Origin of the sequence: Arthrobacter sp. PL16, assembly GCF_035985055.1 — a bacterium.
GTDB lineage: Bacteria > Actinomycetota > Actinomycetes > Actinomycetales > Micrococcaceae > Arthrobacter_D > Arthrobacter_D cheniae.
This window is the reverse complement of sequence record NZ_JAXCIC010000001.1, coordinates 1-55,644: the sequence shown is the minus strand read 5'-3', so window position 1 is coordinate 55,644 and position 55,644 is coordinate 1. Positions and strand designations below refer to the sequence as shown.

At 66.4% G+C, this 55,644-nt stretch carries 60 protein-coding genes and 2 pseudogenes (1 of these 62 only partly in view); 22 read left to right on the top strand and 40 right to left on the bottom strand.

Annotated elements, in window-relative coordinates:
• The 4 genes from RCH21_RS00310 to RCH21_RS00295 form a co-directional block, all read right to left on the bottom strand.
• Positions 1-38, bottom strand: the 5' portion of a protein-coding gene (locus RCH21_RS00310) for a hypothetical protein (RefSeq protein ID WP_326962744.1). 1,273 nt of this gene lie to the left of the window's left edge; 38 of the gene's 1,311 nt are visible here — the first part of the coding sequence; its start codon is at positions 36-38; the stop codon falls past the left edge of the window.
• The gene (locus RCH21_RS00305) at positions 35-460 is read right to left on the bottom strand and encodes a hypothetical protein (RefSeq protein WP_326962743.1); all 426 of its coding nucleotides are present in this window, start codon (positions 458-460) and stop codon (positions 35-37) included. Before RCH21_RS00305 ends, RCH21_RS00310 begins: the two co-directional genes overlap by 4 nt.
• 92 nt (positions 461-552) lie before the next feature.
• Positions 553-1,911, bottom strand: coding sequence for a hypothetical protein (locus tag RCH21_RS00300; RefSeq protein ID WP_326962742.1), 1,359 nt, complete (start codon positions 1,909-1,911; stop codon positions 553-555).
• 2 nt (positions 1,912-1,913) lie between these two features.
• Positions 1,914-2,261 carry a DUF6507 family protein gene (locus RCH21_RS00295; RefSeq protein ID WP_326962741.1) on the bottom strand — a complete coding sequence of 116 codons (348 nt, stop codon included), beginning with the start codon at positions 2,259-2,261 and terminating at the stop codon, positions 1,914-1,916.
• A gap of 271 nt (positions 2,262-2,532) precedes the next feature.
• Between RCH21_RS00295 and RCH21_RS00290 the strand changes: the two genes are divergently transcribed.
• The gene (locus RCH21_RS00290; protein WP_326962740.1) at positions 2,533-3,672 is read left to right on the top strand and encodes a glutamate--cysteine ligase; all 1,140 of its coding nucleotides are present in this window, start codon (positions 2,533-2,535) and stop codon (positions 3,670-3,672) included.
• A 10-nt stretch (positions 3,673-3,682) separates the two neighbouring features.
• Here RCH21_RS00290 and RCH21_RS00285 read toward each other — a convergent pair whose 3' ends face one another.
• The 6 genes from RCH21_RS00285 to RCH21_RS00260 form a co-directional block, all read right to left on the bottom strand.
• Positions 3,683-3,928: a hypothetical protein gene (locus RCH21_RS00285; RefSeq protein WP_326962739.1), complete on the bottom strand. Its 246-nt coding sequence runs from the start codon at positions 3,926-3,928 to the stop codon at positions 3,683-3,685.
• 119 nt (positions 3,929-4,047) lie between these two features.
• The gene (locus RCH21_RS00280) at positions 4,048-6,024 is read right to left on the bottom strand and encodes a beta-galactosidase (protein WP_326962738.1); all 1,977 of its coding nucleotides are present in this window, start codon (positions 6,022-6,024) and stop codon (positions 4,048-4,050) included.
• Positions 6,025-6,063: 39 nt separating this feature from the next.
• Positions 6,064-6,693, bottom strand: coding sequence for a hypothetical protein (locus RCH21_RS00275; RefSeq protein WP_326962737.1), 630 nt, complete (start codon positions 6,691-6,693; stop codon positions 6,064-6,066).
• Positions 6,690-7,610, bottom strand: a complete 921-nt coding sequence (locus tag RCH21_RS00270; protein ID WP_407923744.1) for a carbohydrate ABC transporter permease — start codon at positions 7,608-7,610, stop codon at positions 6,690-6,692. Before RCH21_RS00270 ends, RCH21_RS00275 begins: the two co-directional genes overlap by 4 nt.
• A complete protein-coding gene (locus tag RCH21_RS00265; protein WP_120149484.1) occupies positions 7,607-8,590 on the bottom strand; it encodes a carbohydrate ABC transporter permease in 984 nt (327 codons plus the stop codon). Before RCH21_RS00265 ends, RCH21_RS00270 begins: the two co-directional genes overlap by 4 nt.
• Before the next feature lie 19 nt (positions 8,591-8,609).
• Positions 8,610-9,902 (bottom strand): ABC transporter substrate-binding protein, encoded by a 1,293-nt coding sequence (locus RCH21_RS00260; RefSeq protein ID WP_326962736.1) that lies wholly within the window; start codon positions 9,900-9,902, stop codon positions 8,610-8,612.
• Between the two features lie 161 nt (positions 9,903-10,063).
• Here RCH21_RS00260 and RCH21_RS00255 point away from each other — a divergent pair, with 161 nt between their 5' ends.
• Positions 10,064-11,047, top strand: coding sequence for an acetylxylan esterase (locus RCH21_RS00255; protein WP_326962735.1), 984 nt, complete (start codon positions 10,064-10,066; stop codon positions 11,045-11,047).
• 19 nt (positions 11,048-11,066) lie between these two features.
• Here RCH21_RS00255 and RCH21_RS00250 read toward each other — a convergent pair whose 3' ends face one another.
• The 6 genes from RCH21_RS00250 to RCH21_RS00225 form a co-directional block, all read right to left on the bottom strand.
• Positions 11,067-11,498: a DUF1801 domain-containing protein gene (locus RCH21_RS00250; protein WP_326962734.1), complete on the bottom strand. Its 432-nt coding sequence runs from the start codon at positions 11,496-11,498 to the stop codon at positions 11,067-11,069.
• 139 nt (positions 11,499-11,637) lie between these two features.
• Positions 11,638-12,087 (bottom strand): BLUF domain-containing protein, encoded by a 450-nt coding sequence (locus RCH21_RS00245; protein WP_326962733.1) that lies wholly within the window; start codon positions 12,085-12,087, stop codon positions 11,638-11,640.
• A 112-nt stretch (positions 12,088-12,199) separates the two neighbouring features.
• On the bottom strand, positions 12,200-14,767 hold the full coding sequence (locus tag RCH21_RS00240) for a rhamnogalacturonan lyase (RefSeq protein ID WP_326962732.1): 2,568 nt from the start codon (positions 14,765-14,767) through the stop codon (positions 12,200-12,202).
• Between the two features lie 127 nt (positions 14,768-14,894).
• A complete protein-coding gene (locus RCH21_RS00235; protein ID WP_326962731.1) occupies positions 14,895-16,052 on the bottom strand; it encodes a mannitol-1-phosphate 5-dehydrogenase in 1,158 nt (385 codons plus the stop codon).
• Positions 16,052-18,001: a PTS mannitol transporter subunit IICBA gene (locus tag RCH21_RS00230; RefSeq protein WP_326962730.1), complete on the bottom strand. Its 1,950-nt coding sequence runs from the start codon at positions 17,999-18,001 to the stop codon at positions 16,052-16,054. Before RCH21_RS00230 ends, RCH21_RS00235 begins: the two co-directional genes overlap by 1 nt.
• Before the next feature lie 62 nt (positions 18,002-18,063).
• On the bottom strand, positions 18,064-18,792 hold the full coding sequence (locus RCH21_RS00225; RefSeq protein WP_120149491.1) for a TetR/AcrR family transcriptional regulator: 729 nt from the start codon (positions 18,790-18,792) through the stop codon (positions 18,064-18,066).
• Positions 18,793-18,912: 120 nt separating this feature from the next.
• Between RCH21_RS00225 and ptsP the strand changes: the two genes are divergently transcribed.
• Together ptsP and RCH21_RS00215 are read left to right on the top strand one after the other, a co-directional pair.
• Positions 18,913-20,598 (top strand): phosphoenolpyruvate--protein phosphotransferase, encoded by a 1,686-nt coding sequence (gene ptsP, locus RCH21_RS00220; RefSeq protein WP_326962729.1) that lies wholly within the window; start codon positions 18,913-18,915, stop codon positions 20,596-20,598.
• Positions 20,599-20,624: 26 nt separating this feature from the next.
• Positions 20,625-20,762, top strand: a pseudogene (locus RCH21_RS00215) (putative quinol monooxygenase); the annotation flags it as partial.
• A 63-nt stretch (positions 20,763-20,825) separates the two neighbouring features.
• On the opposite strand, the gene RCH21_RS00210 reads toward RCH21_RS00215, so the two are convergent.
• Both RCH21_RS00210 and RCH21_RS17130 read right to left on the bottom strand, forming a co-directional pair.
• Positions 20,826-21,200 (bottom strand): iron chaperone, encoded by a 375-nt coding sequence (locus RCH21_RS00210; RefSeq protein WP_326962728.1) that lies wholly within the window; start codon positions 21,198-21,200, stop codon positions 20,826-20,828.
• Between the two features lie 15 nt (positions 21,201-21,215).
• On the bottom strand, positions 21,216-21,545 hold the full coding sequence (locus RCH21_RS17130; RefSeq protein WP_442784638.1) for a hypothetical protein: 330 nt from the start codon (positions 21,543-21,545) through the stop codon (positions 21,216-21,218).
• Positions 21,546-21,609: 64 nt separating this feature from the next.
• On the opposite strand from RCH21_RS17130, the gene RCH21_RS00200 reads away from it, so the two are divergent.
• Positions 21,610-21,852 carry a hypothetical protein gene (locus RCH21_RS00200; RefSeq protein WP_326963237.1) on the top strand — a complete coding sequence of 81 codons (243 nt, stop codon included), beginning with the start codon at positions 21,610-21,612 and terminating at the stop codon, positions 21,850-21,852.
• A gap of 25 nt (positions 21,853-21,877) precedes the next feature.
• Here RCH21_RS00200 and RCH21_RS00195 read toward each other — a convergent pair whose 3' ends face one another.
• From RCH21_RS00195 to RCH21_RS00185, 3 genes are read right to left on the bottom strand one after another with little or no spacing between them, the layout of a single operon-like run.
• Complete coding sequence (locus RCH21_RS00195; RefSeq protein WP_326962727.1) at positions 21,878-22,474, bottom strand: maltokinase N-terminal cap-like domain-containing protein; 597 nt, start codon at positions 22,472-22,474, stop codon at positions 21,878-21,880.
• 9 nt (positions 22,475-22,483) lie between these two features.
• Positions 22,484-23,425 (bottom strand): DUF6807 family protein, encoded by a 942-nt coding sequence (locus RCH21_RS00190; RefSeq protein ID WP_326962726.1) that lies wholly within the window; start codon positions 23,423-23,425, stop codon positions 22,484-22,486.
• The gene (locus RCH21_RS00185; RefSeq protein ID WP_326962725.1) at positions 23,422-24,600 is read right to left on the bottom strand and encodes a Gfo/Idh/MocA family protein; all 1,179 of its coding nucleotides are present in this window, start codon (positions 24,598-24,600) and stop codon (positions 23,422-23,424) included. The genes RCH21_RS00190 and RCH21_RS00185 overlap by 4 nt, the downstream gene beginning before the upstream one ends.
• A 176-nt stretch (positions 24,601-24,776) precedes the next feature.
• Between RCH21_RS00185 and RCH21_RS00180 the strand changes: the two genes are divergently transcribed.
• Complete coding sequence (locus RCH21_RS00180; RefSeq protein ID WP_326962724.1) at positions 24,777-25,829, top strand: LacI family DNA-binding transcriptional regulator; 1,053 nt, start codon at positions 24,777-24,779, stop codon at positions 25,827-25,829.
• 26 nt (positions 25,830-25,855) lie between these two features.
• Here the strand turns inward: RCH21_RS00180 and RCH21_RS00175 are convergent, their stop codons facing one another.
• Positions 25,856-26,080 (bottom strand): hypothetical protein, encoded by a 225-nt coding sequence (locus RCH21_RS00175; protein ID WP_120149497.1) that lies wholly within the window; start codon positions 26,078-26,080, stop codon positions 25,856-25,858.
• 268 nt (positions 26,081-26,348) lie between these two features.
• On the opposite strand from RCH21_RS00175, the gene RCH21_RS00170 reads away from it, so the two are divergent.
• From RCH21_RS00170 to RCH21_RS00130, 9 genes are all read left to right on the top strand, one after another.
• Positions 26,349-27,077, top strand: a complete 729-nt coding sequence (locus RCH21_RS00170; protein ID WP_326962723.1) for a GAF and ANTAR domain-containing protein — start codon at positions 26,349-26,351, stop codon at positions 27,075-27,077.
• Entirely contained in the window at positions 27,074-27,370 is a 297-nt protein-coding gene (locus RCH21_RS00165) for a hypothetical protein (protein ID WP_326962722.1), read from the top strand. Before RCH21_RS00170 ends, RCH21_RS00165 begins: the two co-directional genes overlap by 4 nt.
• Before the next feature lie 103 nt (positions 27,371-27,473).
• Complete coding sequence (locus RCH21_RS00160; protein ID WP_326962721.1) at positions 27,474-27,770, top strand: hypothetical protein; 297 nt, start codon at positions 27,474-27,476, stop codon at positions 27,768-27,770.
• A 144-nt stretch (positions 27,771-27,914) separates the two neighbouring features.
• Positions 27,915-28,214 carry a hypothetical protein gene (locus tag RCH21_RS00155; protein WP_326962720.1) on the top strand — a complete coding sequence of 100 codons (300 nt, stop codon included), beginning with the start codon at positions 27,915-27,917 and terminating at the stop codon, positions 28,212-28,214.
• Positions 28,215-28,347: 133 nt separating this feature from the next.
• Complete coding sequence (locus tag RCH21_RS00150; protein WP_120149502.1) at positions 28,348-29,535, top strand: Gfo/Idh/MocA family protein; 1,188 nt, start codon at positions 28,348-28,350, stop codon at positions 29,533-29,535.
• Positions 29,532-30,686: a dihydrodipicolinate synthase family protein gene (locus RCH21_RS00145; RefSeq protein ID WP_326962719.1), complete on the top strand. Its 1,155-nt coding sequence runs from the start codon at positions 29,532-29,534 to the stop codon at positions 30,684-30,686. Before RCH21_RS00150 ends, RCH21_RS00145 begins: the two co-directional genes overlap by 4 nt.
• On the top strand, positions 30,683-31,567 hold the full coding sequence (locus RCH21_RS00140; protein ID WP_326962718.1) for a sugar phosphate isomerase/epimerase family protein: 885 nt from the start codon (positions 30,683-30,685) through the stop codon (positions 31,565-31,567). The genes RCH21_RS00145 and RCH21_RS00140 overlap by 4 nt, the downstream gene beginning before the upstream one ends.
• A gap of 9 nt (positions 31,568-31,576) precedes the next feature.
• Positions 31,577-31,966 carry a nuclear transport factor 2 family protein gene (locus RCH21_RS00135; protein ID WP_120149505.1) on the top strand — a complete coding sequence of 130 codons (390 nt, stop codon included), beginning with the start codon at positions 31,577-31,579 and terminating at the stop codon, positions 31,964-31,966.
• Between the two features lie 140 nt (positions 31,967-32,106).
• Positions 32,107-32,907, top strand: a complete 801-nt coding sequence (locus RCH21_RS00130; protein ID WP_442784637.1) for an SRPBCC family protein — start codon at positions 32,107-32,109, stop codon at positions 32,905-32,907.
• A 327-nt stretch (positions 32,908-33,234) separates the two neighbouring features.
• Here the strand turns inward: RCH21_RS00130 and tsaD are convergent, their stop codons facing one another.
• Genes tsaD through alr form a run of 5 tightly spaced genes read right to left on the bottom strand, consistent with a single transcriptional unit; the run spans position 33,235 to position 37,184 of the window.
• Complete coding sequence (gene tsaD, locus RCH21_RS00125) at positions 33,235-34,338, bottom strand: tRNA (adenosine(37)-N6)-threonylcarbamoyltransferase complex transferase subunit TsaD (protein ID WP_326962717.1); 1,104 nt, start codon at positions 34,336-34,338, stop codon at positions 33,235-33,237.
• Positions 34,335-34,802: a ribosomal protein S18-alanine N-acetyltransferase gene (gene rimI, locus RCH21_RS00120; RefSeq protein WP_407923746.1), complete on the bottom strand. Its 468-nt coding sequence runs from the start codon at positions 34,800-34,802 to the stop codon at positions 34,335-34,337. Before rimI ends, tsaD begins: the two co-directional genes overlap by 4 nt.
• Positions 34,799-35,482, bottom strand: a complete 684-nt coding sequence (gene tsaB / locus RCH21_RS00115; protein WP_326962716.1) for a tRNA (adenosine(37)-N6)-threonylcarbamoyltransferase complex dimerization subunit type 1 TsaB — start codon at positions 35,480-35,482, stop codon at positions 34,799-34,801. Before tsaB ends, rimI begins: the two co-directional genes overlap by 4 nt.
• Positions 35,483-35,491: 9 nt before the next feature.
• Positions 35,492-36,034, bottom strand: coding sequence for a tRNA (adenosine(37)-N6)-threonylcarbamoyltransferase complex ATPase subunit type 1 TsaE (gene tsaE / locus RCH21_RS00110; protein ID WP_326962715.1), 543 nt, complete (start codon positions 36,032-36,034; stop codon positions 35,492-35,494).
• Positions 36,021-37,184: an alanine racemase gene (gene alr, locus RCH21_RS00105; RefSeq protein ID WP_326962714.1), complete on the bottom strand. Its 1,164-nt coding sequence runs from the start codon at positions 37,182-37,184 to the stop codon at positions 36,021-36,023. Before alr ends, tsaE begins: the two co-directional genes overlap by 14 nt.
• An 85-nt stretch (positions 37,185-37,269) precedes the next feature.
• Between alr and RCH21_RS00100 the strand changes: the two genes are divergently transcribed.
• Positions 37,270-37,848 (top strand): GIY-YIG nuclease family protein, encoded by a 579-nt coding sequence (locus tag RCH21_RS00100; protein ID WP_442784636.1) that lies wholly within the window; start codon positions 37,270-37,272, stop codon positions 37,846-37,848.
• Between the two features lie 64 nt (positions 37,849-37,912).
• Here RCH21_RS00100 and RCH21_RS00095 read toward each other — a convergent pair whose 3' ends face one another.
• From RCH21_RS00095 to RCH21_RS00065, 7 genes are all read right to left on the bottom strand, one after another.
• Positions 37,913-39,307: an acetamidase/formamidase family protein gene (locus tag RCH21_RS00095; RefSeq protein WP_326962713.1), complete on the bottom strand. Its 1,395-nt coding sequence runs from the start codon at positions 39,305-39,307 to the stop codon at positions 37,913-37,915.
• Between the two features lie 193 nt (positions 39,308-39,500).
• Complete coding sequence (locus RCH21_RS00090; protein WP_326962712.1) at positions 39,501-40,157, bottom strand: hypothetical protein; 657 nt, start codon at positions 40,155-40,157, stop codon at positions 39,501-39,503.
• Positions 40,158-40,425: 268 nt separating this feature from the next.
• Positions 40,426-41,559: a hypothetical protein gene (locus tag RCH21_RS00085; protein ID WP_326962711.1), complete on the bottom strand. Its 1,134-nt coding sequence runs from the start codon at positions 41,557-41,559 to the stop codon at positions 40,426-40,428.
• A gap of 122 nt (positions 41,560-41,681) precedes the next feature.
• The gene (locus RCH21_RS00080) at positions 41,682-42,437 is read right to left on the bottom strand and encodes a GAF and ANTAR domain-containing protein (RefSeq protein WP_326962710.1); all 756 of its coding nucleotides are present in this window, start codon (positions 42,435-42,437) and stop codon (positions 41,682-41,684) included.
• A gap of 191 nt (positions 42,438-42,628) precedes the next feature.
• A complete protein-coding gene (locus RCH21_RS00075; RefSeq protein ID WP_442784635.1) occupies positions 42,629-43,030 on the bottom strand; it encodes a VOC family protein in 402 nt (133 codons plus the stop codon).
• 145 nt (positions 43,031-43,175) lie between these two features.
• Entirely contained in the window at positions 43,176-43,832 is a 657-nt protein-coding gene (locus RCH21_RS00070) for a response regulator transcription factor (protein ID WP_326962708.1), read from the bottom strand.
• Positions 43,826-45,061: a sensor histidine kinase gene (locus RCH21_RS00065; RefSeq protein ID WP_326962707.1), complete on the bottom strand. Its 1,236-nt coding sequence runs from the start codon at positions 45,059-45,061 to the stop codon at positions 43,826-43,828. The genes RCH21_RS00070 and RCH21_RS00065 overlap by 7 nt, the downstream gene beginning before the upstream one ends.
• Positions 45,062-45,355: 294 nt before the next feature.
• On the opposite strand from RCH21_RS00065, the gene RCH21_RS00060 reads away from it, so the two are divergent.
• Positions 45,356-45,871 (top strand): hypothetical protein, encoded by a 516-nt coding sequence (locus tag RCH21_RS00060; RefSeq protein WP_326962706.1) that lies wholly within the window; start codon positions 45,356-45,358, stop codon positions 45,869-45,871.
• Between the two features lie 42 nt (positions 45,872-45,913).
• Here RCH21_RS00060 and RCH21_RS00055 read toward each other — a convergent pair whose 3' ends face one another.
• Positions 45,914-46,846, bottom strand: coding sequence for an NADP-dependent oxidoreductase (locus RCH21_RS00055; protein WP_326962705.1), 933 nt, complete (start codon positions 46,844-46,846; stop codon positions 45,914-45,916).
• Positions 46,847-46,937: 91 nt separating this feature from the next.
• On the opposite strand from RCH21_RS00055, the gene RCH21_RS00050 reads away from it, so the two are divergent.
• A complete protein-coding gene (locus RCH21_RS00050) occupies positions 46,938-47,432 on the top strand; it encodes a MarR family winged helix-turn-helix transcriptional regulator (protein ID WP_326962704.1) in 495 nt (164 codons plus the stop codon).
• A gap of 191 nt (positions 47,433-47,623) precedes the next feature.
• Here the strand turns inward: RCH21_RS00050 and RCH21_RS00045 are convergent, their stop codons facing one another.
• Positions 47,624-48,370, bottom strand: coding sequence for a formylglycine-generating enzyme family protein (locus RCH21_RS00045; RefSeq protein ID WP_326962703.1), 747 nt, complete (start codon positions 48,368-48,370; stop codon positions 47,624-47,626).
• Positions 48,371-48,713: 343 nt separating this feature from the next.
• On the opposite strand from RCH21_RS00045, the gene RCH21_RS00040 reads away from it, so the two are divergent.
• Together RCH21_RS00040 and RCH21_RS00035 are read left to right on the top strand one after the other, a co-directional pair.
• Positions 48,714-49,358 carry a TasA family protein gene (locus RCH21_RS00040; RefSeq protein WP_326962702.1) on the top strand — a complete coding sequence of 215 codons (645 nt, stop codon included), beginning with the start codon at positions 48,714-48,716 and terminating at the stop codon, positions 49,356-49,358.
• A 453-nt stretch (positions 49,359-49,811) separates the two neighbouring features.
• A complete protein-coding gene (locus RCH21_RS00035; RefSeq protein WP_326962701.1) occupies positions 49,812-50,204 on the top strand; it encodes a hypothetical protein in 393 nt (130 codons plus the stop codon).
• 232 nt (positions 50,205-50,436) lie between these two features.
• Here RCH21_RS00035 and RCH21_RS00030 read toward each other — a convergent pair whose 3' ends face one another.
• The 3 genes from RCH21_RS00030 to RCH21_RS00020 all read right to left on the bottom strand — a co-directional run bounded on the left by RCH21_RS00030 (position 50,437) and on the right by RCH21_RS00020 (position 52,244).
• Positions 50,437-51,228 (bottom strand): SRPBCC family protein, encoded by a 792-nt coding sequence (locus RCH21_RS00030; protein WP_326962700.1) that lies wholly within the window; start codon positions 51,226-51,228, stop codon positions 50,437-50,439.
• Positions 51,225-51,803, bottom strand: a complete 579-nt coding sequence (locus RCH21_RS00025) for a winged helix-turn-helix domain-containing protein (protein WP_120149521.1) — start codon at positions 51,801-51,803, stop codon at positions 51,225-51,227. Before RCH21_RS00025 ends, RCH21_RS00030 begins: the two co-directional genes overlap by 4 nt.
• A 183-nt stretch (positions 51,804-51,986) precedes the next feature.
• Positions 51,987-52,244, bottom strand: coding sequence for a hypothetical protein (locus tag RCH21_RS00020; protein WP_120149522.1), 258 nt, complete (start codon positions 52,242-52,244; stop codon positions 51,987-51,989).
• A gap of 470 nt (positions 52,245-52,714) precedes the next feature.
• Here RCH21_RS00020 and RCH21_RS00015 point away from each other — a divergent pair, with 470 nt between their 5' ends.
• Together RCH21_RS00015 and RCH21_RS00010 are read left to right on the top strand one after the other, a co-directional pair.
• A complete protein-coding gene (locus tag RCH21_RS00015) occupies positions 52,715-53,134 on the top strand; it encodes a MarR family winged helix-turn-helix transcriptional regulator (protein WP_326962699.1) in 420 nt (139 codons plus the stop codon).
• Positions 53,135-53,578: 444 nt separating this feature from the next.
• Positions 53,579-54,004: pseudogene (locus RCH21_RS00010) on the top strand (dihydrofolate reductase family protein).
• A gap of 255 nt (positions 54,005-54,259) precedes the next feature.
• Here the strand turns inward: RCH21_RS00010 and RCH21_RS00005 are convergent.
• Entirely contained in the window at positions 54,260-54,778 is a 519-nt protein-coding gene (locus tag RCH21_RS00005) for a DinB family protein (RefSeq protein WP_442784655.1), read from the bottom strand.
• Positions 54,779-55,644: the final 866 nt, after the last annotated feature.

Genomic DNA, 55,644 nt, shown 5'->3' with positions numbered 1-55,644 from the left:
GTCTCCCAATGCCATTGCTGGTCGGTGTGCGTCGTCATGGCGCCTTCCGTTGTTCCGTCGGGTCGAGGGGCTCACCGGTGGGACCCGGGCGCAGCACACGGCTCCGGTACTTCGCGGCGTACAGGCCGCCGCCGCGCTTGATCTCATCATCCGAGTCCTTCATCCAGCGGGGCTGGAGGAAGCGCGGGACGTAGAAGCAGCCGACGAGGCCCGACACCAGGCAGGCCATGAGGAACAGGCTGATGGAACCGGTCACAGCCTGCGGCAGGCTGTAAATGAGGTCATTGAAGGGTGCGCAGGCCATCACGATGCCGATCGGCAGCATCGCCAGGCTCGGTTTGCCGGGCAGGAAGCTGTCCCCGACCAGCAGGTACATCCACTTCTGGCGGATCATCGAGATGCTCGCCCAGGCGAGGAAGAGACCCAACGGCAGGATCGTGATCAGGAGTATCGGGGACATCAGGACATCGGACTCCGTTGCAGGCAGGTACAGGCGGTTGCCTGGAGGGCATGGTGGTCGGGAATGCAGCGGCCGTCCACAGTGACGCCAGCCTAACCGAACACCGAGTTCCAGCCCTCCGAGATGGCATCCCCGGCATCCGAGAGTGCCTCCTTCCCGCCGTCGTAAACATTCTCGGCGAAATCCGCGAACCCGTCCTTCACGCTGCCGCCACCCAGCCACTCCGGCAGGTCCTGGTCTGCGAGGTAGGAGATGCCCATGCCGACGCCGAATCCGATCACGGTTCCCACAGGACCGCCGATCATCGTTCCGACGGCGGCACCGGCCATCCCCGCACCGACGTCGAAGGTGGTCTTCGCGCCGCCGCGCACCACACCGAGCTCAATGGCCCGGGCCTTGCGGTCGGCTTCGCTCATCCTCGGGGACTCGACGAGGAGGCGGTCGTAGGCCTGGTCACGCTCGGCGGATATCGTCACGCCGGCCATGATGACCGCGACGGCGCCTCCACCGACCTTGAGGGCCTTGACGCGGTCGGGCAGCTCGCCGAACGTCGGTCGGGGAGTCGACGACGTGGGGGCGGGCTTCCAGTCGCCCGGGTTCGCATCCACCCGGGCCCGGTAGGCGGACGACGATTCGTAGAAGCGCTCGTTGACCTCCGGACGCCAGTCCACAGCGTTCGCGAAGCCGTTGCGCGTATAGCGCTCCGCCACGGTCAGCGCGTGGTCGGGATGCCGCGGATTGCTGATGTGGACCTCGCGCCCGTCGACGATCAGGTACCTGTCACCGGCGATCTCCGCAGCAGTCAGCGGACCGGCCGGGTTCAGCGGCGTGAAGCGGAACTGCTGCCAGGGCATCGGGACCCGGCGGGACGCGATGACGTCCACACGCTTGAAGGTGTGGGTGCTGGCGTAGTTGGTGCCCGCAGCGATCATCAGGCCGACCTCGGGTCCGCTCAGAACGGTCAGGGCATCGTCCGCCGTCCCGTCGATGCCCTTGAGGGCAGCCACGCAGGTCGTCACCGCGTCGTCGTAGCGTCCGGCCAGCCGGTCGATATCACCCTGGAGCCAGCCCTGCTGGGCAGCGTCCACGGGCGAATCCGGATCGGTGGGGTCCACCGTCGGCGGGTCGGCCTCGAAGGAGGATATTTCGGCGAGCAGAGCGGTCCGCTCGGCCTCGAGCTCCCGGACCGTGCCGGCGAAGGCGGCGAGGGCGGTCCTCGCCTGTCCGGCCGCCAGATCGACAACATCACCGTGGGGGGTGATCGAGGTGAAGACGGCCAGCACCTCCACCTGTTCCGGGGCTTGATAGCTTCCCGAGAGTCCGGACCATGTGGAGGAGAGCCCATCGACGGTGGTCGAGACGTCGGTGCCTGCGGAGGCGATGTCACCGGCGGCCGCTTCCAGCTCCCCCGGTGACGCCCACTGCTGCAGGCCGCTGGTATCGAAAGCCATGGCTACTCCTTCGCGTCGTCGATGGCGAGGGACGGCATCTGGGTGACCTGGCTGCGGGCGGTGTCCGCCATAGCAGCGTCACCCTCGACGTACGCGTTCACCGCAGCGCTGACGCCATTCACGGCGTTCTCGATGCGCGTGGTCGCCGCTTCGCACTGCAGCACCAGGACGTCGTTCCAGAGTCCGATCAGGGCGTCACCGATCTGCTGGCTCCTCGACGCTCCGATCGCCGCGTCGACAGCCGAACTGAGCTTGGTACGGGCAGTGCCGATCGCCTCGCTGTCCGCCTGCACCGTGGACAGCACGCCGCGGCATGCTCCCACGCTGATGTCGTACCCCGGTATCGCCATGATCGTCCCCCAGTAAGTTCACGTGCTGGTGAGGCCTCGGCCTCCCACGTCTTCCTGCACTCTATGCGGCCGGGGTGGCGTCGGCGATGGGGAGAACTACCCACCCCACCGCGAACCGCGACCGGCGTCCTTCATACCGCCATGACACATGCGGTCGCGGGATGCCCGTAGCAGGCCGTCGTTATTACACTTGAGGACGGTCCTCCCCGCGACGGCGCACTACCGGGGCCTCATCCAGCACCTTCGTCCGTTCCGTTCCAGGAGTGTCTTCTTGAAGATCGATTTCGCCCAGTCAGCCCAGTCAACGCTCGGGGTCGAGTGGGAACTGGCGCTCGTGGACCGCTACAACGGCGAGCTGGTCTCCGTGGCCAACCAGGTTCTCCGGGGCGTCAGCGCGAATCATCCCGAACTGCAGGACGACGACGAGCACCCGCATATCAAGCAGGAGCTGCTCCTCAACACCGTGGAGCTCGTCACCGGGGTCTGCACCACCGTGGCAGAGGCGAAGGAAGACCTGTCACGCTCCCTCGCGGCCGTGCGGGAGGTCACCGATCCCATGGGCGTCGAGCTCTTCTGCGCCGGATCGCATCCCTTCAGCGCTCCCCGGTTGCAGCAGGTCACGGACAGGGAGCGCTACGCCAAGCTGATAGATCGCACGCAGTGGTGGGGCCAGCAGATGGTCATCTACGGCGTGCACGTCCACGTGGGTCTCGATTCGCGCGACAAGGCCCTCCCGGTGGTCGACGGCCTGGTGAACTACTTCCCGCACTTCCAGGCGCTCTCGGCGTCGTCGCCCTTCTGGGGCGGGGAGGACACGGGGTACGCCTCGCAGCGCTCGCTCATGTTCCAGCAGCTGCCCACCGCCGGATTGCCCTTCCACTTCGACGACTGGGCCGCGTACGAGTCCTACGTGCAGGACATGTTCACCACCGGGGTGATCGACGCCGTCAGCGAGATCCGCTGGGATATCCGGCCGGTCGGGAACCTCGGCACGGTCGAGATGCGCGTCTGCGACGGCCTGTCCACCCTGCAGGACGTCGGGGCAGTCGCCGCCCTCACCCAATGCCTCGTCCACGAGTTCTCGGAGACGCTCGACGCCGGAGGGAGCATCCCCACCATGCAGCCGTGGCACATCCAGGAGAACAAGTGGCGGGCAGCCCGCTACGGCCTCGACGCGATCATCATCCTCGACGCCGACGGGAAGGAGCAGCTCGTCACCGAACACCTCGTCGAGGTCCTCAACCGGCTCGAGCCCATCGCCGCGAAACTCGGCTGCAGCAGCGAGCTTGCCGACGTGGAGGGCATCCTGCGCCGAGGCGCCGGCTACCAGCGCCAGCGGCGCATAGCGAACGAGAACGACGGCGATCTGCGCGCCGTCGTGCTCGACATGGTGGAGCAGCTGCGCGCCTAGCCGCAACCGGTCAGCGCTGACCGCCCGTGAAGCGGTCGTCGGTCGTCGGGTTGTCCGCCGGGGTGTCCTCGAGGCCGATATTGCCGGCGATGGTCTCGACCGACGGGTTGCCGTCCGGTACGGCCTGGTTCGCGATGAGGTCGACCTCGTCGGCAGCGGTGAGCGGACCGTCCTGGATCTGGCCGACGTCGGTCGGATCGATCCCCTCGGTGCTGCCCAGGTCCTTCAGGTGGTGGTTCTCGCTCGGCTGTTCCATACTCCCGAGCCTAGGCCGCGCCTTGCTGCACCAGCGATGAGATTCAGGGCGGATGGCCGCGTTGCCTCCGACATCGATGAGGTGTACCGGACCTGCACGAGCGATGCCCGGTGGCTGGTTCAGCCTTCCATCAAGACCAGGGCGTACCCGAAGGGCTGCAGCACCACGCCGTCGACGGCACCACCCCCGAGGGCGTCCTCGCCCCGCACCTCGACGTCGACCGCTTCGGTGCCGTGGTTGATGACCGTCAGCAGCCTGCCTCGCCGGATGGCCTCGACCGTGGGCGGAAGTCCCGGCAGGACCGGCTCCACTCCCGCCGCCGCGAACAGGGTCCGGAGCACGAGCCCGGCGCCGTCGTCGTCGGGCACCGTGGCGACGTAGTACGCGCTCCCCGATCCCCGGTTACTGACCGTGAAGGCGGGCCGGCCGTCCTCCCGGCCACCGACGAACCGGGCCAGGACCTCGGCGTCGACGACACGCGCCTCCTCCGCCAGCAGGGAACCTGCGAAGGCGATGCCGTTCCCCGCCACCCTGGCGTGCTGCTGGCCGGGGCCCGTGGATCCCGGCGGCACGAGCGCACCGAAGTCCTCGATGACGACGCCCAGAAGGTCCCGCAGCTGCGTGCCGAAGCCGCCCGACCGGAAGCGGTCGTTCTCGTCCACGACGTCGCTGAAGGCCGTGACGAGCAGGTGCCCGCCCTGTCCGACGAACGCAGCGAGGTTCGCGGCGGCCTGCTCGGTCAGGAGGTAGAGCTGGGGAGCGATGACGACGTCGTACTGCTCGAGGCGGGCGGTCGGCGGCAGGAGGTCGACCTGCACGTGCAGCCGGTGCGCGGCGTCGTACCAGCCGCGCACCAGGGACAGGTAGTCCAGCGCGGCGGGGTGGTCGGGGTTCTCGATCGCCCACCAGTTCTCCCAGTCGAGCAGGATCGCGACGCGGGCCGAGCCTTCGTCGGCGGGCAGTCCGGGCAGTGAGCCGAGCTCGGCGCCCAGGGCCACCACCTCACGCCACGTGCGGGTGTCGGTCCCCGCGTGCGGGAGCATGCCGGAGTGGAACTTCTCCGATCCCGCTCGCGACTGCCGCCACTGGAAGAAGAGGACGCCGTCGGCTCCGCGGGCCACCGCCTGCATGCTCTGGGCCGCGAGCTGGCCGGGTGCCTTCGGCGCATTCGAGGGCCGCCAGTTCACGGCGCTGGAGGCCTGCTCCATGAGCAGCCACGGCGTCCCGGGCTTGAGGGAGCGCATGAGGTCGCCGTGGAACGCACCCTCCCTGAAGCCCTCCGGGTCATTGGGATCCGGGTAGAGATCGTCGCTGATGACGTCGAGTTCGGGGGCCCACTGCGCATAGTTCACCGGTTTGAACGCCCCCATGAAGTTGGTGGTGATCGGCTGGGTGGCACCCGCGGCCCGGATGATGTCCCGCTCCATCAGGTAGCACTCGAGCAGCATGTCCGAGGTGAAGCGACGGTAATCGAGCAGCTGGCCGGGATTGTGGCTGTAGGGCGCTCGGCGTGGTGGAAAGACCTCAATGAAGGAGCCGTAGCGCTGCGACCAGAACATGGTGCCCCACGCTTCATTGAGGGCTTCGACCGATCCGTAACGCTTCTTCAGCCAGTTCCGGAAGGCATCCCTGGCCGCGTCGGAATAGTCGACGTTCAGGTGGCACCCGTACTCGTTGTTCACGTGCCAGAGCACGACGGCGGGGTGCTGGGCGTACCGCTCGGCCAACCGCGAGACGAGGCCGGCGGCCAGTCTCCGGTACACGGGCGACGACGGAGCGTAGTGCTGGCGGCTCCCGTGCCAGTAGGTTGCTCCGGACTCGTCGGCGGCCAGCATCTCCGGGTAGGCGACGGTCGCCCAGGGCGGCGGTGACGCCGTCGCCGTCGCAAGATCCACGGCGATCCCGCCGTCGTGCAGGAGGCCGATGATGCGGTCGAGCCACTCGACGTCGAACTCGTGCTCGGACGGCTGGATCCGCGCCCACGAGAAGATGCCGAGGCTCACCATGGTGACCCCTGCCTCACGCATCCGAGCCACGTCCTCGGGCCAGATATCCTCCGGCCACTGTTCGGGGTTGTAGTCTCCGCCGTAGTGCAAGGGATCTCCAGGAGTTGTCGGGATGAACAGGGGGAAAAACTAGCGCCGCGGGCGGACCGAGGTCGCGAGTGCTGCGAACACCAGGCACCCCACCCCGGGCACCACCAGTGGCGGCAGCTGCCAGGTGACCATCAGCGTCAGGACGACGGCGGCGACGAGCCACAGGACCCCCGCCGGATCCTTCCGGGCGTCCCTCAGCCACAGACGCCCTGCAGCACGCCAGGATCGTGAGGCCGGCCAGCGCGCCGTCGTTCCTGCCAGAGCGGCCAGCACACCGGCAAGCAGCACGACGCCGGCGGCGAGGATGACCTGCCACCCGGGCAGCAATCGTGAGCTCGCGACGATGATGTCCAGCAGGAGTAACCCGACGGCCAGCACGACGCCCAGGCCCGCCAGCCATCCCGTCCTCAGGGCCGCCGTGAAGTCGGCGGCGAACTGCCTCAGCGGGGAGTCCTCGGCACGGAGGAAGCGGTGCAGATGGGCGGATCCCGCCGCGAAGGCCGCGGGGATCGTTACTATCCCGAGGCTGGCCACGCAGCACAGTACCCCGACCCACAGGACCTCCCCGAAGAGGGCGAACCGTGCCGTCGCCCCGGGCCAGCGCAGGGAGCTGCCGTCGTGCGTCGCTGCGTGGCGATCGCGCACCGCCTCACGCTGGCGGCGGGTCATCCCTTGAGGCCCTGGGTGGCGACCCCGTCCACGAGGAACCGCTGGAAGATGATGAAGAAGAGCATCACGGGCAGCAGGGCCAGCACGGAGATCGCGATCGTCGCCCCGTAGTCCGAGGTGCTCGTCTGGTCGTTGAAGATGCGCAGCGCGAGCGGCAGCGGGTACTTGTCGGGCGAGTTCAGGTAGAGCAGCGGGCCGAGGAAGTCGTTCCAGCTCCAGATGAAGGCGAAGATCGACGACGTGATGAGGGCGGGCTTGATCAGCGGCAGGGTGATGGAGAAGAAGATTCGCCCGTGCCCGCAGCCGTCGATGCGCGCGGCCTCGTCCAGTTCGCGCGGCAGGTTCCGGATGAACTGGACCATGAGGAACACGAAGAATGCCTCGGTGGCCAGGAACTTGCCGGCCAGCAGTGGCCAGAAGGTGTCGATCAGTCCGAGGTTCCGGAAGATGATGTACTGCGGGATGATCAGCACGTGGAACGGCAGGAGCAGCGTCCCGATCATGGCGGCGAAGAGGACCTTGCTGCCGCGGAAGGTGATGCGCGAGAAGGCGTAGGCGGCCATCGAGGAGGAGATGACGGTGCCGATCACCGCGCCGACGCCGAGGAGCAGCGAGTTCAGGAAGAACTTCCACGTCGGGATGCCGGCGATACCCTGCATCACCTTGACGAAGTTGTCGAAGGTCGGGTTCTCCGGGAGGAAGCCCTGGTTGCTGCCGAACTCGGAGTTCGGCTTGAGCGATGCCGAGAACATCCAGAGCAGTGGGTACAGCACGATCGCTGTCAGCGCCACGATGGCGATGATCCAGAGCGCTGTCGGGATGTGGCGGCGGGCGGGCCGGCGTCGTCGCGGAGGCTGCGTGAGCCTCCCCGGATCCGACGGGACAGGGACCGCGGGGTTCGATTCGATGGTGGTCACTTGGAGTCTCCTGCATAGTGGACCCAGTTCTTGGAGGTGCGGAAGAGGATGAACGCGAGGACGCCGACGGCGAGCAGCAGCACCCAGGCCATCGCCGAGGCGTAGCCCATCTGGTTGTTCGCGAAGGCCCTCGTGTAGAGGTACACCGTATAGAAGTTGGTGGCACCTCCGGGTCCGCCGGTGCCCGAGCCGATGATGTAGGCGGAGGCGAACACCTGGAAGGCGTTGATCATCTCGAGCAGCAGGTTGAAGAAGATGACGGGCGAGAGCATCGGCACGGTGACGCTGATGAACTTGCGCCAGGGCTTCGCGCCGTCGACCGACGCCGCTTCGTAGAGCTCCGCCGGTACTCCCTTGAGGCCGGCCAGGAAGATGACCATCGGGGCACCGAACTGCCAGACCGCGAGGAGGATCATCATCGGCATGATCAGGGAGGGGTTCCCGATCCAGCCGCCGAGGTTGATGCCGAAGAGGTTCAGTGTCCCGTCGACGGGACCGTCGGTGGAGAACATGGCCCGCCAGACGATCGCGATGCTGACGCTGGCCCCGATGAGGCTGGGGGCGTAGAACGCCGACCGGAAGAAGCCTGTGCCCCGCGCCTTGTAGTTCAGGAGCATGGCCACCGCGAGTGCGGCCGCGAGCTTGATGGGCGTTCCCACCAGGACATAGATGAGGGTGATCCGCACCGAGCTCCAGAACTTGTCGTCCTCGGCCATGCGCGTGAGATTCTCGAGACCTGTCCACTCGGGAGCGGTGAAGAGGTTGTAGTCCGTGAAGGCGAGGTAAAGCGACGCCAGCATGGGACCGAGCGTCAACCCCACGAAGCCGAGCAGCCAGGGCGAGAGGAAGACGTACCCCGCTATTGTGTCGCCGTTGCGACGGCGGGGCCGGGGTGCGCCCGTCCGGCGGCTGTCCGCCGGACGGGCACCGGATTCGGCGGTGCGGGTTGCTGCTGGCGCGTGCGCCGAGTCCGTAGTCACGGTCTGACTCCCTGTCCTGCTAGTTTCCGAGCGTGACGGATGCTTCGTCGAAGAACTGCTGCGCCGCGTCGTCGGGCGTCACGGAGCCCAGGCCGATCGACTTGCCCAGATCCCAGAAGGTCTGCTCGATGGCGCCGAATCCTGCGACAGGAGCCGCGGGCGAATCACCGATGCGGTCCTCGACCGAGTCGAGGTAGTCCTTGACCGCCTTGTCCGGTCCTTCGAGGTTCGCGCCCTCGAGCTGCGTCTCCGAGGCGGGGATGCCGAGCGTGGCGCCGAAGATCTCGCCGACCTCGGGACTGTTGATGAGGAAGTCCACGAAGGCCGCGGCTGCTTCCGGGTGCTCGGTCGAGGAGGATGCTGCCTGCATGAGGCCGACCTTGCGGTACAGGTCCTTCTCGTCCGGGTTGCTGGTCGGTGGTGCGACGATCGTGATCTCCTCGGCACCGGAGTCACCGAGGTAGCCCCCGAGGAAGTTGCTCCAGCTCATCTCGCTCGTCGTCAGGTTGCCACCGAAACCGGAGACCGGATTGATCTCCTCGAGCTTGCTCTGCGGCACGGTGACCTTGTCACGGTTCTCCTGGCCTTCCTTCCAGTGGTCCGCGAGCTCCTCCTGCGTGAAGTTGAGCTCACCCTCCTCGGTGAACAGCTCCTGGCCGTCCTGGCGCAGCTTCAGTTCGAAGTCCTGGATACGCTGGGTGGTGTCCGTGCCTCCGTAGACCGTGCCGCCGCCCGCTTCCGTCACGGCTGCCATGTAGGTGTTGTAGTCCTCCCAGCTCGTGCCACCCTCGTAGGGCTCGACGCCGGTCTCGGCCAGCAGCCCCGGGTTCTGGAACACCGACCAGGCGCTGTAGCCGGTGGGAATGGCGAACGTGCCGTCCTCGAGCTTCCCGGTGGTGAGGAGGCTTTCGTCGATGGCGTCGGTGGTGACGCCGTTGTCGAAGTATTCCTCGAGGTTGAGCAGCAGGCCGTTGTCGCCGTACTGGCGGAGGTAGGTGTAGTCGAACTGCATCACGTCCGGCAGGCCACCGCCCGCGGCTTCTGTCTGGCGCTTCTCCCAATAGGAGGGATAGTCGGTGAACGTGTCGTTGATCGTGATGTTCGGGAACTTCTCCTCGAACGCCGTGATGGCCTGGTCATAGCGGGCGGCACGATCATCGTTGCCCCAGAACGTGTAGTTCAGGGTGATCTGCTCTTCGGTATCGAGGGCGGCCGGCTCATTGCCGCCACCGCCACAGCCGGTCAGGACCAGCCCGCTAGCGGCCAAGGCTGCGACGCCGGTCAGGGTGCGCCGTGAGAGAGTGCGGAACATCTTTGTCCTCCTGGAAAACTTCTTCGTCACCATCGTGGGACGCCTTTGGGAAAGCGTTATCCCACAGCGTAGGTTGAATCGTATCAATGGTCAACAGTCCGAGCCGGTAAGGCTGCACGGCCACTATCCTCGCCCATCCGCGCCATGAAAGGATGCACGCCATGCCCCACTTCGACCTCCCCCTTGCCGAGCTGAGGCGGTACCTGCCGGAGCGCGATGAGCCCGCGGACTACGACGCCTTCTGGGACAGGACCCTTTCGGAGCAGCGCGCGCATGCCACCTCCCCCGTCTTCGAGGAGGTGGACGCAGGCTATTCCCAGCTCGTCACCGAGGACGTCACCTTCGCGGGCTTCGACGGCCAACCGGTGAAAGCGTGGTTGCTGCGGCCGCGTCACGTCCGTGGTCCCCTGCCGACCGTCATCACCTATATCGGTTACGGCGGAGGCCGTGGACTGCTCGGCGAGTGGACGGGGCTTCCGAGCGCGGGCTTCGCGCATTTCGTGATGGACCTCCGCGGGCAGGGGTCGGGGCACCGGACCGGCGATACCGGGGACGGACCACTGACCGGTCCGCACCACGGCGGATTCCTGACGCTCGGCATCGCCGACCCTGACACCTACTACTATCGGCGGCTCTTCGTGGACGCGGTGCACGCGGTCGAGGCCGCCCAGCAGCATCCCGCCGTCGATCCGGCGCGCATCGTCCTGTCCGGCGGCAGCCAGGGCGGCGGCATCACTCTTGCCGCAGCCGCACTGACGCGGCGCGTGAATGACACTCCGCCGGTCGGGGCGATCGTCGATGTCCCCTTCCTCGCCCATGTCCGGCACGCCACTGAGATCGTGGCGACCGCCCCCTACTCCGAGATCGTGAACTACCTCGGCACGCGGCGGAACGACGTCGAGGCGGTCTTCCGGACGCTCAGCTACTTCGACGGGGTGAACTTCGCAGCGCGCAGCACCATGCCCGCCATGTTCTCGGTCGGACTGCTCGACGACGTATGCCCGCCGTCGTGCGTCTTCGCCGCGCACAACCACTACGCCGGACCCGCACGGATGAAGGTGTACCCCTACAACGGGCACGAGCAGGGCGGCGCCTTCCAGGACGTCGAGCACCTCGCCTTCATCCGGGAACTCATCGGCGACTGATCCTTCCACCGGTCCGCCCTCAGGACGCGGACGGGCTGTGCAGGACCGTCGTGGCGTACCGGTATCCGTCGCGGATCAGGCGCTCCAGGACGGCGGAATCGATATCCGCCAGCCTGTTCACGTACAGGCAGCCCGCGCCGCGCCTGTGCTTCCCCAGTTCCGGCAGGAGCGCCTCCGAGCGACTGTCGTAGGTCAGTCCGTAGAGGACCAGGTGCGCCTTGCGCGGCGAGAAGCCGACGGCCGCGGCATCGCCCTGGTGACCCGAGGCGTACCTGTAGTGGTAGGACCCGAAACCGATGATCGACGGCCCCCACATCCGGGCCGGCTGGCCCGTCAGGTCTTCCATGAGGTGGAGCACGGCCTCCCCGTCGCCGCGTCGGACCGGATGCGGGACAGCAGCGAGGAATGATGCAGGGTCAACGGCGGTCGGGCGCATCACGGGATCAGGCATGCCTGCACTATCCCGCACAACGGACGGTGACCACCAATCAGCAGGGCACCCGACGCCGGATTGCCACGCGCTCCCGGGGAAGGCCGACCGCAGGACACGCCGGCCCTGATGGACGGCGCGGTCGACGCCGGTGGCACGGTCAGCGCAGCTGGATGGCCCGATCCTGGAACCAGCGGATCAGCTCCCGCAGCGCCTGCAGGGAGTCGGACGGATCCTCGTCGCGGTCGAGATCCGCGAACGTGGTGCGGTAACCGGGAACGTCACCTTCCATGGCCTCGGATACCGGCTCGTAGCCCATGGTCCAGTCAGGGAACTGCCGCTCGTCAATCGTCCCCTGCAGCAGGATCCGGACGTCGGTGTGCTCCGGATCGGCGGCGATGATGGACATACGACGGCGAAGCACGTCCTCGGGGCCCTCGAGCACCTGGAGGAAACGCCCGTTGCGGTAGAGCAGCATGCCGGTCAACTGGTGGCGGGCGTTGTTCTCACGACTGAGGGCCAACAGCGCCCCCAGGTCTTCCGCGTCGTAGGGATGTGCCGCACTGCTGGAGTAGACGATCGACAGCAGGTCATGGGAAGCGTTGCTCACACCTGCCAACCTACCGGAGAACCGGGCATCCCTGCCCCTTGTCAACGGGATCCGGCAGGACCGCGTACCCGTCCGCACGCGGTCCTGCCGGACGTTTCTGGCTCGACGCCGCTCAGGCCAGCATCGAGAGCACCACAGCGCCCGAGTGGGCGAGCGCGGTGCGCGCATCGTCGGAGACCGATCCGGGGCTTTTCTGTCCGAGCCGATCGAGGAAGGTGTCCACGGCGCGCGCCGCGTTGCCCGCCTGGTCCCGCTCGACCGCGCGCTGCGCCTGGTCGAGGGAAGCACGGAGCTGCTGTACCGCTGGTCCGGAGATCCCGCCCGCGCCGACAAACTGCTCGAACTGGCGCTGCAGGGCCGGAATCGCCCCGGGCAGGAAGGCGTCGGGTACCGGGACGTCGGTGAAGTCCGTGTCCGAGGCGAGGTAGAAGCTCGTGTAGGCAGGCTGGTTGTACGCCGTGTTCTGCCGGGCAATCTCGGCCCGGTACTGCGGATCGAGCATCAGCGTGTACAGCTTCCGGTCCGTCACCTCGGTGCTCGTGAAGATCCGGATCGCCGAACTGTCTGCGGTGCGGACGAGCAACTCCTCGCGCCAGTCGCCGAACACGTCGGCCACCAGCGAGGGATTGCCTTTCGTGCCGTTGTTCGTGCGCGTGTCCGTGGCTGTCAGGAGCCGTCCGCGCCGCGCGTCATCGATGGTCGTGGTCTGGTTGCCCGTCCCGTTGACGAGCTGCGTGGTGCCGTCGGCTGCCCACCGGATGCTCATGTTGGTGCCGGTCCCGTTGCCGGGAAGGACCTGCCCGGAGGCTGATCGCACGCCCACCGCCCAGTTCTCGATGCCCCGGACCGCCGGGTCGATGTCGCCGATCATGCCGCGCCCGGTGTCCTTGCCCGTGTACCCGCCGAACAGGACCTCACCGTCGGCCGCGTCCCTCATCGCCCAACCGTAGGGAGCGCCCGTTGCTCCCTCGTGCACGGAGAAGATCTCCTGGCCCGGACGGTCCGGGTCGATGTCGGTCACGTGGATGGCATCGCCGTGTCCCAGCTTCGCCTCCGTGCCCGGTGCCGCGCTGGCTGCCGGGAGGGTGTCGGAGGAGCTGTACAGCAGCGATCCGTCGTCGTCGATCGTGGCACTTCCGTAGACGATTTCCTGTCGGCCGTCGCCGTCGACGTCGGCCGCGCTGAGCGAGTGGAACCCCTGCCCTGTCAGCGAACCGAACTCCTCGCTGCTGCCGCGTCCGCCGTGCGGGCCGTCATTGAACGGGTTGGTCATCGGCACGTGACCCGAGTCCACGGTCCAGTCCTTCGTCAGCCGCTTGCCGTCCCAGCTGTAGGCGACGACGTTGGCCCGCGTGTAGTAGCCACGGGCGAAGACGGCGGAGGGATTCTCGCCGTCGAGGTAGGCGACGCCGGCGAGGAACCGGTCCACCCGGTTCCCGGGCTCGATGCGCGCCATGGCGTAGTCGCCCCAGAGCAGGCCGTCATCGCCGCGGCCCGGTTCGTACGGAACGGTCTCGAGCTCGGCACCGCTGGCTCCCTCGAAGACACTCAGGTACTCGGGCCCGTCGACGATGAAGCCCTCGAAGGCGCGGAGATTGTTCCTCGCACTGCGCGAGGGGGCATAGACGTCCATGAAGTAGTCCGTCATGGCGCGGGCGTCGGCGTCCGAGAGCGGGTACTCGTAGCGCGGCGCGATGCCGAAGGCCTCCTCGAGGGTGGCGGGCCAGGTGCCGGCGACGACCTCGGGGTGGTCCTGCCAGCCCTTGAACATCCCGACGACGTGTGCGTAGTAGCCGTCGTCGCTCAGACGGTAGTCATCGGCGTCCGTGACCCCGGCGGCGACGTCCGCCGCCGGAATCGTCACGAAGCTCTCGGACGTGACGTCGCCGTCGGGCCCGTAGGTCGTGGTCTTCGTCCCCGGTGCGGTCTTGAGCATCATCTCGGAGCGGCCGTCGCCGTCGAAGTCGGACACCATGAACTGCGTGTAGTGGGCACCGGAACGGATATTGACGCCAAGATCGACCCGGCTGAGGAGGCGCCCTGCGGCCGTGTAGGTGTCGATGTAGGTGTTGCCCGTGTAGCCGATCTGCGAGACGTCCTTCGAGTTCGAAGGCTCCCACTTCACGAAGTACTCGTAGGATCCGTCACCGTCGACATCCCCGACGCTCATGTCACTGGCGGAGTAGGTGTAGGCCTCGCCGACGGGCGTCACGCCACCGGCAGGTTTGGTGAGGGGCAGATCGGTGAAGGCCTGGGTCCACGGAGTCACCTCTGCGCTGACCTCCACCTCCGCTCCGTCCACGACGGCGGCGATGCTGTAGCGCGCGCCTGGTGCGGCATCCGAGCCGGCGTCCGTGTCGAGGAAATTGGTGCTGTCGGTCACGGTGGCGATGGCGACGCCGTCGCGATAGACCGTGAAGTCGGTGCCTGTGAGGCCGGCGGCGGTCGCGCCGGTGACCTCGGTGGCCCTCAGGCGCCAGCTGAGGAAGACACCCTGCGGTGTTGCCGCGGCAACGAGGCCGCGGTCGAGATATTCGAGCTGCACTCCCCCGATCGGTGCCGCGTTGTCGGATCCCGGCCCCTGCGCCGCGGCCGGAACCGAGAGACCGCCGAAGGCGAGGAGGGCGCCGGTGGCTAGGGCAACGCACGCGGGAACTGCTGTTTTCTGTGCCAAACTCATCGTTGAATCCTCTGGTTGGAAAACGCTTTCCTTCCCACGCTAGGATCTTCCGGTGAATCCGTCAAGGGCAGGTGACGAGGAAGGGAGCAGCCGAAGCTACTCCCTTCCTCGTCGCACCGTCGTGGTTCTACGCGGTGTGGTGACCCGGCGAGTGCTGCGCGATAAGCTCCCGCACGGGCGCATGCAGCGGATGCCCCGCCTCCAGGCCGGTGATCGACGTCGTTGCCTCGCCCGGCTCCTGGGTCGCCAGGATCTCGGCCAGGGCGGTGACTTCGGGATCGTCCGCAGCGGTGAAGGACAGCGCCGCCTGCATGGCCTCGAGCAGCGCCGCCGGATGCGTACCCGTCTCCGCCAATTCGGCAGCCGGGCCGACGAAACGTTCCTTCCGGCTCAACTTCCGCAACGGTGCCCGTCCCACACGCACCACGGTGTCGGGGAGGTGCTGGTTCTCGAAGCGGCGCAGGATCTTCTGCACATAGGCCTCCTGCTCCGCAGCCTCGAAACCATGCTTGGATACCAAGAGCTGCTTGGTTTCCTCCAGCACGGCACGCACCTTCGCCGCTATCGCATCGTCCGCCATGGCATCGGCGATCTTCTCGACTCCCGCGGCGTAGCCGAAATAGGCCGCCGACGCATGGCCGGTATTGACCGTGAAGAGCTTCCGCTCGATGTACGGTGCGAGATCGTCGACGTAGGTGGCCCCGGGGATGTCGGGAGCGTTGCCCTCGAAGGGGGTGCGGTCGATGACCCACTCGAAGAAGGTCTCCACCGTCACGTCGAGGCCTTGGCCGGCAGCCTGGTTCGGGACGATGCGGTCCACAGCGGTGTTGGCGAAGACCGCCCTCGCCGTGAGGTCCGAGGCAGGGCCGTCGAACGCCTGCTCCACTTCACGGCGCAGGGTGTCCGTCGCGTTGATCGCGTTCTCGCAGGCCATGACCTGCAACGGCCGAAGATCGTCACTCCGCAGGGCGATCGCCTGGGCGATCACCGGCGCGAGGAACTTCAGCACGTTCGGGCCCACCGCCGTGGTCACGATGTCCGCCGTCGAGATCTCCGCGATCACGTCCTGTTCCTGCGACCGCGAGTTCAACGCGCGGTAGTTGTCCACCGTCTTGATCGTCGGCTTCTCACCGACCTCGTGGACCTCGTAGCTGGGCGTGGAGGCCAACTGGTCGATGAGGGCGTCCGCGACGTCGGCGAAGACCACCTCGTACCCGGCTTCGTGGAGCAGGAGCCCCACGAAGCCGCGTCCGATGTTGCCGGCACCGAAATGTACTGCCTTCACTAGGCGTTGACCTTCCCGAACAGGGCGAGGACCTCGTCGACCGACGTCGCTTCGTCGAGCTTCGCAACCTGGTCCTTGTCCGAGAACACCCGGGCGATCGCGGACAGGATGGACAGGTGCTCGTTGTTGACTCCGGCGACGCCCACGACGAACTTCACCTGCTTGCCGTTCCAGTCGATGCCCTCGGGGTAACGGACGATCGATACGGCCGACCGCTTGATCAGGTCCTTGGCGGCATTGGTGCCGTGCGGGATCGCCAGGAAGTTACCCATGTAGGTGGGTACGGACCTCTCGCGCTCGTGCATCGCTGCGACGTAGGTGGAGTCCACCGCACCGCGCTCGACCAGCAGTCGGCCCGCCTCGTTGATGGCGTCCTCCTGGGTGGTGGCCCGGCCGTTGAGGACTACGCTCTCCTCCGCGAGGACGTCATTGGCGCCGGAGGTTGCGCCGTCGGCGTCGGCGTCGGCCTCGGCCGCAACCGCTGCCGGCGTCGGGTTCTTCGGATCGACGCCGCTTCCGGCCGACGCGCTGGCACGGACCAGCTCCACGATCTCGTCGTACCGTGGGCTGTTCATGAAGTTGTCGACGGACACGTGGGTCGCGCTCTGCGTCAGGGGCTCGGCGCGGGCGGCGAGGTCCTGGTGCGTCACGACGACGTCGTAGTCGTCCTTCAGATTGGCGATGGCGAGGTTGGTGACCTTGACGTCCGGGAAGCCGGCCGCCTTGATCTTGTTGCGGAGGACCGAGGCGCCCATGGCGGAGGAGCCCATACCGGCGTCGCAGGCGAACACGATGTTCCGGATGGGTCCGTCGGCTGCGGAGGTGGAGCGGAAGTTGCCGGCCACGGAGCTCTTCTTGCCCTTGAGTCCCTCCATCTTGCTGGCCGCACCGGCGATGTCATCGTCGGTGGATTTGGAGGTCTTGAGAATGATCGAACCGATCAGGAACGACACCGCAGCGGCCATCAGGACGGACAGGGTGACGCCGAGGAAGCTGTCCGACGCGGTGGCGGCGTAGACGGCGATGATGCTGCCGGGAGCGGCGGGCGAACGGAGGCCGGCGCCGGTGAGGACGAGGGTGAAGATGCCGGCCATGCCGCCACCGATGACGGCGAGGACCATGAGGGGCTTCATCAGGACGTACGGGAAGTAGATCTCGTGGATACCGCCGAGGAACTGGATGATGATCGCACCGGGAGCCGAGGCCTTGGCCATGCCGCGACCGAAGATGGCGTAGGCGAGGAGCAGGCCGAGGCCCGGGCCGGGGTTCGCTTCGAGCAGGAACAGCAGCGACTTGCCGGTCTCGGTGGCCTCCTGCGTGGCGAGTGGGGTGAGTACGCCGTAGTTGATCGCGTTGTTGAGGAAGAGGATCTTGGCGGGCTCGATCAGGATGCTGGTGAACGGCAGCAGACCGTTGCTGACGAGGAAGTCGACTCCTCTTCCCGCGGCGTCGCTGAAGAGCGTGACCAGCGGGCCGACGGCGAGCAGGCCGAAGATGGCCATGATGCCGGCGAAGATGCCCGCGGAGAAGTTGTTGACCAGCATCTCGAAGCCGGGGCGGATCTTGCCATCCCAGATCGAGTCGATCTTCTTCATGAGGTAGGCGGTGAGCGGACCCATGATCATGGCGCCGATGAACATGGGGATGTCCGTTCCCACGATCACACCCATCGTCGCCGTCGCCCCGACGACGCCGCCACGGACGTCGTACACCATCTTGCCGCCGGTGTAACCGATCAGGAGCGGCAGGAGGAACGTGATCATCGGACCGACAAGGGCGCCGATCGTCTCGTTCGGGAAGTATCCAGCCGGGATGAACAGGGCCGTGATGAGACCCCAGGCGATGAACGCGCCGATGTTCGGCATGATCATCGCCGAGAGGAACGACCCGAACTTCTGGACGCGGACCCGGGCACTGGTGCCCGACCTCGCTTCTAGTTGTGTTGCCACGTTTCTTCCTTACCGTTGTCCCCGCAACTCTGCGGAGAGGGATGGATGGTCATCAGGGAGCGTCAGCTTCCCGATCTGGTGGAGATGCGCTGGAGCCATTCGAGGAAGAGCTTCAGTTCGGAGCTGGAGAGCTGGTCCGGATGCGATGACTGCAGTGCGGCATTGAGCGCGATCGCCGCCACGACCACGGAGGGGGTCCCTTCCGTGTCCGTCGTCGGATCACCTTCGGAATCCGTCGCCACCGCCGAGATCACGGCTTCCCGCGTCATGGCGGAGAGTTCGAGATTGCGCTTCGCGGCGGGTTCCGCGATGAGCATGAGGGTCACGCCGACATTGGCCGCGAGCATGCTGCGAGCAGCTTCATGTGGAGAGACCACGAGGCGGGCTGCCGCGGCCGCACGGGCCAGGACCTCCTCCAGGAAGGCTTCCGCGCTGGCCACCATCGACGGTCGGCGCTCGGGCCGGATGTTGCCGAACATCACCAGGTAGAGGTGCGGATGATCGAGCCCGAACTGCACGTGGTTGTCCCAGTGCATCCGGAGGTCCTCGATCGGCTGTCCCGATGCCGAGAGGTTCCGCTCGGCATCGAGGTATTCCGAGAAACCTTCGGCGACGACTGCGTCGAACAGGCCCTCCTTGTCTCCGAAGTGGTGGTAGAGCGTCGGTGCGGTGACCCGGGCCGCCTGGGTGATCTGCCGGGTCGAGACGGGCTCGCCGTTGGACTCGGCGAGCAGCGCGGCGGCGGCCCTGAGCAGCCTGGTCTTAGGCGCTGGTTCGCCTCCTTTTTTCATGCCTGCTACCGTAGCACCTATAGCAGCGTTATATGAAGTGGCTCACATTTACTTTTTGCTTCACGCGGCACAATGGTGCTAGACCGAGACCCATCACCGGCAAGGAAACGAGGACGTTCAATGGAGAATTTCGCAGGGGTCGGAGTCAGCCCCGGTCGTGTGATCGGCCCCGTCCGCCACATGCCGATGCCCGTCAGCGAACCTCCCGCAGGTGAACGCCATGACACTCCCGACGCCCCGGAGCAGGCCGTCGCCGCGCTCAAGGTGGCGTCGAAGGCTGTGCAGGAGGAGTTGAAGCGTCGCGCCGGGATTGCCAAGGGCGACGGGAAGGCCGTGCTCCAGGCGACCTCCCTCATGGCGGCCGACCCCATGCTGCTCAAGTCCGCCGCCAAGCTCATCAACAATGGGATGTCCCCGGCGCGCGCGGTCTGGGAGGCCGGCGCGTCGGTCGCAGAGATGCTCCACAACCTCGGTGGCTACATGGCCGAGCGCACCGCCGACGTGCTCGATGTGCGGGCAAGGATCGTCGCGGAACTCCGCGGCCTCCCGGCTCCCGGGATACCGGCGTCGGACACTCCCTTCATCCTCGTTGCCGAGGACCTCGCCCCGGCCGACACCGCCACGCTGGACCCGGGCGTGGTCCTCGCCCTGGTCACCTCGGGCGGCGGACCGCAGTCCCACACCGCGATCATCGCCCGCTCGCTCGGCCTTCCCGCCGTCGTCGCCGCCACGGGCGTGGAGGGCATCGACAGCGGCACCCTCGTGTTCGTCGATGGCGCCGCTGGAACCATCGCACTGAATCCCGGCTCCGACGAGGAAGCGGCAGCCGAGGCGTATAGGGCTGCAGCAGCAGCACTGACCGTCTTCGACGGCGTGGGCGTCACCTCCGATGGTCACGCGGTCCCCCTGCTCGCCAACGTCGGCGGGGCGAAGGATGCCGTCAAGGCCGCCGAGGCGAAGGCCCAGGGCGTGGGTCTCCTCCGCACCGAGTTCTGCTTCCTGGAGCGGGAGACGGAGCCGACGTCGGAGGAGCAGATCGAGGCCTACAAGGGTGTCTTCGACGCCTTCCCGGGCAAGAAGGTGGTGGTGCGCACGCTGGACGCCGGCGCCGACAAACCGCTGCCCTTCCTCACCGATTCCTCCGAGCCGAATCCCGCACTCGGCGTTCGCGGCTACCGTACGGATTTCACGTCCCCCGGCGTGCTCGAGCGCCAGCTGAAGGCCATCGCCGACGCTGCGTCGCAGGCCACCGCCGACGTGTGGGTCATGGCTCCGATGATCTCGACCGCCGAAGAAGCTGCCGACTTCGCGAAACTGTGCAGCAACGCCGGCCTGCAGACCCCCGGCGTCATGGTGGAGGTTCCCTCGGCGGCCCTCATGGCCGAGGCGATCCTCGGTGAGGTGTCCTTCGCGAGCCTCGGCACCAACGACCTCACGCAGTACACCATGGCGGCAGATCGGCAGCTCGGCTCGCTGGCGGCCCTCAACAACTCGTGGCAGCCGGCCGTCCTCCGCATGGTCAAACTGACCGTCGAGGGCTCGGCCGCCGAGGGGCATGAGAAGCCCGTGGGTGTCTGCGGCGAGGCCGCGGCCGATCCTGCCCTCGCCGTCGTGCTCGTCGGGCTCGGGGTCTCGACGCTGTCGATGACCCCGAGGGCCCTTGCCGGCGTCGGCGCGGTCCTGAACAGCGTGACCCTCGCCGAGGCCCAGCGCATCGCAGGTCTTGCCGTCGCCGCCAGGACGGCCGCGGAGGCCAGGGACCGGGCGCGCGCCGAGCTGCCCGTGCTGGAGTCACTCGGCCTGTAGGCGGCGGCCGGGACCAGGCGGCGGTTGTTGCCCAGTTCCTTCCGCTGCACATCGAGCTGACGCGCGCTGAGCAAGGGTGCCTTTCCTTCGAGGTGAAGGTCACCGGAAACCCTTTGATCTGGCAGGTTGATGAACAGTTCCAGGATGCGTCGTCGTTTCGGGCGCATCAGCAGCGAGTTGCCGAGAGCAAATGGGGCAAGGCAACTGCAAGATGCCGCTGGAGGACGTCAGCGCTTGTTGCTGGCCGAGTACGCTTCCGGCTCAGTGATCTCGAGGCTGCGAAGCTGGACCATGCGAGTGACAACGTCATCCGGCAGTGGACGGGCCGCCGAGAACCGTATTGTTCCCTTCGATCGCGAGAAAGCGCCAAGCGCGGGCACAATGGCCTCGATGACTGCTGGCGAGAACGGATAGACCGCGAGGTGCCGCGCCGTAGCAGCGACACCGAGGAGTGACTTTCCTTCAAGGATCAGAGCCGGAACTCCGTAGCTCACCCCGTCCACAGCCTTGGGCGCAGCTTCTCGTGCGACATCGATGAGATGTTGCAGGCAGGTGCGGTCGTGGGACGGCAGCACTGCCAGAGCCTCTTCGATGGATCCCACGGGGAGATCGTAGACCTACGCAGATTCGATGGAAAGGAGCCCCAGGCGGATCCATCTCGCCTCCGACTCGCAGACCGGACGGCTCCCGGCACGTCGCGTCGGCCTCAGAAGTGTAAGTCGAGAAGCTGTGGCGCTGGTGGATCTCTCAGGGACCATTTTTCCTCGGGGACCGAGGTCCTTGAAGGCGGCTGTCTCTCCGAAGAGTTCTTTTCCTGTGGGAACGAAACCGAGCTTGAGGTAAAACCCTTCCGGACTATGTTCTCCGCGTTCCCACAGCACAGAGATGCGCTTTACGCCGCGGTCCCGCGCCTCCTCCTCCAAGCCACGGACGGCAAACCGTCCCACCCCGCGACCCTGCGGATGCGGCTACATTGAGTCGCCAGATTCCGGCACGGAATGCTTCGATTTCATGGTCGGGATCGAAGTTTCCCATGATGAAGGCCAGTACCTCGTCCCCGTCGACGACGAGGCGTGGCCAGGCCGTGGGGTTTACGTAGGCTTCGGCGATCAATTGCACAACCGGCGCAACGAACGCTTCCTGTTCGGGCCGAAGCGTGATGCTGGCAGCCTTACCGAGGTTCTCCGGAGTCAGGGACGCAAGTTCCATGCACCGACGATAGGCCCAGTTGCGGTCACCCGCGGTCCTGATTGACAAACAGCTGATCGGGCATCCGACCCTAGCCGGCAGCGGCCACCTGCGCAGTCCAATCGTCGCGTGACGCGAGCAATGCAGTCCGTCCCAGGGCCGCTGCGCGCGGATCGAGCACCCGGAACAGCAGGACAGGACCGCGCGGCGTGGCGAGTTCGACGACGTCCGTACGAACCGTCGCGGACGCCCGGCGATTCCGCCTGTTCCATTCCAGTGACACGGTCGGTTCGATCTCGACCAGCTCGCCGTCGACCTCGTGGAACTGCCCTGCCTGGGGCGCTCCGTCGAGGACTGCGTCCGCCATGGCCGCAAGATACACCGGGTCGGCGACGGCGTCGTATACCCACCGCTGGCCGAGGGCAGGATGGTCGAGCGTCCCGACGAGATGCTTCTCCAGGCCTTCGACCGGCGCGCCGCGGTAGGTCAGGGGGACCTGTACGAGCGCACCACCGGCACCGATGAGCAGGGTCTCGACACCGACCTCGCCCTCGGGGTCGTCGAAGCGGAAGGAAGCCGAGCGTTCGAGTGCGCCGTCCAGCCCCTCGGCCCACGGTTGTTCCGCCAGCCATGGAATGAGCAGATCCAGCTTGGAGGGACGGAGCGTCACATCGTAGATAAGGGCCATGGGCACAGCCTAAGCGGCGGTAGTGTCGGCTGATCCTCGGCGCGGCAGGACAGCCACTCGCGCCGCTTCCGCGAACGCCTCCTCCCCCACCGCCCCGTCGGCGACGAGGAGGGACCAGGACCAGTCGAGGATCCCGGCCGGCTCCAGCCGCATCACGGTCCGGAAGAACGGCGCCGCACACAGCATGGGCGTTCCGGTGCTCCGGACGAACCAGGGCGAGTATCCACCAGGGTTGCCGGGCTCCTGCACCATGAGGACCGAGGCGTCCACCGACTTCATACCCAGCCAGGGTCCGGTGCTGCCCATGGCCTGCGCCTCATGGACGCGGACTCCGGTCCCTGGGGCCCGCAGGCGGTCGACGTCCGGGTCCGCCGCGACGACGTCGGCGCCGTCGAAGGTCGGTGCCAGGCGCAGGAAGAACCCACCGTAGCCGGCATCAGGACGGCCGGACGTCGTCGGGCTCCCGAATACCAGCTCTCCCCCACTGATGTTCCTCCACCTGCTGCGAACGGTGGTGCGGAACCACTCGACGCCGTCCACCGGCACCGCCTCCACGCTCCAGGTCCGCTCCTCGGAGAGGAAGGCCGTACCGTCGGCAGCGCACCACGCCAACTGCTGGCGCATCGCGTCCTCGCTAGTAGCGTCGTGACGCAGCCGCTGGGAGCCGTTGTTGTCCAGCTGCACGTACCCCTCGCCGCGGACGTAGGTGGGGCCGCCCCACAGGTTGACGGGGTGTTCCTGCCCGACGACGTCGATCGTCGCGACTGCGATCCCGAGGCCCCAGTGCCAGGGATGGTCGGCCGGTCGGTAGTCGGAAACGGTGCGTCCCCCGGGTGTCAGGACCGGATGCAGGAAGGGGCGCGGGGAATGCGCGGACGGCTCTCCCCCGCCGTCGAGCAGGACGCCGGCCGTGCGCCCATCCTGAGTGAGGACGTCGACGGCTCCACTCACGCCGTCGCACCGCCCGTATGCTCGCCGGTCCGCGCCTCGATGACGGGTCCGGCCAGGGAGCCGCGCAGCGCGGGCTCGGCGAGGTCGGCGCGGGAGATCCACCGGCTCTCGCGGGCGGAGGCATACATGCCCGTCACGATCTCGAGGGCTCGGCTCGGATGGGCGACGACCGCGGGCATCCCGTGTCCGGCGACGAGCGATGCGTAGATCTCGGCGAGGAGGGCATCGTGCCCGCTCGGGATCTCGTGCTGGGGCAGGCGCCAGGACGCGGCGGTGTCCTCATCGATGTGCGGCGCGGGGCTGATCTTCCACTGCGCATGACCGTGCCCGTACAGGTGCTCCAGCTCTATCGTCGCGTTCTCCGTGTCGATGCGGATCAGGCTGGACTGCCGTGGAGCGAGGACCGTCGAGACCACGGAAGCCACAGCGCCGGACTCGAAGACGAGGGATGCGTGCGAGAGGTCTTCCGTCTCGATGTCGTGCTGCAGTCGCCACAGCATCGCGTTCACCGACCGCCACTCGCCCAGGAGGTAGGCCAGCAGGTCGATCTGGTGGCTGCCATGGCTGAGGGTGGTGCCACCGCCCTCGGTAGCCCAGGTCCCACGCCACGGGACGGCGAAGTAGTCGGCGGTGCGGTACCAGTGCGTCTGGCACAGTGCGGACAGGGGCCGGCCCAGCACGCCGGAATCCAGCAGGTCCTTCACCCAGGCGGCAGCCGAACCCGACCGCTGCTGGAAGACGACGGCGAGTCCACGCTCCGCTGCCCGGCCGGCGTCGATCATGTCATCGAGTTGGCGCAGGCTGAGGGCCGCCGGCTTCTCGACGATGACGTGCGCCCCTGCGGCGAACGCCGCCGACGCCTGCTCGGCGTGCCCCCCTGGCGGGGTACAGATATGGAGGACGTCGACCTCCTCTGCGGCGAGCATGTCGGTCAGTGAGGAGTAGCGGGACGGCAGGTCGTACGTGGCGGCGAACGCCGCGAGATGCGTCTCCGAGGGATCGGCAGCGGCCACCAGGTGCACGGCAGTCGAAGCAGCGAGGGCTGCTGCATGGAGGTGCGCGACGCCCCCGGTCCCGAGGATGGCCGCGCGAAGCGGACGGGCCAGGGCGGCGTCCGCCTCGCCGTCTGCTTCCGCGAACGGCGCGGACACGTCGGCCGGACTCGGCAGGGGCACGGTTCCTCCATCGTCGGACAGGATTGCGATCTCGGGAACACTAGCAGAGAAAGCGCTTACCGGAGTGGCACGGCGGGCTGAAGCGGTTCATCCCATCATGCGACAATGGCCTTTTCCGAGGAATTCGAAGGGCGTGGCCGGATCGGCCTGCACCCGCACCATCAGGAGTACGAGCGATGTCGGCACCGGCCAGCAAGAGTCCCGCAACGCTGCACGACGTCGCCCGCGAGGCCGGGGTCTCCCTCGCCACGGCGTCGAGGTCCCTGAACGGCAGTGCGCGCAAGGTCAACGAAGCCTACCGGCAGCGTGTCGTGGAAGCCGCCCAGCGTCTCGGCTATACCACCAATCTCTTCGCGCAAGCCGTTGCCAAGGGCAGCACCACCACAGTCGCGCTGCTCGTCGCCGACATCGCCGACCCCTACTTCTCCAGCATCGCCGCCGGCGTCATCAACGCGGCGAGCGAGGAAGGGCTGGTGGTGACCATCGCCGTCACCGGTCGCAATGCCCAGCGGGAGCTGGACACCGTGCGGGCCCTGCGGGGCCAGCGCCCGCGCGTGATGATCCTTGCCGGTTCCCGGACCACGGGATCTGCCTTCGAGGAGCAGTTGCGCCTAGAACTGTCCTCCTTCGAGGACACGGGCGGCAAGGTTGCCTTCATCAGCCAGGACGCGGCTCCGTTCGCGACGGTCCTCCTCGACAACTACGGCGGAGCGCGCGACCTCGCAGTCGCACTCGCCGGGCTCGGTTATCGCGACGTCGCGGTCATTGCCGGCCCACCCGAGATCAGGACCGCGGAGGAACGGCTCGACGGCTTCACCGAAGGACTGTCGGAGCACGGCATCACGCTGCCGCCCGAGCGCATCATCCACGCCGACTTCACGCGTGACGGCGGCTATCGCGGCACGCAGGAATTGCTCGCATCGGGCGCGTCCGTGGACCTCGTCTTCGCCGTCAATGACGTCATGGCGGTCGGCGTCGTCTCGGCGCTGCGTGACGCCGGGATAGTCCCCGGTACGGGAATCGGCGTCGCCGGCTACGACGACATCCCTACCGTCCGCGACATCACGCCCGCCCTCACCACAGTCCGGATCCCGCTCGAAGACGTGGGCCGGCGCGCCCTCCAGCTCGCTACGGGAACCGCGTACGACGGCGGGACGGCCGGGGTCGGCGCGGGACCGGAGGCCATCCCTACGGAGACGATCATCCGGGGCAGCACACCACGGCGCTGATGGTTCAGGGCAGGGGGAGGTGCGGGTCAGGACGGCAGGACCGGGCCCGGCTCGGCCTTCTGGACCAGCAGTTTCGCGACGTCCTCGGGAGGCAGTTCGGCCACCTCCGCAACCGCGGCGATGTCCTCGCCGTGACTGAGCGCCTCGGTGACAGCCTCCTGCAGCATCAACTCGGCGCGGTCGAGCTCGAACTCGATGTCCTCCTTGTCCGCCGCGGCAACGCGGATCTTCTGCAGATAATCATTCGTCATCGCTGTGGAGTCCCTCTCACTCGATCGATGGACGGCTGCCCGCCGCCACATGCACGTTGCGAAGCCAGGATTTGGGCGCCGCGACGGTGACTTCGTCGCGATAATCCTAACCAGCTGTCCCTCGCTGTAGAAGACTTCCACTCGACCGAGGAAACCGTCATCCGCCCCGCTAGACTGGATACAGCGGATCGCCGGAAACGCGCGATCGTGGTCTAGCAGGAGGCCCGTGGCGCCAGTATCAAGCCTGGCATGACGTTCGAGGCTACTGATGGATCCACTACCCCTGTCCAGCGAGCTGGGTGCGACTCTTGGCCGCATCCGGGGTCTGGTACTGACGCAGGAGAGCGCTCAGCACGCCGTGGACCTCCTGGCCCAGGTCGCGCGGGAGACCACGCCGAGTGCGTTCGGTGCCGGTGTTTCACTCATTCACGCATCGGACCGGGTCAGCGTCGGCGCGACCGACGCGCTCGTCCGCACCGCCGACGACCTCCAGTACACCCTGGGTGAGGGCCCCTGTCTCACAGCGTGGTCCACGCGGTCCCCGATCACCATCAGGGACACCAGTTCCGATCAGCGCTTCCCCGGCTGGAGCACCGAAGCCGCGAAGGCGGGAGTGCGGTCATGCCTGAGTGTCCCCCTCCTCCGCGGACGTGAGTCCATCGGCGCCATGAAGGTGTATTCGACAATGCCAGGGGTCTTCGACGATGCCGACCGCGCCCGGCTGGAGAACCTTGCCGTGGCCGCCGCTACCCTCCTCGGGCATGTGCAGACCACCGAGGCATCGACGCGCATCAGCAGTGAGCTTCGGGCGTCCCTGCGTTCGCGGGACCTGGTCGGGGTAGCGAAGGGAATTCTCATGCAGCGCGAGGGGCTCACCGAGTACGAGGCGGCCGTCGCCCTGACCGCCCGCGCACGCGCCACCCGAGTCCCCTTCAGCCAGCTCACCGCGAATATCGTGAACGGCCATGGTGGCTCGGAGGAAAGTGAGGCACGGTGACCACCTTCCCGTTCGCGGAGCAACACCGGGCTCTCATCAATGCTGCCATTGTTGAGTCCGGTTTTACCGTCGGTGAAGTGTGGTTGCGCTATTTCTCGCTCAGTGGCGAGGTCGACGAGTACGAGATCGAGGCGTACCTGGCAGGTCTCATACCCCTGCCGCCGCTCGAATGCGACCTGCTCGCCCTCGCCGTGAACGAACTGATCGACGACCTCCCGCCCAGGCGGCGCGCCCCGTTCTGCGACGACATGATCCGTGCCCATGCCGGACCGGCTGACGGTCCACCGGAGTAGTGCCGCGGGCGCAGGCGGCCCGGACGTCCCCGGCCCGGGCCACGCCCCTCCGGGCCGTGCCCGTTCCGGCCAGGGTGTCGGACCGACGACATACCCTCGTCGCATGGCAGAACGACCGGGGTGGCACGGCATCCCACCCAGCACGGACAGGTATATCCCTCCGCTCCAGCTCGGTACCCCCGAGGGCAACATCACCGAGGCGGTGCGTTCCCCTGCGCTCTGGGTGGAGTTGGACTATCCCGATGGCTCCACGAGGACCATGAAGGGTTTCGCCATGGCGTGGACAGGGTCCGCGGTCCTTGCGCAGTGGATCGAATACTCGCGTGCCCGGGAGGCGTGGGTGGACGCAGCGCGGTGCCGACGTCGGGCGCTGGCTCCCCGGACGCCGCACGCCGCCTGACCCGGGCCCTTCCGCCGCCGCCACGCTCGTAGAGTGGTGGCATGGACCGGACGACGTCGAACACTGATGCTTCGTCCGTCCTCGCGTCCGCCCGCCCGGCTCCCACCGGAACTGCACTCCTCGTGGCACCCCGGAACGTCCTTCATGGCTAGGGCCGCCGGCTGGCACGGCCTACCGCCGACGACACACCAGTTCGTCCCGCCGGTCCAGCTCGAAGCGCCGACGAGTGGGATCACGGAATCGACCTCCCCTGCCCCGGCCCTGTGGGTGGACCTCGAGTACACGACGGGCTCCCGCCAGACGGTCCGTGGCTTCGCGATGGCCTGGACATCGACGGCGGTGCTGGCACAGTGGGTCGAATTCTCGATCGCCCGCGAGGCGTGGGTTCGTCCGGACCAGTGCACGCGGCGCGAGCTCCCGCGCCGTTCCGCTCCCGACGCGTGACGGGCACGGAAACCTCATGAACCATCGTTCCGGTATGTGTTATTGCCCCTCCCTGCTTCTTCCCCTACACTCACGGTAAGCGTTTTCCGAAACGCTAGGACCTATGCGAAATCGCCGGAACCAAGGAGTATCAATGTCAACGAGGACAATCGGGATCATCATGAACGGCGTCTCCGGACGCATGGGATACCGGCAGCATCTGGTCCGTTCCATCCTCGCGATCCGCGACCAGGGCGGGGTCCTCCTCTCGGACGGTACGCGCGTCCAGGTGGAGCCGATCCTGGTGGGCCGCAATGAGGCCAAGCTCGCGGAACTCGCGGCGAAGCACGGCATCGAGCATTACTCGACAGACCTGGACAGCGTCCTCGCGGACCCCACCTGGGAGATCTACGCCGACTTCCTGGTGACCAAGGCGCGCTCGGCCGCGATCCGCAAGGCCATCGCAGCCGGCAAGGCCATCTACACCGAGAAGCCCACCGCCGAGACGGCGTCCGACGCCCTCGAGCTGGCCAACCTCGCCGAAGCTGCCGGCATCAAGAACGGCGTGGTCCACGACAAGCTGTACCTGCCCGGCATGCAGAAGCTCAAGCGACTGATCGACTCCGGATTCTTCGGCCGGATCCTCTCCGTCCGAGGCGAGTTCGGCTACTGGGTCTTCGAGGGCGGCTGGCAGGATGCGCAGCGCCCCAGCTGGAACTACCGTACCGAGGACGGTGGCGGGATCGTCGTCGACATGTTCCCCCACTGGAGCTACGTACTGGAGAACCTCTTCGGCAAGGTCGAGTCCGTGTACGCCCGCGCCGTGACGCACATCGACGAGCGCGTCGACGAACAGGGCCTGCCCTACCGCGCCACCGCCGACGATGCCGCGTACGCCGTGTTCGAACTCGAGGGCGGCATCGTGGCGCAGCTCAACTCGAGCTGGACGGTCCGCGTGAACCGCGAGGAGCTCGTGCAGTTCCAGGTCGACGGCACGCACGGCTCCGCCGTCGTCGGCCTGTTCGGCTGCAAGATCCAGCCCAGGAACGCCACTCCGAAGCCCGTGTGGAACCCCGACCTCGAGGACACACACGACTACGACGCCGACTGGATCGACGTCCCCACCAACGAGGTGTTCGAGAACGGCTTCAAGACACAGTGGGAGGACTTCCTCCGCCACGTCCTCGAGGATGCACCGCACCCCTACGACTTCCTGGCCGGAGCCCGCGGGATGTACCTCGCCGAGCAGGGCCTCGAGAGCTCGCGTTCGGGGCGCCGGCTCGAGTTGGAGGACGTGCGCACCACTGCACTCCCCCTCGAGGACGCGGTCACCCTGGCATGATCACGCTCGTCGATGCGGCGGGGTCCACCTCCGCCGTCGAACTGAATCCCGCACCCGCCTTCACCAGGCCGGCCGCGCCGCTCGCCAGCAGGACAGTGTACGCGGCCGCGCACGTAGTTCCGCGAACCACGTCGGACAACGTGCCGGGCGCCCCCGCCGACCTCGACTGGGACGCGACGCTCGCCTTCCGCCACCACCTCTGGTCCTGGGGCCTCGGCGTGGCCGATGCCATGGACACCGCCCAACGGAACATGGGACTCGATCCCGCCGCGACGCGGGAGCTGATCTCGCGCAGCGCGGCGGAAGCCCGTTCCGTCGGTGGGGCCCTGGTTGTCGGAGTGAACACGGACCACGTGGATGACGCCGTCATCACGCTCGACGCCGTCATCGACGCCTACAAGGAGCAGCTGCACCTCACCGAGGACGCCGGAGCGTCGGTCGTCCTGATGGCCAGCCGGCACCTCGCGCGTGCCGCCCGGACGGCGGAGGACTACGAGCGCGTCTACTCCGAGGTGCTGGCCGCCGCTGGAGCTCCCGTGATCCTGCACTGGCTCGGCAGCGCCTTCGATCCCGAGCTCGGGACCTACTTCGGCTCGACCGACACGGAGGCGGCGTCGTCTACGCTGCTCAAGATCATCGCCAACTCCCCCGACAAGGTGGCCGGCGTCAAGATGAGCCTGCTGGATGCCGGGTCGGAACGTGCAGTCCGTTCGCAGCTCAATGCGCCCGTCAGGATGTTCACCGGAGACGACTTCAACTACGTGTCCCTCATCGGCGGCGACTCCTCGGGCTACTCCCACGCCCTGCTCGGCGCCTTCGCCGCCCTCGGACCGCACGCCTCGGCAGCGGTGCAGGCGCTCGACGCCGAGGACCACGATGCCTACCAGCGGATCCTCGGCCCCACCGAGGCGCTGTCCCGCCAGATCTTCGCCCGGCCCACGTTCTACTACAAGACGGGTGTGGCCTTCCTCAGCTGGCTCAACGGGCATCAGCCCGGTGTCGGGATGGTCGGCGGCCTGCATACTGCCCGCAGCCTGCCGCACCTCTCGGAGATCGTTCGCCTCGCCAACGAGTGCGGCGGGCTCGAGCGGCCGGACCTCGCCCGCGAGCGCTGGCACGGTTTCCTGCGGGTCAGCGGGGTGGCGGCATGACGACGCCGGATCCACGCCTGTCCATCAACCAGGCCACCATCAAATACGCACCCCTCGCCGAGGCCCTGCAGGTCACGGCCGACGCCGGGATCACGAGCATCGGCCTCTGGCGGGATTCGGTCGAGGCCGCATCACTACCCGAGGCTGCACGACTCCTCGCCGGCTCGGGGCTCCGCTTCTCGAGCCTGTGCCGCGGCGGGTTCTTCACGGTCCCGGAGGGTCCGGCCCGCCGGGTGGCCATGGACGACAACCGGAGGGCCATCGAGGAGACCGCGCAGCTCGCTGCAGCAGGAGCCCCCGGCTCTGCGGCCGTACTCGTCATGGTGGCCGGCGGAATCCCGCAGGGTTCCAGGGACCTGGTCGGGGCACGCTCGATGGTCGAGGATGCCCTCGCCGAACTCGCGCCGGAGGCACAGGCGGCCGGCGTCAGGCTCGCCCTCGAACCACTGCACCCCATGTATGCGTCGGACCGTGCCGTCATCTCCACACTCGGGCAGGCACTCGACCTCGCCGCTCCCTTCGCTCCCGCGGTGGTCGGCGTCGTCGTCGACACCTTCCACGTCTGGTGGGACCCCGAGCTGACGAAGCAGATAGCCCGCGCAGGGCGGGAGGACCGCATCGCGAGCTACCAGGTCTGTGACTGGCAGACTCCCCTGCCTGCCGATGTGCTGCTGGCCCGCCACTACCCGGGCGACGGGGTCATCGACTTCGCGGCCATCACTGCGGACGTGCAGGAGGCCGGCTATCGGGGCGACATCGAGGTGGAGATCTTCAACCAGGAGATCTGGGACACACCACCCGGTACGGCCATCGCAAGGACCATCGAAGGGTTCGGGTCAGCGGTCTCTCCGCACCTCCTCCAAGCGGGCGCTCGCCGGTAGCATCGGCCTATGGAATCTACCGAGGTCGTCCGGCGGTACTGGTCGTCGGTGTGGAGCAGGGACTGGCACGCCGTCGGGCAGACGCTCGCCGAGGACGTGGAGGTCTTCTGGCCCGTCACGCGCGAGATCATCCGCGGCCGGGACAACATGGTCGCCGTCAACTCCGAGCAACCCAATGGTTGGAGCATCGATGTCCTCTCCATCCATGACGCGGGCGACGTCGTGGTCTCCGAGGTCCAGGTGCCCCAGGAGGACGTAGGCATCTTCCGCGTCGTGTCCTTCTGGACCGTGGCCGACGACGTCATCACCTCTGGCCGCGAGTACTGGACGATGTACGGCGGCGAGGAAGGCCGCGACTGGCGCAGGAAATACGCCACGGTCGGCGATCCGCCTTCCTGACGGCATTCCTGGCGATGTGCGGCACTGGCGGGACTCGATCTCAGACCATAAGCTAAGCATGCTGATGATGATGTGGTCAGCGACCGTACGCACAATCTGAGGGAGGCATGATGAGCACGAAGGTCGAAGAAACCGTTGTAGTGAATCTTCCAGTGACGACCGTGTACAACCAGTGGACGCAGTTCGAGGAATTCCCCCAGTTCATGGGCGGCATCAAACAGATCACGCAGCTCAGCGACGATCGCCTGGAGTGGGTCGCGGAGATCGGCGGCATCCGGCGCCAGTGGGAGGCGAAAGTCCTCGAGCAGGTGCCCGACCGCAAGGTTTCGTGGGCTGCGACGGAAGGTGCAACCAACGTAGGCACCGTATCCTTCGAGGACCTCGGCGGGACCACCCGTGTCAATCTCGTCCTCGAGTACGAGCCCGAGGGACTCATCGAGAAGGTCGGCGACAAGTTGAACGTCGTCGAGAACCAGGCCAAGGCGGACCTGCAGAAATTCAAGGAATTTATCGAGTCCGAAAGCTACGCCACCGGTGCGTGGCGCGGATCCGTCGCCGGCACGGCGGGAACCCCGACTGTGGATGATGCTGCGGCATCACGCGGTGACAGCGGCAAGGCCGGCGTCTCCGGCAAGGTTGCCGCCGGAGTGGGCGTCGCAGCGGCGGCCGCGGTTGCGGGCGTCGCCGCGGCAGCTGCCGGCAAGAAGCACGACGAGGAGACCGCGGTCGAATCTGCCCCGGTCGAGTCGGTGCCCGTGGTCGACTCCGCACCGGTGGTGCCGGAGTCCACGCCGATCATGGTGGACGACGACGTCATCGATGTCGATCCTGTTCCCGCCGTCGACGGCGTCCCGGGAACCGGCGTCCCTTCGGACAGCGCGGGGCTCCAGGACGACACGTTCCTGGACGGCAACGCGACCGACCGCAGGGGCTCCCTCTAGCTCCACCTGGTGCAACGCAGTGGGCCGGATCCCCCGTGGGGATCCGGCCCACTGCCGTTTCATCCACCGTGACCCCGAGCCGGAGGGCTGGCATCGGGGTCGGAGCCCCAGCCGCAGCCCGGTCGGCATATCTCATCGGGAATCCGGCTTAGTCGAGCATGGCCGACAACCTCCGCTTGTGCGCATTAGCAGGACGTTCCGGATCAGGACATCCTTCAGCGTGTTGTCTCGGAAGGAGGAGCGGCGGGCAGACCCGGCAGGGCGCTCGCGCTCCTGTTCCTCCCACCGTTCGAGCTCGACGGAGACGCGGTCACAGTCGTCGGGTGTCTAGAGCCCGTCGGGCCCCGGTTCGCCGGTGATCACGATGCGTGTGACGGGCAACGAGGGGTTCGGCCCGAAGGCGATGCCGCTCGGCAGCCCCCCGTTCAGCACGATCTGCGCACCGAGGGCGGCGACCATGGCGCCGTTGTCGGTGCAGAGCGACGGCGCCGGCACGGTCAGGGTGATGCCCGCAGCGGCGCAGCGCTCGGCAGCCACCTCGCGCAACCGCCGGTTCGCCGCCACCCCTCCCCCGAGCAGCAGGTTCGAGATGCCGTGCTCCTGACAGGCGAGGACGGCCTTCATGGTGATGATGTCCACCACGGCTTCCTGGAAGGACGCGGCGATATCGGCGACCGGAATCTCGAGTCCGGCGGCCTCGTACTGCTCCACGCTGCGCGCGACCGCGGTCTTGAGCCCACTGAAGGACCAATCGTAGCGATGCGGTCCGGGCTCCTCCGCCGTACCCATGTACTTGGGTTGCGAGAGGCCGCGGGGGAAACGAATGGCTTTCGGGTCGCCCTCCCTGGCCAGACGATCGATGGCCGGGCCGCCCGGGTAGCCGAGGCCGAGAATGCGCGCTGTCTTGTCATAGGCCTCGCCCGCGGCGTCGTCGATCGTGGATCCCAGCAACTCGACGTCGCTCGCGATGTTACCGACGCGGAGGATCTCCGTGTGCCCGCCTGAGACGAGGAGCGCGCCCAGGTTCGGCGGCAGGCCGTTCGCGAAGGTCCCGCCGAGCATCCCGACGCCCACGTGCGCCACGAGGTGGTTGATGGCATACAGCGGTTTGCCCGTGGCGACGGCGAGCGCCTTGGCGGCGGAGACACCGACCATCAGGGCTCCCGAGAGACCCGGACCCGCGGTGACGGCAAGGGCGTCGATCTCATCGAGGGTGACCCCGGCGTCGTCGAGCGCCGCCTGCAGGGTCGGCACGAAAGCTTCGAGGTGGGCACGCGAGGCGATCTCGGGGATGACGCCACCGAAGCGCACATGCTCGTCCATCGAGGAGGACACCGTATTGGTCAGCAGCTGAGTACCGCGGACGATACCGACGCCGGTCTCGTCACAGGAGGACTCGATCCCCAGGACCAGGGGCTGCATGGCTGTCATGGCGTGGTGCCTCCGCCGTCCGACAGGACACGTCGCATGACCCAGGCGTCCACGCCGTCGCGGTAGTAGGTCTTCCTCGTGTGGATCTTCTCGAAGCCGAACCTCGTGTACAGCTGCTGAGCGCGCGGGTTGTCGGCACGGACCTCGAGCATCACGTTGTCGGCCCCACGGCGGCGGGCCTCATCGAGCAGTTCGGTGAGCATGGCCCGCCCGATGCCCTGACCCTCGAAGCGGGGAAGCACGCCGATGGTCTGGATGTCCGCCGTCGTGTCGATCACCATGACACCCGCGTATCCGACGGCCCGGCCATCGACCTCCGCCACGATGTACCGTCGCGTATCCGTCCGGGAGAACTCGGCGTAGAACATCTCGAGAGGCCAGGCGTCGGTCGGGAACAGCTCGTTCTCGAGCCGCCCGATCATCTCAATGTCCTCGAACGCGAGGTCCCGCAGCGTGAAGTTCACGCCGTCGCCCGCTTCCGTGGACCGGGGACCCTGGCATCGGAATCACGCAGGTACAGCGGCGTGGTGTCCGGCAGTGGCTCGCCGGCGAGCAGCCGCGATCGGGCGACCCGGCCAAGCGACACGGCGTCAGGGTCAGCGGCGGCGAACGCCTGGACCCCCTCGACGTCGTCCGGGTACAGGCTCGCAGCACGGCCCACCAGCGGCTGACCCTTCGGGAGGGTGCTCGCCGCGCCTACGTGTGGACCTCTCACCAGTTCCGGGAGCCGGCGGCCGGAGGAAGCGGGAGCTCGGTACGCCGCCCAGTAGACCTCTCCCCGGCGCGCATCCGTGCCGACGAGGAAACCGCGCCCGTCCGCGAGGACGCCGCCCGCCACGGCGTCGTACGCCAGCGCTTCGAGGCTCATGACTCCGTGGAGCGGGACGCCCCACACGAAGCTGAGAGTCCTCGCCGTGACGAGTCCGGCGCGCAGGCCCGTGAACGGACCCGGTCCCACTCCGGCGACGACGGCATCGAGGTCGGAGCCCGAGACACCGGCATCGGCGAGGATGCGCTGCACGGCCGGGGCGAGGACCTCGGCATGCGAGCGGGTGTCGGCACTGCTGAACCGGGCGACGACGACGTCGTCGTGCAGGAGCGCGACGGTTGCCGCGGCGGAGGTGTCGAGGGCGAGGAGAAGCACCGGTCCAGCCTAGTCGAGCGCCAGTGCCGGCTGCCGTCCGAGCCAGCGCGGACCGAAGCCTGAGAGGGTGACGCTGCGTACCTCGTCCTCGCCGTCGTCGTCGAACGTGGTGGTCAGGGCAGCGGGGAGACCCCCTGAACCGCCACCGAGGGGGCGCCCTATGTCGATGTGGAGCCGGCTTTCGCTCAGGTGCTCCACCCGGCCCCTTCCCCACTCGACGACGGTGACGTTGGCCGCCATGGTTGCCTCGAGGTCGAGATCGTCCACGGCGGCAGCGCTCTCCAGCCGGTAGGCGTCGACGTGGACGAGGCCCGGTCCGCCGCCCACCGCCGAATGCTGGCGCACGAGCACGAAAGTGGGCGAGATGATCCGATCCGCGACGGAGAGCCCCCGCCCGAGTCCCTGCGTGAACGTCGTCTTGCCGGCGCCCAGCTCACCGGACAGCACCAGCAGGTCACCCGGCCGGAGATGCACCGCCAGCTTCCCGGCGAGAAGCTGCAGCTGCGCGGCCGAGCGGACCTCGAACGCGGCGCTCCACTCAGGCATATCCATCAGCGGATTCCTCCCGTGGTGCCTCGAGGTACACCCTCTCCACGCGGTTGCTGATCCGGGTGACGATCTCGTAGTTGATCGTCTGGGCAGCGGCAGCCCAATCCTCGACGGCAGGCGAGTCCGTTCCGCCGAACAGCACCGCGCGCTTCCCCAGCGGACTGTCCGGGGTATCGACCAGGCCCGTGGTCCCGAAGTCGATCACGAGCTGGTCCATCGCGATCCGCCCGACCACGGGATGGATGCGGTTGCCGACGAGGACCGGCGCTCCCGTCGCGATGCGGGGCACGCCGTCACCGTAGCCGACCGGGATCAGCCCGAGCGTCGTCGGCTTGTGCGTCCGGTAGGCGTACCCGTAGGACACGCCTTGCCCCGCGGGCACCTCCTTGCAGTTCGAGACGACGGTGCTGAAGGTCATCACGGGTTGCAGGCCCAAATCGGCAGAGCCCTGGTCGGAGAAGGGTGAGAGTCCGTAGATGCCGAGTCCCACGCGCACGAGGTCGAAGTGGCAGTCGGGGCGGGAGAAGGTGGCCGGGGTATTCGCGAGGTGCCTCACTTCGACGTCGATCCCCGCGCTCTCCGCGGCGGCGACCGCTTCGCGGAAGGCCTGCACCTGCAGGTCGGTTTCGGGCCGGGCGGGCTCGTCGGCGACGGCCAGGTGCGAGAAGATCCCGACGACGCGGATCAGCCCCGCCTCCTGGTACTCCACGGCCCGGGCCAGCAGGGCGTCCCACCTGTCCGGTGTGCAGCCGTTCCGTCCGAGGCCCGTGTCGATCTTCAGGTGCACGATGGCGGGCCGCTCCAACTCGCGCGCGGAGGCGACGACGTGCTCCAGTTCCCAGCCGGAGATGCCAATGTCCAGCCCATGCTCGACGCCGGCCGTGAAGTCCGTGCCCGAGGTGTGCAGCCAGGCGAGGATGGGTGCCTCGATGCCGGCCTTTCTCAACGCGACGCCCTCGCTGACATGGGCGACCCCGAGCCAGGCCGCTCCGGCCTCGACGGCGGCGCGTGCGACCGGCACGGCTCCGTGCCCGTATGCGTCCGCCTTGACGACGGCCATGACGCGGGCAGGGTGCGCGACATCGCGCAGGTGCCGGATGTTGTGCCGCAGGGCGTCGAGGTCGATCTCTGCAGCACGCTCGGGGAAAGTCACCCCGCCATTCTGCCAGCTTGCCCCCTGCCCGCCCGGACAGGCCGTCGGCTTGCGCGGACCCGGACCGACCGGAAGGATCGACGACGTGTTCGATTCCCCGACCCCTCCGTCCGGCTGCGTCCTGCCGGCGGACGACGGGCGGCCGTGCGGCCGCGTCCTCGGTGACGCCCCCTTCGCGCTCTGTGCGGCGCATGTGGCCCTGGTGGCCGAATGGTCGGATGCGCTCTGGGGAACCACGGATCTGCTACCCAGCCCCTGTCGGGCCTGCGGCTCGAGGCTCGGTGTCCGGTATCCGTCCGGCTGGGCCTGCGCGGCCTGCGAGTGGCGCGTCGGCGACATCCTCGACGACGGCCTCCCCCCGCCGCGCGTCGACGTCGTCTACTACCTCCGCTTCCGGGACCGCATCAAGATCGGTACGACGGCGAACCCGCGACAGCGCCTGGCGAAGATCTGGCACGACGAGCTCCTGGCGTTCGAACGCGGCGACCGGCTGGTGGAACACCGTCGGCACGTCCAGTTCGCAGCCTCCCGCCTCGATCGGTCGGAGTGGTTCACCGTGACAACGGAGCTAGAGGAGCATGTTCGGTGCCTCTCCGCGGGCGTCGACGATCCGTGGGCGCTGTACGCGCGATGGCTCGGCGAAGCAGCGGCGCTGCGTGGCTGAGGCACTTCCCATTCCCCTCGGATGGAGGCCGCTATGCCTGATGACCCTGAGCACCAGGATGTCGCTAGGCGAAGTCGGCTTTGTTGATGAGGCCGTGGACGCCCACGGTCCTGTCCACGACCTGGGATACTGCGAAGTCCGCAGCGGCGGAAAGATAGGCGTACGCGATGGCGCGGTCCATCCCTCGATCATTCTGGAGGAAGTCCAGGGCATTGATAATGGCCCGCCGCATGGCCACGTTCAGGTCCCCGGTGACTCCTCCCCCAGCGAGACCGTCCGGATCGGAGAGCCCGATCGGTATCCATGCGTCCTTCGTCTCGCCGAAGGGGTACGTATAGGCAACCGAAGGAGCATTTCCTGATCCGGGCTTGCACACGGTGAGCCGGAACGTGCCGCGTAGTGAACCTTCCATTGCAGTCAGAGCGACTTCGCCGTCACCCATGCCCATATGCGGGTCACCCACGTAGAACAGCGCCCCGTCTGCCTTCACGGGTAGGTAGAAAGTGGATCCGGGGCCCAGGTGGCGGATGTCGATATTGCCTCCGCCGAGCGTGGGCGGTACAGAATTGGCTTCCGGTGATGTCAGTCCATCGGACTCGGCGAACGCGACACCCATCATTCCCAGGAAGGGACGTAGGGCGAACCTCACTTTCATGTCACCACTGGTCATCACTGCCTTGCCGTCTTCGATGGCCGTGAACACCGAAACGTTCCCGTAGTCCGAGGGGATACCTGATGCCCTGTTGTCAGTAGTGACGGGAGGCATCACTTCCTCGAGGGTGATGCCCGCCGGTGGTAGGACGTCCGGTTGCACGGCAAGGCCACCTTTGCCGTGCCTGCTGGATACCACGCCGTATGGCACGCGTGGAATTGCTTCGAGGGTCTCGATCTTCAGGACATCACCTGGTTCCGCTCCCTCGACTGCTACCGGGCCGGTGACGATATGGGGGCCGTCCTTGTCGAAGTTCCTGGGCGTCCTGTTGTACTCGGCCGCGATGCTCACGGCGTCCTGAAGGATGCTGCTTTCCGGCACACCGAGCCCACCGAAGTACTCGAGCGGGTTCCGTCCCTGGTCTTCGAGGATCCCCTCGTGGGACAACGCATCGATCGTGACGGTCTGCCCTGAGCGGATCGACAGCACCGGAGTGGCATGCACCGTAGGTACATACCCCCACAGGACGTCCTCCGGGGTCGACGCCAGGTACGCGTCGCCGGAGATGGTTCCACTGTTGGGTTGAAGGATCTCCCCGAACCCGCCCGACGGCGTGCTCCCCGCGGCCCCTGACGCGGTCCCCGCAGCTGAGGCGGTCCCCGAACCGCCGGGCGCCGCCGCCTGCGTACTGGTGCACCCCGTCGCCGCCGTCAGCGTCCCGAACGCCGCGACAACCCCCATGAACCTGCGCCTGCCAAGACCACTGACCAGGGTCTCCGCTGCATCCCGACCAAAATTGTCACTCACGATGATCTCCTCCACGCGCGTTGAAGAGCCGACCGTACCGAGTGCTCATTTCCTGAGGATTTCGGCCAGAAGTCCGAAAGGACCCAAGCGGTGAAGCCCTCGGTGTGGTGGGAGCCTCGAGCAGAGTGGCCGGACTGATGGACCGGGCTGCAATCACAGCTGCAGTCGGTGCATCACCCTTCCACCGTTTCCTTCACCGGGACGATGGCGAGTCCGCCATGACGCGTGGGGTTATAGCTGCAGCGATGCTTACCGCCGCCTGACCACAGACCGCCGAGAAACATTCACAGAAGGTTATTCGAGTCCACAGATCACCGGTAACCGCCGTGACAACATCGGATCCATGCCTCGCAGTCGGATATCTACTGTCAGGCACAATTCTTGGGACTTCCGTCCCACTGTCCAGGCGTTCATGCGCTTCTACGAATGAGCGGATGAGGATCTCTGCATCTGCGTCAGTCCACCGGACGTCCGGCTGGGCGTCGTCCACCTGGAAGTCGAGCCCCGCGTACTTGTTCGTCTCAACTTCCACGTCGTAGTCGGTTCGACTGGAGGGGGGCTCCAGGCCAAGTTGTGTCCTGGCGTCGGGGTCCTCAAATCTCCAGGCACAGACTGATGACTCTGCATTGGACGCAGCGTCGGGTGTGTCGACGAAAACAGCCGCACCGAATTCACCGACACCTGCCGCATTGGCTATCAACTCGCCGAAGATATCGCTGCACAGGGTGGGAAACGGTCCGTCGGACGAGACGTACTCGACCGACGGCGATGTCGTTGGTGCTGCGGCAGTGGCTGGGAGCGGGACCTGGATTGAGTCGGACGTGGCTATCGACGAGGGGTCCGGGTTCACCCCGGGTCCGCTGGAGCATCCCGCTAAAGCCACGGCGACCAACGTTGCTGGAAGGAGATGCCGTGCGGTTGCGAACATACCCACAGAACTTTCCAAGGTCCCCCACCTCCGCTGATGTCCCAGATAGTACACCTACCCCATTGGGGACTCTGCAGCTTCCAGCGTCGGGCGGCGCACCTCCAGGTGGCATGCGCCTGAACGACCCCCGGCAGGACCGCGGCGAAGCGTGCGGCCTCAGCGTGAAGGTCCGCTACGCACTCACTGCCGTCTAATCGACGCCCGGCTCCTCGACCTCACCGAGGTACTGGATGGTCAGAACCGGACTGTCCGTCCCGTCGGTCCCGGCGACCAGTGCGACGTAGACCTGCTCTCCCTCGAAACCGGATGCGACGTAGTCGTAGCTCTTCCAGGCAGGGTGTTCGGCGGCGCCGTGCCAGGCGATGTGTAGTAGCAGGTCCACCCACCCGGTATCAGCCGGCAGGCCCGTGAACCCCAGGGAGTCGATAATGGTCTTCTCGACGGCTACCGGGCACAGGAAGTACCTGCTGGAGGCGTAGGGGCTGATGTCTACCAGGGTCCCGTCCTCCAGCGCCTGGCGCCGATGCGCTCCCGCGTACTTCTCCGGCACCTCGCTGGTGACCTGATGCTCCAGCAGGTCGACCTGTTCGGTCGTGGGCATCCCTTCCGGATACAGGTACGCGTTCACGCGCGACGCCGGGTCGTAGGGTACGAACCATGCCGGCGCCTCAGGATCCTGACCGTCCGGGGCAGAAAAGTATGTCTCCTCCAGCACTGTGCCGTCGCCAAGCAGACCGATGGTCATCCGGTCGAGGTTCACTGCGCCCAGGTTCGTGTCGTATTCGGCGTCGGCGTGCCGAATACCCTTCCTGGCGAAGCAATAGGCAGCAAGTTCATGGGCGAAGGTGCGGGGGCTGTCCCATCCGAGTTCGAACTCCGCGGCCACCTCGGCCGCTACGACCGCGAATCGCTGCATGAAGTCAGCTGTGTAATGGCGCCGGTACGCCGAGGGCAGCATGGACACCACGTTCGCCCCGGCCGAGGTGATGTACCCCTGCACGTCCGTGCCGGCGGCCTCGATCGTGCGCAGGGCGAAGATGTCGTCGAAGATCCCGGACAGGACGATGGGTACCGACTGCCGTAGCGCTCCGCGGAGGAGTTGCGCGAGTACCAAAGCTTTCAGGCGGTCCTCGGGTGAGTCGTAGTTCGACGCCGGCAGCTGGCCGTCCTCGTCGAGCTGCATCCGGCCGATGCACGCGCCCTGCAGTTCGGGGCCGCCGAAGTAGCCGAACAGGCTCAGATCGATACCCTCGAGCTTCCGGCCCTCGTTGATCAGCTCGATCTGCTGGGGCGTCAGGTTCTGCGGGTCGATACTCGGCGTCACTGTGCTCCTTGATCTGCGGTGGCGCCAGACTAACAGCCGGGACCCATCATGGTGCGCGCGTTCATTCGGCCGTCACCTGATGCTGGGGAGGGTGTCCGGTGCAGGAAGCCGAGGAGCCAAGATTAGTAGTTGAAGTGCGTGGTCACGGGGGCTGGTTGTCCGATGGATGCCAGAATGCTAGCGGCGAGGTCACGCAGTTTCATGTTCCGGGTCGATGACGCCGAGCGCAGGATGTCCATGGCCTGGTCGTGGCTGCACCGGTTCTGCGCCATGATCGCCCCGGCGGCCAGATCGATAGTGGTGCGTGAGGTCATCGCTGCTTCAAGGTTCCTCGTGGCGTCGGTGAGTATCGCGATGCGTACTGCCAGGCGCAGCGACTTCGAGGCGTCCCGGGCGATACCTTCCGCAACAGAGATTCCCTTCTCATCGAAGGCGTTGGGTTCCGTGGAGTAGAAGTCCAGGCCGGCACTTGCGCCGTCGTCGAGCCGGACAGGGATTCCCAGCGCAGAGCGAATACCGAATGAGGCGATAGCCCGGCGGTACTCGGGAAACTCGGACTCTGTGAGGAAGTCCCGGATGTGGACCGTGTAGTCCTCCCGGGCGGCACGCAGGCAGGGCCCGTCATCGAAACCGTACTGGACCTCGTCCATCTGGCGGGCCCTCTCGCTGCTGCTGGCAACGGTGACTTTCGATCGGGGGCGAAGCAGAGTGATACCGCAGAACACCTCACCGTGAGACCCGGAGAACGCCGAAGCCGCGATTTCTGTCAGCCCTGTCAGGAACTCCTTGACGTCCTGGCTATCCAGGACCACGTCCTGCAACACGGCAGCAAGCGGTTCATCTTCGGTTTCCCGGCCAAGCTCTTGTTCATCAGGCATAAACAGGCACCCTACATCAGGCCAGAACGACGAAGCTTCCCCAACGATCCCTTGAGAAATTACGTAGTCCTCGGTGGGCCGACACCAATAGCCACTAGGACGACAGCGGGAGAGTACGCCGGCCCTCAGTGATGAAGTGGATGCCAACGCCGCGCTATTCGCCGAAGACGCGTGCAGCGGGTCGGTCAGAACTAAGCCGGAGCTGCGAGCTGCCAGTTCACCCCGAAGCGATCCTGTACCCAGCCGAAGGGCCCGAAGCCGTAGTCACCGAGCGGCATGTGCTCGCGACCCTCAACCGCCAACGCGGTGAATAGTCTCTGCTGCTCATCGATCGAGGGGCAGTCGATCCACAGGGAGATAGCAGGACTGAAGTTCCACTCATGAGTGAGCGCACTGTCGCTACAGCGGAACTTCTGGCCGGCCACTATGAACTCGGCAAGAAAGATCGTGCCCTCATCCCCGAAGTCACCGAGTCCGCGACGTTGCTCGAAAAGGATCTGGCCGTCGTCGAATAGTTCCACGTACATGATCATTGCTTCAGCAGCGCTACTACCGGTGGCAGGTTGAAAGGTCAGAAATGGTGTTGCCTGCATCGTCTTGGTCTCCGTTCAACGAGATAGTGGTCAAATCATGTGCCCGATAGGTCAACCCCGGTACCGCCTGCGCCGTCGGAAACGATGGTTGCGCCATCGACGAGCACCGAGGTCGACGCAGCCTGGTCCGGAAGACTCGGTAGCATCACGATTGGGCGGCGTCGTGCACGAGGATGGCGATCTGCACCCGGCTGGTGACGTCGAGTTTGGTGAACAGGCGTGAGACGTGGGCTTTGACTGTCGCCTCGCTCATGAACAGGGCCGCAGCCACCTCGGCATTGGAGGCACCGGCCCCGATCGCGGCGGCAACCTCACGTTCGCGCTCGGTGAGCAGGGTAAGCCGATGCGCGGCCATCCGGTGGCGTTCTGACGCCTGGGCATCGTTGAAGTGGGAGAGCAGCGTACGGGTGACGGACGGTGAAAGGATCGCCTCGCCGGAGGCGACGAGGCGCACGGCATTGATGATGTCGGCGGGCGGGGTGTCCTTGACCAGGAACCCGCTTGCGCCGGCCCGAAGCGCGTTCATCACCTGCTCGTCGGCTTGGAAGGTGGTCAGCACGATCACCTGCGGCGGTGGGTCGAGCCGGCGCAACTCGGCCGTGGCGGTAATACCGTCCATCTCGGCCATACGGATATCCATCAGCACCACATCGGGTCGGTGCTCGCGCACCGCCGCCGCGGCGCGGACGCCGTCGTCCGCTTCACCTACGACCTGAACATCCTCGGCCGACGACAGAATCATCCGCAATCCAGCACGCACCAGCGGGTCGTCGTCGACCAGAAGTACCTTCACCGTCACCATCGCAGCTCGGCGTCCACCACGAAGTCCCCTGAGCCATCGGGGCCGTGCACGAGGGTGCCGCCGGCCAGTGCGACCCGTTCCTGAAGCCCGAGCAGACCGGCACCCGCACCTGGCAGTGCCGGTCCGGCGTGGGCGTGGAGCGGCTCGCGGTTGCGGATGCTCACGTGCAGGCCGGCACCAGGTGCACCGGTGACCCGCACCGTCGTGGCAGTGCCATTGGCGTGCTTGCCGATGTTGGTGAGTGACTCCTGCACGATGCGAAAGGCATCGCGTCCCAGTCCGCTCGGGACCATCTCGGGGTGTTCGACGTGCATCTGGAAGTCGATGTTCGCGCCGGCTCGGCGGGATTCCTCGACGAGGCGCCGTATGTCGGACAGGGTCGGCTGTGGAGCGGGTGGCCCCGACTGCTGGCCGGGTTCTTCCCGGAGCAGTCCGATGACATCGCGTAACTCCTCGAGCGCCTGGCGGGCGGTGGAGCGCAACAACTCGGCGGTCTCGCGGATCTTCGCCGGTGGCAGGTCGGGCCGGACCTCCAGCGCACCAGCGTGCAATGCCAGCAGGGAGATGCGGTGGGCGAGTACGTCGTGCATCTCCCGGGCGATCCGGGTGCGTTCCGCCATTCGCGCAGTGTCTTCATGCAGACGCTGATCGGCTTCCGCCCGCAAGGCACGCTCCTGCAGGGTGAGGAGAAGCTGCCGTCGGGCCCGGATGAACATGCCCCACGCGGTAACTGCGAGGGCCAGTGGAGTGACCTGCAAGAACACCGTCAGGGGGTCGGTGGTAGGGCTGTAGGCGGCGAAGAGCAAAAGGGACGGGATCCACAGCACAACAACGAGAAGCGACGACCGGACCGGGCGATGCACCGCGAGGGAGGACAACGCCAGGAGCCCTGCTGGCGTTGCAGAACTCGAGAACGTCCCCAACAGGAGACAGATGAGCGCGACGGCGAGCGCCCAACGCCGCCGCCACCACAATGAGACGCAGGCCAGCGCTCCACAGGAAACGTCGACGGCAACCTGCATCGCCGACAACGTCTCGGCGCTGTCGCGCAGATCCGGGCTCAAGAAGAGCGCCCCCAGCACGGCGCCGACACAACAGGCGACGGCGTCGACGGCCCTGTCCCGGCCGGTCCGTACGCCGGTCGAGTCCAAGTGGGGCAGCGTGCTCGGGGCCAGCAGTGACGCCGGCCGCACGAGCTCGACCCACAAACGGGGCGGCGACTCGGACATGAGCCCAGATTAGAGGCTCCTTGGCGGGAACAACAGCGACCAACGTCGATGCGACTGCGACGAAAGGCGGTACCCGCTGGGTCCATGAGCCGTCCTTTCGGACGAGGAGTCCTAGCCTGCCGGCCGATGTGCGGTGCCCTCCCCTTCAGCCACCGTTGAGCCATGAACACAACAGCTGGTCGAGGGCCGGCTACCTCAGCCGGCACAAAGGCGTTTCGAAACCGTGGACGGTGACCCAGCAACTCCCCGCGCCACATCGGCCGATCGAACAGAATCAACCAAAGGAACATGAACATGTCACTGCATGCCGCAACCCCCCGCCAGACCGACCGCCATCCCGGAGCCCCGCTTCCCGGAAAAGAGCGACCCACCGAGGCAGAGTTGCCTACCTTCCGCTTGCACATGATGCGCGGCGGCTACCTCCTCATGGCAGTAGGCCTCGTCATCGTCAAATGGCCGCTCCTCCTCCAGGCCGCGTCGTTGCCCCTGATGGACGGCGTAGTCCTCTGCCTTCTGACAGCCATGTCACTCCTGGCACTCCTGGGCCTCAGATATCCCATCAAGATGCTGCCGATCCTCTTGTTCGAGGTGATCTGGAAAGTGCTCTGGCTGGGCCTCGTAGCCCTGCCCCACCTCATTGCCAACGACATGAATAAAGCCACTTCCGACATGCTCTTCAGCATTCTCTTCGTCTCCGCCATCCTGGTTGTCACTCCCTGGGACTACGTCTGGAAGCACTATGTGAAGGCACATGGAGACAGCTGGGGTCGAACCGCCTTACGCCGCGGGTCGAGCCACTCGCCCAGGTAAATGAAGAGGCGCTTCCACTCAGCCCATGTCGCCCGTCCTGGTTCAGGCTGGGATGACGATGACCTTCCCTGAGATGCGACCGGTGCTGGCCTCGGCATGGAGGGCGGGCAATTCCGCGAGCGGGATCCGGCGTGTCACCTCGACGGTGAGTGCGCCGTCGTCGACGAGGGACACCAGCTGAGCGAGCCGGTCACGGTTGGGCAGGACGAACACCGTCCGCGTTTGCACCCCTCTGGTGTCGTCGCCGGGCGTGGACATGAACGCTGTGGTACTCACGACGATCCCGCCGTCGCGCACGGCGGCGACGTACTCGGTGAATTGCTCCGGATCGATCGGTGCGAGGTTCAACAGCACGTCGACCTGCCCGTCGAGGGCGCCGAGCAGGTCCGTATCGGTGTGGTCGATGATCTGGTCCGCGCCGGCTGCGCGGACGGCATCGATGCTGCGCGGGCTGGCCGTGGCGATGACGTGCACATCTGCTCTTTTGGCGAGTTGGATGGCGTATTTACCTACGACGCCGCCGGCGCCGACGATCAGGACCCGCTGGCCCGCCTCGAGCTCGCCCTCGTCGAAGAGCGCCTGCCACGCAGTCAGTGCGACAGAGGGCAGCGCCGCTGCATCGGCCAGCGGGATACTCGTCGGGGCTGCGACAACAGCGTCCGCCGGTGCTAGGACGTACTCGGCTGCTCCGCCGTCGCGCTCCATCGGCAGGAAGGCGATCACCGGGGCGCCTACCGCCAGCCCATCCACGCCCGCGCCCACTGCGTCGATGGTGCCTGAGACGTCGTAGCCCGGCACGTGTGGCAGCTCGATCGGGATCGGAAGGAATCCGGCTCGCATGCCATTGTCGGCCGCGTTGAACGCGGACGCCTCAATGCGCAGTCGTACCTGCCCGGCAGCCGGAGCGGGCTGCTCGATCTCGCCGTACTGGAGGACCTCAGGTCCGCCGATTTCCTGGAACTGAATTGCCTTCATAGTCTTTCCCTTCGTCATGTGCTTCAAGTTCGAAGCAGATAGGAAAAGCGTACACCACTTCGAGTTCGAAGCAACCCCCTATGATCGAACGATGACTGAACAGCCTGCTTCCCTGACGCCGACACAACTGAGCGCCTATTTCGCCCTGACGGAAGTAAGCAGCCTCCTGCGCCCCGCAGTCGAGAAACAGCTTCGAGATGTCGGCGCCCTGAGTTACGTCCAGTTCCAGCTCCTGGCGCGCCTGGGCGACGCCGTCGACGGCCGCTCGCGTATGACCGACCTCGCCGACGGGGTGGTCTACAGCCGCAGCGGCCTGACCTACCAGGCCCAATCGCTCGAGGAGCGGGGTCTGATCACCCGCTCCCCCTCGCCCGACGATGAACGCAGCACCATCGTCGCCATCACCGCTGCAGGCAGGGACGTACTCCAGGCGGTATTCCCCGGGCATATCGAAGCCGTCCGCGAACTGCTCTTCACCCCTCTCAGCGACGACGACGCCAGCGACCTTGCTCGCATCCTCGGCCAGGTCAGCGCCCACCTGCGAGCAGCTCCACCGCGCTCAGCGGCCCGCCGGCGGAAGACATGATTCCTGCGGCAGCCGGGAATGAACGAGCGGGGTGAGCAGACCTGCATGTCGCCGCCGTCGGCCTCGGCCGATGTCGAGGATGCTGGTGCCTTGCTTCCGGTCTCCGCTCGCGGCAGCAGAAGTTCCGCACCTGACCCGTTGACCGACCCGCCTACCTGCACAACACCCGCCCGCAAGCGCGCTGGTTCCGGCTAGGACTGTTGGGGCGTCCAGCCCAGCGGTAGCGGCCCGTCCATGGTCCCCCGCTCGGTATCTGCCAGTGCTGACCAACCCTGTGCTGCTTGCTGTGTGCGGAACGCGCCTTTTGCCAGACGAAGGCCGACGTCGGAATGGCTCATCCCGGGCGCTCCGCCCCGCCGGGTGGACGCGCGGACACTCCACCGCTTGTCGGCGAAACCACCTCCGCGGAAGACCCGGTAGTTCCCGTACCGCGCTGGGTCAAGGAAATCCCAGCACCACTCCCAGACGTTCCCGAGAGTGTCGTGCAGCCCGAAAGCGTTGGCCTGCCGCAACCCGACCGTCTGAGGTTCTTCCACCCGATCATCGGCAGTCCATGCAATGAGCTCGAGTGGCCCGTAGTGCGGCCCATCGGTACCAGCACGGCAGGCATATTCCCACTCGGCTTCCGTCGGCAACCGGTACCCGGAAGCGCCGGTCTGCCATGTCGCACTGCCCTCATCCAGTACGTAGGCAGGTTCGAGCCCATCCATCATCGATCCCGTGTTGCAGAACCGGATCGCGTCCATCCAACTCAGGTCCACCACGGGCGAGAAGACAGCCGATTCACCAGGGCCCATTACCTGCGCGTACTGATCCCTGGTGACCGGAACGACACCCAGCTCGAATGGCTCGAGCTCCACGGACCAGTGGCGTCGGCGCCGTGCGTCATGCAACTCCACTTGCCCCGCCGGCAGCAGACGAAAATCGGGAGCAGTCATTCCGCAATGCTCCACGGAGTACGACAGCACGACAAGCCACCGATCAGCCCACACCAGAACCTGTTCGATGAGGGATCCTTCTGCGGGACGGAGCAGGCAATCAATTCGCGGTGAACCGGGTGAATGCCCAATTTTGAAGCTCGGGGTCGCGTGCGGCTTGAACCGACGGTTGTCTGCGAGTACGGGGTGAGCCGGGAACCTGTCTTCGGTGTTCCTTCGCTGTTCCTTCGCGGGTATAGCCTGCTCCGGTTTAGTCCTGGTGATCAGAATCGATACAGAAGCACCGGAACCCGCTGGGGGACCGGGAACACCACCGGCACGTCTCACGGAAAAAGGTCTCATCATGGCACGCATCTCCCGCACCTCCGGCCTCTCGATGAAGACCACGTCCGGTAAGGTCCTCGCGTCCGTCGCGTTGCTCGGCGTGGCAGCATCGGTGGCGGGCCTTGGCACTTACGGTTCCTTCACCTCGACGACGTCCGCCAGCGAGACGGTCACCGCCGGCACGGTCGACGTCCGGCTCGGTGCTGCGGGCACGGACGCGAATCGCCTCACCATCGCCGCTACCGGCGTTGTGCCGGGCGACACGATCCAGCGCGCCGCGACGCTCACCAACGCGGGCAACCAGAACTTCGGTGGCGTGACCCTGAGCACCACCGCTACCGGTACGGCCTCGAAGCTCACCAGCGACCCGGTGAACGGCCTTCAGGTCGCCGTCGACGCGTGTAGCCTCCCCTGGACCGAGACCGGCACCGCGCCTGCCTACACCTACACCTGCTCCGGCTCCGTCTCTTCGGTCCTGCCGTCCCGCGCGATCATCGGCACGGATATCGTTCTTTCGAGCCTGCAATCGATCACGACGTCGAGTGCTGACTACCTGCGCGTGACTGCCACGCTGCCTACGGCTGCGGACAACTCGTTCCAGGGTTTGACGAGCAGTGTGAACTTCGCATTCACCGCCACCCAGCGCGCAGCCACCAGCCGCTGATTTCTGTCAGTCACCGCGTAAGCCACCGCAGGTGTTCCTCCGGAGAGATTGCGGTGCTCCACCGATGATCGGTTCATCACGCGAAAGGACGGAGAGGGCGGTGGCGCTGACCGATGATGCGCCGGTCGCCGACGGGCTGGCGGGACAACAGTGGTCCGGACCCAGGGTGACGCAAACGAGGCAGTGGAGCCGTGGCTCGCAACTCTTGAGCGTAACTACATGCAGGAGGATGTGCCCTCAACCCGCCCCACCTTCATGCACACCTTCCACCGGCCGTCCCCCATGTTGAATCTTGAGGGAAACTTCGAGTCCTGCTCGGCGTCCGAGCCGCTCTCACCCATGAGACTGGAGGGTATGACCACGTCCGGCGCCTCGACCAGTGACAGAACCAGGGGACGAGCACGCTCGCCGTGGTCTGAAGGGCGTCGCTGGTTCACCATCATCCTGGTATCCGTGACAGCACTTATCGGTGGACCCGCACTCGCGCAGGCTTCCTTTATCAACACCGCCAACGCCGTGGCGACGGTAGGAACCTATGACATTCCCGCGTCGGCGTCCATGTCAACCTCAGTTGACTGCACCAAACGAGCCAATGAACGCACGATGACCATCACCATCACAGGCTTCGCCCGCGTCGATAAGGCCACCTCCTACACACTTACCTTGAGCGAGTCCGGCACGAACTCCGCGCCCACGACGATGAACCTCACCGCGACTCAGACCACCGCGACAATCAGGCAGACCACAACCCCATCCGCATCCGGCAGATTCACCCTCAACCTCACCGCGCGAGTCGGGACATGGGTCAGCAACACATCCCTCACCCAGACCCTCACCTGCCCCTGACCCCGGCAGTTCCTGAAGTTCATGCCATCGGAACTGGTTGGGTCACGCCCGGCGCCTGTGCCTGCGTGCCCGAGTTGCGTGATCATCGCGGCGAGGCGTCGTAGGACTCGGGCGGAGCGTCAACGCCTGCACTCCGAGCGCTTTCTCCGGGTGCACGCTCGCAATGCTCGACGACGAACTGCCATCAGGAGGCCTCGCAGCCCCGGCACCCCTACGGCTGCGCGGCCAAAGGTCATGCCGGGACGGTGAGCCCCTGCAGCCAGGTTCGCCAGGCAGGTTCTTCGCGCCGCACGTAGTCCTCCGCGTCGGCGGAGAACAGGTACGCCCGCACGCCCGCCGTCGCTGTGCTGTCGCCCTCGGCATAAGCGAAGATGCTCAGCATCCCGGGCACCGGCGCGGTGAGCCGGACCAGCGTCTGCCGCTCGGCAACACGCTCGACCCTGCCGGTAGCACCGCGCACCTCGACCGTCTCACCCTCGGCGCCCAGCCCAAGCGCATTGCTCAGGGTCACCCAGATCGCCTGCGCGTCGCCGGGGTGGGAGGCCGTGGCCTCGAGCAGTGTGGCCTCCTGCCCGGGGAAGTGCGAGAGGTAAAGGCGCAGGTTGTCGAAGAACGGTATCCAGTTGGGACCCATGTCCTCCCAGAACTCCGACTCCCAGGCGGCACCGGTTCCAAAGCCACTGCTGGTAACGCGCACGACGCAGGTGCCCCCGGATTGCGCCTCGACGAGGAACTCCGACGTGAGGGGGCTGAGCGCTTCCGGGTCCTTGCCCATGAGAGCGGCCCAGTCCTCCTCGTAGACGAGACGGCGCGGCGGATCCCAGCCGGTGACCTGCCCGTCCGAACCCATCTCAGGACCCATGGTGAAGTGCAGGGAGCCACCCTCGCGCTCCTCCATCTCGGTCGGCAGGAACCAGGCGCTCATGCCCTTGGCGGTGGCGATGGCCTGCCAGACCTGTTCCGGGGTCCCGGGGACCTCGACGCTGAATTCCAGGCGGTACGGGACGTTCGGGATAGTACTCATCGGTTCTCCTCAACAAGGGGGTGTGCGGCGACGACGAGCCGGTGTGGGCGCCCGTCGTCATGGTGGTAGCGAGCGGCCAGGTCGAGCACCGCGGCGGTCAGGTCGTCGGCGAAAGCAGCCCGGTCGGCGGCCGACCGGAAACCGATCTGCGTATCGATGGTCAGCGTCGGCAGACCCTTACCGGACGCACCGGCCCTGCGTGCCAGGGCGCCGACCTCGCGAACCAGCCGGCCGGCCAGCGCCACGAGATAACCCGCCGACAGGTGGTCGCCGTTGGAATCCGGATCAGCCGCGGCCGCACTTACAGCCGCCGGGGACACGACGTACGACGCGGCGGTCGCCCGCAGCACCCGTTCGGTGATGCCCCCGTGACGGCGCTCCTCGACCAGCTCGAGCAGGCCGTGCGTCTCGAGCGCCTTCAAGTGGTAGTTGATCTTCTGGCGTGTTATGCCGACTCGGGCGGCGAGCCCGGCGGCGGAGTCTGGAACGGCCAACTCGCCGAGCAGTCTGGCCCGGACCGGATCCAGCACGGCGGCAGCTGCCTCCACGCTTTCGATAACTTCGACGTCATGCATGTCACCATCGTGATCTTGACAATAAAAGTTGTCAAGGCCTCGGCTCCCTTATGTCATAGTCGCTTGTGGACATCTGGTTGGAGGTCGGGTGGCAAGTCGACCGAACCGAAGGATGCCGCGACGGTCCCGAGGTGACCGAGGCGATCGAGGCGACCGAGGCGACCGAGGCGACCGAGTGGAGGCTTACTGCCGTGCCTGATGGAGACGCTCATCCAACGCCTCGAGATCGCCGATTGCCGCCCGTAGCAGCGCTTGCTTGTCACCCAACCCGGAATCGACCTGCTCCGCCGGCAGGATCGTCGGGGTCTCCCCCGGTGCTTCCTCGACGGCAGAGAGGATCTCGACTACGTCAGCTGCAAGGGTTTCCCTGACCTCCTCGAGCGAATCGAGCTCGTTGTGCATGGGAGGAGGGCTTTGCGCATGCGGGTCGTGAAGGGACATGATCGGGTCTCATTTCTGTGGTGGGGAGCGCACGAGGGGCACAACCACCGGACAGACGAGTTGTTGCCCAGCGTGCTGTGCCCGTGTGCACCTTCGTCGTTTCCCCACTGTCAACCGTAACGGCCCCATCGACCACGCCATTGCATCCCTGCGTCCCGGCATAGGTGACGGGTTCCGATGCGTGTTCGGAGAGGGCGGACCCAAGACTCTCCGGTTGGATGCAGAGCTCGCCCTTCATGTGGGCACTCTCGTACCGATGGTGAGAAGCCGCATCCGCGGCGGGCTGCACAGGTTGGCTGCTCGCCTGAACGAGAAGACGCGCCTTCAGTAGTGGGTATCGCTCAGGTGTGCCGCGCCCGGCCATGGCGGTCCATCGCCACGGTTTTTGGAGGACCTCCTTGCTCGGCGACGGGGTCCTCGCTGCTTCTGAGCAGAGGATACGGTGGGTACGGGGGAGAAAGTAGGTGCACGTGGATACATCACAATGGACGACCAGTCGCTTATTGAGTACTGCTGCCCGAATGAACGACCACCATCAGGACCAGCGTCTGACGGACCTGGACATCACGCATGTAGGCGCGACGACGTTGGAAGTCCTGTCGGACAATGGGCCGATCACTCAGGTGCAGCTTGCCACTTTGGTACATGTCCAGGCTCAGAGCATCGGGCGAGTTCTCGAAAGGCTCGAGTTCAAGGGACTGGTATCCAGGACGCGTGACGCCTTGGATTCACGGTCGATACGAACCCGCATTACGGCGAGAGGACGAACTCTTCTCCACCGCATCGATCAATTGACCAACCCCCCGGCTGAATCGTCTGCGCTGTCTGATCAGATCCTTCGAAACCAACTGATCGCCGTCATCAAGCGGCTTGAAGCTACTCCAGCCTGACGAGGACTTCCATGTCCCCCGATGAGGGGCGTGTCCTCAGGAGAAGCTGCCAGTTGCCGGGCGGGTCTAGTCACCACCACAGCGCTGTGTTGAACTGGACTGCGGCACCACCAGGTATGAGACCCTAACTGGTGCAGCTACAACAAGTGCGGAGCGCCGAAGTACGGGTGCGCCGCACTTGTTGCATGAAAAATGTCCTTGTCCCCGCGAGGAGCGGTCGTAGCACGTGCCGGGGCGGTAGCTGGTGAAGGCTTCGCGTCGGAAGCCGAGCTACTTGCCGCAGACGAGCCACTTCATCATGGAGTGACGTCTCAATGACGTCGGAGTGAACCACTCGCCGTCCATCGCCCTTCGGAATCTCTTGCCTCGGAGTGGCCTGACTGATGAGCTCTGCGTGCCGTGCAGGTCTGTCCATCGCTCACCGACTTACGGGCAATTGACGCCGTGCGCAACCTGACCTTCGCCATGAACCTGAGCGTGTACGGCTACATCGCCGCGCCCGGCGATGACTTCGGCTGGAGCCGAACGAGCGACGAGCTGTTGCAATGGTGGTCCGACCGGGTGGGGGCGACGGGCCTGGCGATGTACGGGCGCAAACGGTGGGAGACGGTGAACTCGCACTGGTCGACCGCCGACCAGCAGGCTCAAGGCCGACGACGACGGCTCGATGGACATCGGCGGTGCCACACTCGCCGCGGCGGCCATGCGGGCCGGCCTGATCGACGAGTAGGTGATCGTCACCCACCCGGTCCTGGTGGGCGGCGGCACGCCGTTCTTCACCGCCCTGGACAACTGGGTGAACCTGAGCCTGGTGGAGATCCGACGTTTCCCGACGGCGTGGTCCTGACCAGGTACGAGACCAGGCGCTGATTGCCCGACATCGGGATACGACCCGTCTCACGCTGACGCACGACGGGCTCGGAACTGCGGTCACCGCCTATCCTCCTGGCTGCACACCCGCCTCCTCTACCTTGAAGCACTCCTGGATCAGCCACCACTCATGGGTGACTTCTGGTCAACATACGATGAGCTTGCCGAGTCATAGGCCATCGGAGCTGTTCACCCTGCAGTAGGTCCACGCTGCTCGGAAGGATAGGTGGCTGTAGCCGGGCTATGATCGCTCGTTCATCCCATGCTCTTCGCGCCGTCCAGGGACTCGCGAATGATGTCGGCGTGACCGGCGTGCTGGGAGGTCTCGGCGATGATGTGTAGCAACACCCGCCGGGCTGACCAACGCGCGCCGGACTCGAACCATGGTGCCTGAGGTAGCGGGTGGTCGGCGTCCAGGTCGAGAGTTCCCGCCAGCTCGTCGGTGCGGCGCGCCACGTGCTCGTAGCGTTCCAGCAGCGCCGCCACCGTCACGCCGGTTGGCACGGCGAACCGCGGGTCCACCGTCCCGCCCCGCTGGGGGCCTCCACCGCCGGCAGATTCGGAGGGGTCTTCCTGCTCCTGCTCGTTCCCTTCCTTGCCGTCGCTCATCGCGTCGGGGCCGCCCAGGATGAATGCCACCCAGCCCTCCTCAGTGTCCGCGACATGCTTGAGGAGCCCACTCAAAGTCAAGGCACTGGCCGTGGTGCGCAGCCCGGCCTGCTCGTCGGTCAAGTCACGAAGTGTCAACCGGAAGAAGTACCGATGTTTGGCCAACGTCTCCAACAGGTCCGACCGCTCCCTGCTGTTCGTCGTCGTGCTGGTGGTTCCGGTGGTGCTCACAATATCCGGCCTCTCGTAGGGTCCAATAAACAGAACGATAGGTGCCTTGGAGGTCAGCTTTCGACCTGAATTGCTAGACATTTGCCAATATGGCGATCACGAGCAAATGGACCGTCATCGGCAAGGTCGGTGCAGCTTTCCTGCCACAACTGCTCATGCCTCGCCCGGGCGCCGCGCCCGTTCCGGCTCGGAGCTGGCTGGTCGTCAATCTTCAGACACCGATCGAACCAGCTCGGGCTGTGCTTGGCGTGCCGGTTCAGAGCCTCGGCTCAACCCCTGACCTGCATTCACGCGAGCCGGCACAGTCGCAGTCATATCAGATAATTCACTGGCCGTTGCGTGCCGGTTCCCAAAACGGCAAGGCCAGCTTCTCAAGGACCGCACCCCATCTCGTCCTGATCCCCCGCCAACTCGCCCGGGCGAGGCACTCTGACTCTCCCGCCACTGCTGCCCCTTCTGTGTCTTGCAGCCCTGTCTTTCAAGCTGGGGTTCCGAAACGCAGCAGGGATGAAAGCGACACCCTGATCATCAGGTATTGCTCCTGTGTCAGTAAAGGGGCGGGAAACAACAAAATCAGGGAACAAAAGACTAGGCCACTTAGCAAAAGGGGAAACAAAAGAATCTAGGCTCCTTAGTAAACAGCACTTTGAAAGCACTTGCGCTGACCAACCCATAGGTGATTACTCGCCAGTACGAGATGAGACACCTACCATAGGTGAATTGGGTGTGGCTGGGGTCACATAGGGGAAGCCCTATCCCATTTCCGGGCCGACCGGAACGCAGCGTTGAGTTCCGGATTC

Bases quoted from the DNA above. Each gene is read 5' to 3' on its own strand.
- RCH21_RS00305 (WP_326962743.1), bottom strand. From the start codon at position 460: ATGTCCCCGATACTCCTGATCACGATCCTGCCGTTGGGTCTCTTCCTC.
- RCH21_RS00300 (WP_326962742.1), bottom strand. From the start codon at position 1,911: ATGGCTTTCGATACCAGCGGCCTGCAGCAGTGGGCGTCACCGGGGGAG.
- RCH21_RS00295 (WP_326962741.1), bottom strand. From the start codon at position 2,261: ATGGCGATACCGGGGTACGACATCAGCGTGGGAGCATGCCGCGGCGTG.
- RCH21_RS00285 (WP_326962739.1), bottom strand. From the start codon at position 3,928: ATGGAACAGCCGAGCGAGAACCACCACCTGAAGGACCTGGGCAGCACC.
- RCH21_RS00275 (WP_326962737.1), bottom strand. From the start codon at position 6,693: ATGACCCGCCGCCAGCGTGAGGCGGTGCGCGATCGCCACGCAGCGACG.
- RCH21_RS00260 (WP_326962736.1), bottom strand. From the start codon at position 9,902: ATGTTCCGCACTCTCTCACGGCGCACCCTGACCGGCGTCGCAGCCTTG.
- RCH21_RS00255 (WP_326962735.1), top strand. From the start codon at position 10,064: ATGCCCCACTTCGACCTCCCCCTTGCCGAGCTGAGGCGGTACCTGCCG.
- RCH21_RS00250 (WP_326962734.1), bottom strand. From the start codon at position 11,498: ATGCCTGATCCCGTGATGCGCCCGACCGCCGTTGACCCTGCATCATTC.
- RCH21_RS00240 (WP_326962732.1), bottom strand. From the start codon at position 14,767: ATGAGTTTGGCACAGAAAACAGCAGTTCCCGCGTGCGTTGCCCTAGCC.
- RCH21_RS00225 (WP_120149491.1), bottom strand. From the start codon at position 18,792: ATGAAAAAAGGAGGCGAACCAGCGCCTAAGACCAGGCTGCTCAGGGCC.
- ptsP (WP_326962729.1), top strand. From the start codon at position 18,913: ATGGAGAATTTCGCAGGGGTCGGAGTCAGCCCCGGTCGTGTGATCGGC.
- RCH21_RS00200 (WP_326963237.1), top strand. From the start codon at position 21,610: ATGGTCGGGATCGAAGTTTCCCATGATGAAGGCCAGTACCTCGTCCCC.
- RCH21_RS00195 (WP_326962727.1), bottom strand. From the start codon at position 22,474: ATGGCCCTTATCTACGATGTGACGCTCCGTCCCTCCAAGCTGGATCTG.
- RCH21_RS00180 (WP_326962724.1), top strand. From the start codon at position 24,777: ATGTCGGCACCGGCCAGCAAGAGTCCCGCAACGCTGCACGACGTCGCC.
- RCH21_RS00175 (WP_120149497.1), bottom strand. From the start codon at position 26,080: ATGACGAATGATTATCTGCAGAAGATCCGCGTTGCCGCGGCGGACAAG.
- RCH21_RS00170 (WP_326962723.1), top strand. From the start codon at position 26,349: ATGGATCCACTACCCCTGTCCAGCGAGCTGGGTGCGACTCTTGGCCGC.
- RCH21_RS00160 (WP_326962721.1), top strand. From the start codon at position 27,474: ATGGCAGAACGACCGGGGTGGCACGGCATCCCACCCAGCACGGACAGG.
- RCH21_RS00155 (WP_326962720.1), top strand. From the start codon at position 27,915: ATGGCTAGGGCCGCCGGCTGGCACGGCCTACCGCCGACGACACACCAG.
- RCH21_RS00150 (WP_120149502.1), top strand. From the start codon at position 28,348: ATGTCAACGAGGACAATCGGGATCATCATGAACGGCGTCTCCGGACGC.
- RCH21_RS00145 (WP_326962719.1), top strand. From the start codon at position 29,532: ATGATCACGCTCGTCGATGCGGCGGGGTCCACCTCCGCCGTCGAACTG.
- RCH21_RS00140 (WP_326962718.1), top strand. From the start codon at position 30,683: ATGACGACGCCGGATCCACGCCTGTCCATCAACCAGGCCACCATCAAA.
- RCH21_RS00135 (WP_120149505.1), top strand. From the start codon at position 31,577: ATGGAATCTACCGAGGTCGTCCGGCGGTACTGGTCGTCGGTGTGGAGC.
- tsaD (WP_326962717.1), bottom strand. From the start codon at position 34,338: ATGACAGCCATGCAGCCCCTGGTCCTGGGGATCGAGTCCTCCTGTGAC.
- tsaE (WP_326962715.1), bottom strand. From the start codon at position 36,034: ATGGATATGCCTGAGTGGAGCGCCGCGTTCGAGGTCCGCTCGGCCGCG.
- RCH21_RS00080 (WP_326962710.1), bottom strand. From the start codon at position 42,437: ATGCCTGATGAACAAGAGCTTGGCCGGGAAACCGAAGATGAACCGCTT.
- RCH21_RS00075 (WP_442784635.1), bottom strand. From the start codon at position 43,030: ATGCAGGCAACACCATTTCTGACCTTTCAACCTGCCACCGGTAGTAGC.
- RCH21_RS00070 (WP_326962708.1), bottom strand. From the start codon at position 43,832: ATGGTGACGGTGAAGGTACTTCTGGTCGACGACGACCCGCTGGTGCGT.
- RCH21_RS00065 (WP_326962707.1), bottom strand. From the start codon at position 45,061: ATGTCCGAGTCGCCGCCCCGTTTGTGGGTCGAGCTCGTGCGGCCGGCG.
- RCH21_RS00060 (WP_326962706.1), top strand. From the start codon at position 45,356: ATGTCACTGCATGCCGCAACCCCCCGCCAGACCGACCGCCATCCCGGA.
- RCH21_RS00055 (WP_326962705.1), bottom strand. From the start codon at position 46,846: ATGAAGGCAATTCAGTTCCAGGAAATCGGCGGACCTGAGGTCCTCCAG.
- RCH21_RS00050 (WP_326962704.1), top strand. From the start codon at position 46,938: ATGACTGAACAGCCTGCTTCCCTGACGCCGACACAACTGAGCGCCTAT.
- RCH21_RS00045 (WP_326962703.1), bottom strand. From the start codon at position 48,370: ATGACTGCTCCCGATTTTCGTCTGCTGCCGGCGGGGCAAGTGGAGTTG.
- RCH21_RS00040 (WP_326962702.1), top strand. From the start codon at position 48,714: ATGGCACGCATCTCCCGCACCTCCGGCCTCTCGATGAAGACCACGTCC.
- RCH21_RS00030 (WP_326962700.1), bottom strand. From the start codon at position 51,228: ATGAGTACTATCCCGAACGTCCCGTACCGCCTGGAATTCAGCGTCGAG.
- RCH21_RS00025 (WP_120149521.1), bottom strand. From the start codon at position 51,803: ATGCATGACGTCGAAGTTATCGAAAGCGTGGAGGCAGCTGCCGCCGTG.
- RCH21_RS00020 (WP_120149522.1), bottom strand. From the start codon at position 52,244: ATGTCCCTTCACGACCCGCATGCGCAAAGCCCTCCTCCCATGCACAAC.